This window comes from Nostoc sp. CHAB 5836, from assembly GCF_020829445.1.
Lineage (GTDB): Bacteria > Cyanobacteriota > Cyanobacteriia > Cyanobacteriales > Nostocaceae > Nostoc.
The window spans coordinates 57672-112637 of sequence record NZ_JAIVFV010000002.1; the positions used below are offsets into that span (position 1 = coordinate 57672).

The 54966-nt window shown below is 43.8% G+C and carries 52 protein-coding genes and 1 pseudogene; 24 read left to right on the forward strand and 29 right to left on the reverse strand.

What is annotated here, in order from left to right; translation table 11 throughout:
* Positions 1 to 265: 265 nt before the first annotated feature.
* The 5 genes from LC605_RS00800 to LC605_RS00820 all read right to left on the reverse strand — a co-directional run bounded on the left by LC605_RS00800 (position 266) and on the right by LC605_RS00820 (position 2974).
* Entirely contained in the window at positions 266 to 1039 is a 774-nt protein-coding gene (locus tag LC605_RS00800) for an ATP-binding cassette domain-containing protein (RefSeq protein WP_229545685.1), read from the reverse strand.
* The gene (locus LC605_RS00805) at positions 999 to 1154 is read right to left on the reverse strand and encodes a hypothetical protein (protein WP_229545686.1); all 156 of its coding nucleotides are present in this window, start codon (positions 1152 to 1154) and stop codon (positions 999 to 1001) included. Before LC605_RS00805 ends, LC605_RS00800 begins: the two co-directional genes overlap by 41 nt.
* A gap of 2 nt (positions 1155 to 1156) precedes the next feature.
* A complete protein-coding gene (locus tag LC605_RS00810) occupies positions 1157 to 1723 on the reverse strand; it encodes a hypothetical protein (protein WP_229545687.1) in 567 nt (188 codons plus the stop codon).
* A 129-nt stretch (positions 1724 to 1852) separates the two neighbouring features.
* A complete protein-coding gene (locus LC605_RS00815; protein WP_229545688.1) occupies positions 1853 to 2314 on the reverse strand; it encodes a DUF4079 domain-containing protein in 462 nt (153 codons plus the stop codon).
* Between the two features lie 264 nt (positions 2315 to 2578).
* The gene (locus LC605_RS00820; RefSeq protein WP_229545689.1) at positions 2579 to 2974 is read right to left on the reverse strand and encodes a DUF1830 domain-containing protein; all 396 of its coding nucleotides are present in this window, start codon (positions 2972 to 2974) and stop codon (positions 2579 to 2581) included.
* Positions 2975 to 3731: 757 nt separating this feature from the next.
* Between LC605_RS00820 and LC605_RS00825 the strand changes: the two genes are divergently transcribed.
* The 3 genes from LC605_RS00825 (at position 3732) to LC605_RS00835 (ending at position 7528) form a co-directional block, all read left to right on the forward strand.
* Positions 3732 to 5324 carry a photosystem II high light acclimation radical SAM protein gene (locus LC605_RS00825; protein ID WP_229545690.1) on the forward strand — a complete coding sequence of 531 codons (1593 nt, stop codon included), beginning with the start codon at positions 3732 to 3734 and terminating at the stop codon, positions 5322 to 5324.
* A 171-nt stretch (positions 5325 to 5495) separates the two neighbouring features.
* Entirely contained in the window at positions 5496 to 6893 is a 1398-nt protein-coding gene (locus LC605_RS00830; protein ID WP_229545691.1) for a DICT sensory domain-containing protein, read from the forward strand.
* Positions 6890 to 7528, forward strand: a complete 639-nt coding sequence (locus tag LC605_RS00835) for a pentapeptide repeat-containing protein (protein ID WP_229545692.1) — start codon at positions 6890 to 6892, stop codon at positions 7526 to 7528. The genes LC605_RS00830 and LC605_RS00835 overlap by 4 nt, the downstream gene beginning before the upstream one ends.
* Before the next feature lie 158 nt (positions 7529 to 7686).
* Here the strand turns inward: LC605_RS00835 and LC605_RS00840 are convergent, their stop codons facing one another.
* Both LC605_RS00840 and LC605_RS00845 read right to left on the reverse strand, forming a co-directional pair.
* Positions 7687 to 8262, reverse strand: coding sequence for a Uma2 family endonuclease (locus LC605_RS00840; protein ID WP_229545693.1), 576 nt, complete (start codon positions 8260 to 8262; stop codon positions 7687 to 7689).
* 76 nt (positions 8263 to 8338) lie between these two features.
* A complete protein-coding gene (locus tag LC605_RS00845) occupies positions 8339 to 8566 on the reverse strand; it encodes a DUF2281 domain-containing protein (RefSeq protein WP_229545694.1) in 228 nt (75 codons plus the stop codon).
* An 80-nt stretch (positions 8567 to 8646) separates the two neighbouring features.
* On the opposite strand from LC605_RS00845, the gene LC605_RS00850 reads away from it, so the two are divergent.
* A complete protein-coding gene (locus LC605_RS00850; protein ID WP_229545695.1) occupies positions 8647 to 8880 on the forward strand; it encodes a hypothetical protein in 234 nt (77 codons plus the stop codon).
* Between the two features lie 209 nt (positions 8881 to 9089).
* Here LC605_RS00850 and LC605_RS00855 read toward each other — a convergent pair whose 3' ends face one another.
* Entirely contained in the window at positions 9090 to 9914 is an 825-nt protein-coding gene (locus LC605_RS00855; RefSeq protein WP_229545696.1) for a CPBP family intramembrane glutamic endopeptidase, read from the reverse strand.
* 101 nt (positions 9915 to 10015) lie between these two features.
* Positions 10016 to 10297: an ATP-dependent Clp protease adapter ClpS gene (gene clpS / locus LC605_RS00860; RefSeq protein ID WP_069070124.1), complete on the reverse strand. Its 282-nt coding sequence runs from the start codon at positions 10295 to 10297 to the stop codon at positions 10016 to 10018.
* Between the two features lie 301 nt (positions 10298 to 10598).
* Between clpS and LC605_RS00865 the strand changes: the two genes are divergently transcribed.
* The gene (locus LC605_RS00865; RefSeq protein ID WP_229545732.1) at positions 10599 to 10964 is read left to right on the forward strand and encodes a hypothetical protein; all 366 of its coding nucleotides are present in this window, start codon (positions 10599 to 10601) and stop codon (positions 10962 to 10964) included.
* A 548-nt stretch (positions 10965 to 11512) separates the two neighbouring features.
* Here LC605_RS00865 and LC605_RS00870 read toward each other — a convergent pair.
* The gene (locus LC605_RS00870; protein ID WP_179067590.1) at positions 11513 to 11713 is read right to left on the reverse strand and encodes a hypothetical protein; all 201 of its coding nucleotides are present in this window, start codon (positions 11711 to 11713) and stop codon (positions 11513 to 11515) included.
* Positions 11714 to 12307: 594 nt separating this feature from the next.
* Between LC605_RS00870 and LC605_RS00875 the strand changes: the two genes are divergently transcribed.
* From LC605_RS00875 to LC605_RS00895, 5 genes are all read left to right on the forward strand, one after another.
* Positions 12308 to 12637 (forward strand): STAS domain-containing protein, encoded by a 330-nt coding sequence (locus LC605_RS00875; RefSeq protein ID WP_229545697.1) that lies wholly within the window; start codon positions 12308 to 12310, stop codon positions 12635 to 12637.
* A gap of 148 nt (positions 12638 to 12785) precedes the next feature.
* Positions 12786 to 15467: a TIGR03960 family B12-binding radical SAM protein gene (locus LC605_RS00880; protein ID WP_229545698.1), complete on the forward strand. Its 2682-nt coding sequence runs from the start codon at positions 12786 to 12788 to the stop codon at positions 15465 to 15467.
* Positions 15468 to 16438: 971 nt separating this feature from the next.
* Complete coding sequence (locus tag LC605_RS00885; protein WP_229545699.1) at positions 16439 to 18580, forward strand: Rne/Rng family ribonuclease; 2142 nt, start codon at positions 16439 to 16441, stop codon at positions 18578 to 18580.
* Between the two features lie 8 nt (positions 18581 to 18588).
* A complete protein-coding gene (locus LC605_RS00890) occupies positions 18589 to 19245 on the forward strand; it encodes a ribonuclease HII (protein WP_229545700.1) in 657 nt (218 codons plus the stop codon).
* Positions 19242 to 19424 carry a hypothetical protein gene (locus LC605_RS00895; RefSeq protein ID WP_229545701.1) on the forward strand — a complete coding sequence of 61 codons (183 nt, stop codon included), beginning with the start codon at positions 19242 to 19244 and terminating at the stop codon, positions 19422 to 19424. The genes LC605_RS00890 and LC605_RS00895 overlap by 4 nt, the downstream gene beginning before the upstream one ends.
* A 104-nt stretch (positions 19425 to 19528) precedes the next feature.
* On the opposite strand, the gene LC605_RS00900 is transcribed toward LC605_RS00895, so the two are convergent.
* Positions 19529 to 20116 carry a DUF1997 domain-containing protein gene (locus tag LC605_RS00900; protein ID WP_229545702.1) on the reverse strand — a complete coding sequence of 196 codons (588 nt, stop codon included), beginning with the start codon at positions 20114 to 20116 and terminating at the stop codon, positions 19529 to 19531.
* 545 nt (positions 20117 to 20661) lie between these two features.
* On the opposite strand from LC605_RS00900, the gene pheA reads away from it, so the two are divergent.
* Positions 20662 to 21561, forward strand: coding sequence for a prephenate dehydratase (gene pheA / locus LC605_RS00905; protein WP_229545703.1), 900 nt, complete (start codon positions 20662 to 20664; stop codon positions 21559 to 21561).
* A gap of 11 nt (positions 21562 to 21572) precedes the next feature.
* Here pheA and LC605_RS00910 read toward each other — a convergent pair whose 3' ends face one another.
* From LC605_RS00910 to LC605_RS00955, 10 genes are all read right to left on the reverse strand, one after another.
* Positions 21573 to 22220, reverse strand: a complete 648-nt coding sequence (locus LC605_RS00910; protein ID WP_229545704.1) for an LON peptidase substrate-binding domain-containing protein — start codon at positions 22218 to 22220, stop codon at positions 21573 to 21575.
* 133 nt (positions 22221 to 22353) lie between these two features.
* Positions 22354 to 22515 carry a hypothetical protein gene (locus LC605_RS00915; protein ID WP_229545705.1) on the reverse strand — a complete coding sequence of 54 codons (162 nt, stop codon included), beginning with the start codon at positions 22513 to 22515 and terminating at the stop codon, positions 22354 to 22356.
* Positions 22516 to 22833, reverse strand: coding sequence for a 30S ribosomal protein S10 (gene rpsJ / locus LC605_RS00920; RefSeq protein ID WP_008232935.1), 318 nt, complete (start codon positions 22831 to 22833; stop codon positions 22516 to 22518).
* Between the two features lie 361 nt (positions 22834 to 23194).
* A complete protein-coding gene (gene tuf / locus LC605_RS00925) occupies positions 23195 to 24424 on the reverse strand; it encodes an elongation factor Tu (RefSeq protein WP_229545706.1) in 1230 nt (409 codons plus the stop codon).
* Positions 24425 to 24447: 23 nt separating this feature from the next.
* The gene (gene fusA, locus LC605_RS00930; protein ID WP_229545707.1) at positions 24448 to 26526 is read right to left on the reverse strand and encodes an elongation factor G; all 2079 of its coding nucleotides are present in this window, start codon (positions 26524 to 26526) and stop codon (positions 24448 to 24450) included.
* A gap of 137 nt (positions 26527 to 26663) precedes the next feature.
* Positions 26664 to 27134, reverse strand: coding sequence for a 30S ribosomal protein S7 (gene rpsG, locus LC605_RS00935; protein ID WP_229545708.1), 471 nt, complete (start codon positions 27132 to 27134; stop codon positions 26664 to 26666).
* Positions 27135 to 27758: 624 nt separating this feature from the next.
* Positions 27759 to 28142, reverse strand: coding sequence for a 30S ribosomal protein S12 (rpsL, locus tag LC605_RS00940; protein ID WP_012410236.1), 384 nt, complete (start codon positions 28140 to 28142; stop codon positions 27759 to 27761).
* 134 nt (positions 28143 to 28276) lie between these two features.
* Positions 28277 to 28603: an iron-sulfur cluster assembly accessory protein gene (locus tag LC605_RS00945; protein ID WP_229545733.1), complete on the reverse strand. Its 327-nt coding sequence runs from the start codon at positions 28601 to 28603 to the stop codon at positions 28277 to 28279.
* Between the two features lie 377 nt (positions 28604 to 28980).
* Positions 28981 to 29400 carry a cupin domain-containing protein gene (locus LC605_RS00950; protein WP_229545709.1) on the reverse strand — a complete coding sequence of 140 codons (420 nt, stop codon included), beginning with the start codon at positions 29398 to 29400 and terminating at the stop codon, positions 28981 to 28983.
* 274 nt (positions 29401 to 29674) lie between these two features.
* Positions 29675 to 31561, reverse strand: a complete 1887-nt coding sequence (locus LC605_RS00955) for a phosphodiester glycosidase family protein (protein WP_229545710.1) — start codon at positions 31559 to 31561, stop codon at positions 29675 to 29677.
* A gap of 136 nt (positions 31562 to 31697) precedes the next feature.
* On the opposite strand from LC605_RS00955, the gene LC605_RS33340 reads away from it, so the two are divergent.
* Together LC605_RS33340 and LC605_RS00965 are read left to right on the forward strand one after the other, a co-directional pair.
* The gene (locus LC605_RS33340) at positions 31698 to 31889 is read left to right on the forward strand and encodes a hypothetical protein (protein ID WP_229545711.1); all 192 of its coding nucleotides are present in this window, start codon (positions 31698 to 31700) and stop codon (positions 31887 to 31889) included.
* Between the two features lie 942 nt (positions 31890 to 32831).
* Positions 32832 to 37559 (forward strand): glutamate synthase-related protein, encoded by a 4728-nt coding sequence (locus tag LC605_RS00965; RefSeq protein ID WP_229545712.1) that lies wholly within the window; start codon positions 32832 to 32834, stop codon positions 37557 to 37559.
* 971 nt (positions 37560 to 38530) lie between these two features.
* Here LC605_RS00965 and LC605_RS00970 read toward each other — a convergent pair.
* Complete coding sequence (locus LC605_RS00970) at positions 38531 to 39439, reverse strand: polysaccharide deacetylase family protein (protein WP_229545713.1); 909 nt, start codon at positions 39437 to 39439, stop codon at positions 38531 to 38533.
* 477 nt (positions 39440 to 39916) lie between these two features.
* On the opposite strand from LC605_RS00970, the pseudogene LC605_RS00975 reads away from it, so the two are divergent.
* Together LC605_RS00975 and lepB are read left to right on the forward strand one after the other, a co-directional pair.
* Positions 39917 to 40132: pseudogene (locus LC605_RS00975) on the forward strand (zinc ribbon domain-containing protein); the annotation flags it as partial.
* 218 nt (positions 40133 to 40350) lie between these two features.
* On the forward strand, positions 40351 to 40923 hold the full coding sequence (lepB, locus tag LC605_RS00980) for a signal peptidase I (protein ID WP_229545714.1): 573 nt from the start codon (positions 40351 to 40353) through the stop codon (positions 40921 to 40923).
* Positions 40924 to 41329: 406 nt separating this feature from the next.
* Here lepB and secA read toward each other — a convergent pair whose 3' ends face one another.
* From secA to surE, 7 genes are all read right to left on the reverse strand, one after another.
* Positions 41330 to 44122, reverse strand: a complete 2793-nt coding sequence (secA, locus tag LC605_RS00985) for a preprotein translocase subunit SecA (protein ID WP_229545715.1) — start codon at positions 44120 to 44122, stop codon at positions 41330 to 41332.
* Positions 44123 to 44561: 439 nt separating this feature from the next.
* On the reverse strand, positions 44562 to 45170 hold the full coding sequence (locus LC605_RS00990; RefSeq protein ID WP_229545716.1) for a diheme cytochrome c: 609 nt from the start codon (positions 45168 to 45170) through the stop codon (positions 44562 to 44564).
* 459 nt (positions 45171 to 45629) lie between these two features.
* Complete coding sequence (locus LC605_RS00995) at positions 45630 to 46538, reverse strand: MoxR family ATPase (protein WP_229545717.1); 909 nt, start codon at positions 46536 to 46538, stop codon at positions 45630 to 45632.
* Positions 46535 to 46741 carry a hypothetical protein gene (locus LC605_RS01000; RefSeq protein ID WP_229545718.1) on the reverse strand — a complete coding sequence of 69 codons (207 nt, stop codon included), beginning with the start codon at positions 46739 to 46741 and terminating at the stop codon, positions 46535 to 46537. The genes LC605_RS00995 and LC605_RS01000 overlap by 4 nt, the downstream gene beginning before the upstream one ends.
* Before the next feature lie 78 nt (positions 46742 to 46819).
* Complete coding sequence (locus tag LC605_RS01005; protein ID WP_229545719.1) at positions 46820 to 47920, reverse strand: bifunctional riboflavin kinase/FAD synthetase; 1101 nt, start codon at positions 47918 to 47920, stop codon at positions 46820 to 46822.
* 345 nt (positions 47921 to 48265) lie between these two features.
* Positions 48266 to 49162: an MBL fold metallo-hydrolase gene (locus LC605_RS01010; protein WP_229545720.1), complete on the reverse strand. Its 897-nt coding sequence runs from the start codon at positions 49160 to 49162 to the stop codon at positions 48266 to 48268.
* 287 nt (positions 49163 to 49449) lie between these two features.
* Positions 49450 to 50247 carry a 5'/3'-nucleotidase SurE gene (gene surE / locus LC605_RS01015; RefSeq protein ID WP_229545721.1) on the reverse strand — a complete coding sequence of 266 codons (798 nt, stop codon included), beginning with the start codon at positions 50245 to 50247 and terminating at the stop codon, positions 49450 to 49452.
* 302 nt (positions 50248 to 50549) lie between these two features.
* Between surE and pheS the strand changes: the two genes are divergently transcribed.
* The 9 genes from pheS to LC605_RS01055 all read left to right on the forward strand — a co-directional run bounded on the left by pheS (position 50550) and on the right by LC605_RS01055 (position 54730).
* The gene (gene pheS / locus LC605_RS01020; RefSeq protein WP_229545722.1) at positions 50550 to 51542 is read left to right on the forward strand and encodes a phenylalanine--tRNA ligase subunit alpha; all 993 of its coding nucleotides are present in this window, start codon (positions 50550 to 50552) and stop codon (positions 51540 to 51542) included.
* A 174-nt stretch (positions 51543 to 51716) separates the two neighbouring features.
* Positions 51717 to 51932, forward strand: coding sequence for a hypothetical protein (locus LC605_RS01025; protein WP_229545723.1), 216 nt, complete (start codon positions 51717 to 51719; stop codon positions 51930 to 51932).
* Positions 51929 to 52213, forward strand: coding sequence for a type II toxin-antitoxin system mRNA interferase toxin, RelE/StbE family (locus LC605_RS01030; RefSeq protein WP_229545724.1), 285 nt, complete (start codon positions 51929 to 51931; stop codon positions 52211 to 52213). The genes LC605_RS01025 and LC605_RS01030 overlap by 4 nt, the downstream gene beginning before the upstream one ends.
* A 13-nt stretch (positions 52214 to 52226) precedes the next feature.
* Entirely contained in the window at positions 52227 to 52418 is a 192-nt protein-coding gene (locus LC605_RS01035; RefSeq protein ID WP_229545725.1) for a hypothetical protein, read from the forward strand.
* A 179-nt stretch (positions 52419 to 52597) separates the two neighbouring features.
* Positions 52598 to 53173 carry a Uma2 family endonuclease gene (locus LC605_RS01040; RefSeq protein ID WP_229545726.1) on the forward strand — a complete coding sequence of 192 codons (576 nt, stop codon included), beginning with the start codon at positions 52598 to 52600 and terminating at the stop codon, positions 53171 to 53173.
* Positions 53174 to 53391: 218 nt separating this feature from the next.
* Entirely contained in the window at positions 53392 to 53592 is a 201-nt protein-coding gene (locus LC605_RS34125) for a DUF6883 domain-containing protein (RefSeq protein WP_369010346.1), read from the forward strand.
* Complete coding sequence (locus tag LC605_RS01045) at positions 53589 to 53963, forward strand: DUF4926 domain-containing protein (protein WP_229545727.1); 375 nt, start codon at positions 53589 to 53591, stop codon at positions 53961 to 53963. Before LC605_RS34125 ends, LC605_RS01045 begins: the two co-directional genes overlap by 4 nt.
* 132 nt (positions 53964 to 54095) lie before the next feature.
* Positions 54096 to 54389 carry a DUF433 domain-containing protein gene (locus tag LC605_RS01050; protein ID WP_229545728.1) on the forward strand — a complete coding sequence of 98 codons (294 nt, stop codon included), beginning with the start codon at positions 54096 to 54098 and terminating at the stop codon, positions 54387 to 54389.
* Entirely contained in the window at positions 54386 to 54730 is a 345-nt protein-coding gene (locus tag LC605_RS01055; RefSeq protein WP_229545729.1) for a DUF5615 family PIN-like protein, read from the forward strand. The genes LC605_RS01050 and LC605_RS01055 overlap by 4 nt, the downstream gene beginning before the upstream one ends.
* Positions 54731 to 54966: the final 236 nt, after the last annotated feature.

Below are 54966 nucleotides of genomic sequence, written 5' to 3' on the forward strand. Positions count from 1 at the left end.
GAATTAGACACCTCCGAATGTAGAGACGTAGCAGTGCTACGTCTCTACAAGAGTTCTGGGTAACGCATATTTAATTTCACTCCTATGTCTATTGGGAAGTAAGATAATAAGTAGGTTGGCGCAATTAAAGCTAACTGGCTAAGGCTGTCCTTTGTCATTGGTCACTAGTAAAAATTTTAAGGCTATTTATGTTTCTTAACATACTTTAATTTTTTCGCGCCAACTTACTTAACTCTTGACTTCTATCTTCTGACCAATCCAAAATTTAAAATCCAAAATCATCGTGAGCTTCTGCTTGAATTAAGCTTTCTCGTAATTCAAGCCAGTTTATCTCAGAGACTGCTTGATTTGCTAATAAATGACCTTGTTGCAGGTGTAATAACCGGGTGCAAAACACCTGGGCTAGTTCCAGTTGGTGATTTACCATCAGAATCGTGGTTTGATCAGTTTGACTCAACTGGGTTAAGACTTGCATTAGATGAAAAGCCGTACCAGCATCTAGGGCAGAGGTTGGCTCGTCTAATAATAATATTTTAGGCTGGGTGACCAAGGCACGAGCGATCGCTACTAGTTGTCTTTGTCCAGCAGAAAGTTGTACCTCTGTTCGCCCTAACCATTCACTGGGAATGTGCAGTTGTTCTGTCCAGTGACTGACTCGTTGCTGAATTGTCTGTTTGGGCAAACCACGCAAAACTAAAGGATAAGCCAAGGCTTGCTCAACTGTCATCCCCAACAGTTTTGATTCTTGCAATACAAGGGTGATCATCTGGCGTAGCTGGATGACAGGAATTTGGCCATATTCTTGATTTTCTAAATAGAGTTTACCACTCGTGGGTTCAATTAGGCGGTTGAGGAGTTGTAATAACGAAGTTTTCCCAGCGCCTACTGGCCCTACAATGGCAATGCGTTCGCTCTGGAATACTTCTAAAGAAATATCCTGCAATATGGCATATCCTTGCTGATTGCCGGGAAGTTGGGTTTTCAGCCTGGTAAATAGATTAACTTGCTCTAGCCTGAGTGTGGCTTTTGCTGTATTCAAGAGAGTGGGGGGATGAGGGGGATGAGGGGGATGAGGGGGATGAGGGGGATGAGGGGGATGAGGGGGATGAGGGGGATGAGGGGGATGAATTAATAACTAATGCCCAATGCCCCATTATTAGATTAATTGTGTGGTAGTTAAGGCTGTAGCGATCGCCCAGCCATCGACTAATAGTAGCAGCAGAGTGAATCCCAGTAAAATCAGGTACATCCACGGCTGTGCTAAAGGGCGAACATCTGTAGTATCAATGCCCGTCTTTGCTTGCACAATTTCCAGGAAACGGGCAAATCCAGCTACACGCATTGGTAGTAAATAAGCTTTCCCATCCTGGCTGAGGAAGTAATAAACTAGCCCTCCTTGACCAGTGGTGCGGGGTTTTAACTCTTTCACCTCTGACCAAGGTAAAAACCAGCCTTTACGAAAAAAGCCAGGTATCCAGGCGGGGTAAGTAACCTGAATTCCGTCGTCATCTACCATTACTTGTTCAGTTAATACCCCATACAAGGCCACTAAGCCAATGCTAATCCCTATCCACAATAATGTTGGGGGTACGGGTGCAGCTGTTACCTGCGATAAAAAGGGTAATGGGACTGTGAGTGCTATGTATAGACTCAGCAACGTTACCCTAATCAAAGGAGACAGACGAAAAACAGAAGCTGATATATTGGCTGAGTTTGCTGTCACGGCTCAATTACAATGTTTTTCTTCATTGTACGGTAGGTCTATGTCTTAGCTGGACTGTTGAAAAGGGGTTAGGTCTATTTGCTCCCCCTGTACCTCACCAGATTGAAAATGGCTATAATTACTAATTCTTTAGGGTAAATACTTTTGCACTACAATCCAACCAGTGAGGGATACCCAGGCAAATCCTAGAAATAAAATAATATTTACGCCGATGTGTAAGGGTCTAGCCCAAGGTTGGATGGGACTAATTTGCGTCGCACTGAAAGCAGACAGTAAAACTAATGCTACCACTATCAATCCAGCGATTAGGTGTGATGAGTGACCGAGAGAGCCAAAGTGCCCTAAAGTGCCAACAATGCCGATCGCTAGCAGTAGTAGCACTAAACTTACCATACTGATGCCCATTGTATAGTGGAGCGATCGCACACCTTTATTTCCGCCCATAAATGGGGTAATAAAAGGGAATTGCTGCGAAGTTCTCGCCCGAAACATCCAAATACCGGTGACTGCTAACATCAGATATGCCAGCAGGGACAGCCCCATCGACCAGGCGGCTATTTTCCACAACCAAAGAAATGAAGGCAGATTCATAAGAATGATTGTAGATGAGAGTGGGAGACTGTGGAAGATGAGGGAGCAGGCGAAGAAGAACTATTAATATTGATCCATGCCAAATGACCAATACTTCGACTCGCTTAAGAGCGGGACGCTACGCGAACGACTGCGCTCAGGGCGAGTCGCTCAGTACAAGTGACCAATGACAAATGACAAATGACAAATGACCAATGACAAATGACTAACACATAAAAAGGGCTGCTGAATTAGCAACCCTTAAATTTAGTAAAATTGTTTTTTTTAATCAACCGATGCTAAACCAAGGATTTGCAAGGGTTTTGTAGTATCTCCGATTTTTGTATTAATTTGCTGCACCATTAGTTTGGTATTAAAAGGGTCTTTTTCATCTAATGAGTCTGTATCAAACTCATAAACGCTGGGTTCATCGAGCATCAGGCGATCGCACGGAATCTTATCGGATAAAATTGCACTTGCCATCATCCCTGTATGAATCTCCACTTGGCCTTTTCGCGGAGCTTCAAAGACTAAACGTTGTCCAGGAAAAACAACCCTTTCAAAATACCAGTTGGGAATATTGGAGATGCGAGCTACCTGTATTTTGCTCGTGGCATTTATGTAGCAGCAGAGAATTTTTCCCGATTGCTCAGGTGGTAGAGGATCTAATATTTGAGCCATAACTGCTGAGGAGCTTTACGCCACAATTTTACATTACACTACCCAAGCCTAGCACTCACTGATCCCCAGTTGCTGTAACTGTGAATACCAACTGTGTCTTTGGAGATTATTTCTTTCTAAAGATATATTTTTACTTGTGAAAACTTTGTAATTATTTGTGGCGTTTTCGGAATTATACACTATACACAAAAATTTTTAATATTTTTTCTTTATGTAAGTAAACTGGCATAAATAAACAAACTTATGTTACGAAACGTAAATAGGCTTAAAATCCTTACTAATCATCTCTACAAGGGTTCTGGGTAACGCATATTTAATTTCTACCAGATGTCTAATAAACAATGACTTAAGACAAATGACAGCCCTTACCAGTTAGCTTTAATTGCGCCGACCTACTTAAAAGCTTTAATTCTCTTAAGGCAGATCAGACGACGATCCCCTTGCTTTTCGCCTAGGGAGGAAGTGAGTTTTGCCGTTTTATCTATCCCAGAATTAATAGGCTGGGATCATCGCTTAATGAATAAACTCAATGTTATGGTAAAGCTATATGAAAAATATCTTCATAAAGCCTATCTATAAATTCTATGTATGTTTTATGCATAGCAATTTTTGCGTTTCCGGCAATTGCTAACACTAGTTTTCTCATTACCAGCAATCAAGTGAAATGTCAAGCGCGATCGCGATAATTAAAATCGAATAAAACAAGGACATATTTTAAAACTGGATATTTTTCTCGCTTTCTCTAAAGATCGGCAAGATGGAAGTCAAAACACAAATGATGGAAAATCGAATTCTTTACGTTCGCCTTCCTTGTAACCCCATCTTTCCTATTGGGGTTGTCTACCTGAGCGATCATGTCCATAAGCAGTTTCCTAATATTGAACAGCGCATCTTTGATTTAGGAACAGTGCCACCTTTAGACTACAATTCTGCTCTGGATCGCTGTATCGATGAATTTAAACCGACACTGCTAGTATTTTCTTGGCGGGATATTCAAATTTATGCCCCAGTTGGTGGACGTGGTGGCAACCCACTACAAAACGCCTTTGAATTTTACTACGCGAAGAATCCTCTGTTGAAACTACGTGGCGGATTGGGCGGTTTACGAATCTTCATCGCTTACTATGTAGAGTTATGGCGAAACCAGGGCTTAATTAAACGCGGTTTAAAGCGTGCCCAAAAATATAATTCTAATGCCCGTGTAGTTGTCGGTGGTGGTGCAGTCAGCGTATTTTACGAACAATTGGGTAAAAGCTTACCCCAAGGAACAATTATTTCTGTGGGTGAAGGGGAAACCCTGCTGGAAAAACTTTTAAGCGGTAGAGATTTTCGAGATGAACGCTGTTATGTTGCGGGAGAAACTCAACCACGGAAACGGCTTATTCACGAACAACCCACCCCACTAGAAAAGACAGCTTGTAACTACGACTATATCGAAACCATTTGGCCAGAATTTAACTTTTACCTCCAAGAAGAAGACTTTTATATAGGTGTACAAACTAAACGTGGTTGTCCCCACAACTGTTGTTATTGCGTCTACACTGTTGTCGAAGGGAAACAAGTACGCATCAACCCAGCAGATGAAGTAGTTGCTGAGATGCGCCAATTATACGATCGCGGCATTCGCAATTTTTGGTTTACCGATGCCCAATTCATCCCCGCACGAAAATTTATCGACGATGCCATAGAACTCTTGCAAAAAATCGTCGATTCTGGTATGACAGATATCCACTGGGCAGCATATATCAGAGCCGACAATTTAACACCCCAGTTGTGCGACTTGATGGCGAAAACCGGGATGAACTACTTTGAAATCGGTATTACCAGTGGTTCTCAAGAACTCGTCCGGAAAATGCGGATGGGGTATAACCTGCGAACCGTCTTGCAAAACTGCCGTGACTTAAAAGCAGCCGGTTTCAACGACTTAGTTTCCGTCAACTACTCCTTTAACGTCATTGACGAACGTCCCGAAACCATCCGTCAAACCATCGCCTACCACCGCGAACTAGAACGGATTTTTGGAGCTGATAAAGTCGAACCTGCCATCTTCTTTATTGGCCTGCAACCCCATACCCATTTAGAAGAATACGCTTTCAAAGAAGGCATCCTCAAACCAGGATACGATCCAATGAGCTTGATGCCGTGGACAGCCAAAAAACTTCTCTGGAATCCCGAACCCCTTGGTTCATTCTTCGGCGAAGTCTGCTTGCAAGCTTGGCAACAAAACCCCAACGACTTCGGACGCGAAGTCATGAAAATTTTAGAAGAAAAGCTGGGTTGTGCCGACTTAGAAGCAGCACTTTCCGCACCAATAGAGACGAAAGAAAAACAGTTAGCAGGTGTATCCTAGAAAACACAACTTCTGAATTTCTCTCCCTCTTAGGCCTTACACACCCTACGAACTCTTGGCGCTCTTGGCGCCTTGGCGGTTCGATAAAATTAAGCTTTTGAGCAATTGCCTAAGTCCTGCCTCTCTTCCTCTGTGTCCTCTGCGCCTCTGCGGTTATTTTTACCAAATCCCATGTTAGAAGGTTCAATCTTACAACAGCTAGAAACAGCTCATCGCCACACCACCAGGCCAATTCGATTCGGTGTTTACTACAAAAATACCTTAGTTGCCCTGTGCCACGCTCTCGAAGATCATATCTTAACCGACGACGGTACACCCCTAGTGATCACAGCCTTCCAACAGGGAAAATGGTATCTACAAGAAGCTGAACGATATGCAGACATCGCCCAGTGCAGTTGCCAAATTGCCATCATGGCCGCCGCGGAATCCGGCTTTGGAGAACATCCTACCAGCCTTCTACCCAATGTAGACTTAGTGGCATTAGATCCAGTTGATCCAGTGGCGCAGGAGTGGCACTTAATTATTTTATCGCCTAAATACACAGCAATGGTAATTTGTCAAGAATTATCAGAAGCTGATTATGGCAGCACTGGAATACCGACATCAGACTTAGAGCGGAAATTCTATGGCTTGTGGACATTTGAGCCAGAGTTAGTACAAGAGACAGCAGAAATAGCGATCGCTCACATCCAAAAATACAACCCAGAACTGGCGAAAAAACTCACAGCCGATAAACAGCAAATTGTACCCTCAATGGACAGATCGCAAAATTTAGGTGCAGTTGTCTCCCGTGTAGTAGATTACCTCCAGACTGGGCAAGATAATTTATCCATCCCGACAGCGCATCAGAAACAAACCCTAGATCGCAACTTGGTTTCTAACGAAATCCAAGCCTTTTTGCGAATGGCACAACTGATGGATATGGCAGATGTCAACAATCCAATGGCAGCTGCGGAAGTAGTAGTACTTGCTGAGGCGATCGCCCAGCTTTTGGATCTTCCCGCATGGCAGATTAAAAGATTGCGGCTAGCAGCTTTGTTGCATCGCATAGATCCGTTACAAAAAGCCGAAAGCGTTCTCACTGGTGGTATATCCACACGCTACCAAGAAGATGCCCCCAGTTCTCCCTTAACTTGTCCCTTAATACCGGGGGCGCAAGTATTGCGAACCATGCCAAGATTACGAGCAATTGCTCAAATTATCACTCACCAAACCGAGTGGTGGAATGGCACAGGAGAACCAGCAGGTTTAGCTGGAGATGAAATTCCCCTAGAGTCGAGAATTTTGGCATTATTGGCAGACTTTCAGTGGCGAGTCAATCAGCGAAAGTCCTCAAATCAAAGCCGGGAACAGATATTTACACAAGCTTTAGATGAGTGCAAACAGCAACAATCTAACCGCTTTGACCCTAAACTTGTAGATACCCTAACTTTATTAGTTATGGGTTTACAACAGGGACTCGACTTACCCATTATGACACCCAAATTCAGCGCCGGTATCTGGATACTTGATTCCCAATGGGACAGCCACAGCAAGATCAGTGAGCAGATTGGAAGTTACTTTACATGAATATTGAAGCCATTAGATTAGGAAAACTCAAACAACTTCCAGGGGCAAATTTAGAAGACGAGGAACTCTCCCGACTGGATTTAAGCCGGATTAATCTTGCTGGCGCTACCCTTGTCGGCACTAATTTCGCTGGTTCTAAACTCGAAGGTGGGCATTTGGAAGGGGCAAATTTGATGGGGGCTAACCTCCAAGAAACTGACTTGCGGGCGAATTTGATGGGAGCGAACCTAATGCAAGCAGATTTAACGGGTGCTGACTTGCGGGGTAGTAACTTACGCGGCGCTAACTTGATGGGAGCCAGACTCAGTGATGTGTCATTGGTGGGTGCTTTCTTGAGTGGCGCCAATTTGATGAATGTGAACTTGCAAGGCGTTGATTTGCGCGGTGCTGACTTGCGCGGTGCAAACCTAACAGGGGCAAATCTCAAAGGTGCAGATTTGAGTCGCGCTGATTTGCAAGGGACGTTATTGAGTGAAGCAAACCTGGAAGAAGCTGACTTAAGGGGGGCGAATTTAGCGGGGGCAAATTTGACGGGAGCGAATTTACTCTGTGCAGAGTTAGAAGGTGCAAATTTGAGCGGCGTTAATTTGAATAAAGCGTGTTTAGTGGGGACAGTAGTAGAAACGCTTGCGTAAAGATCGTACCAAAAAACTACCTATGCTGATTATTTGTATTTTCCAGGGCTACCCAGAATGACACCCGTTGCCGCACAAGTCTCAATCATCGCAATCATTCCTATGCTGAGTGCGATCGCAAATCGGCAATGGGAACACTTTTTTAGTCAGGCGATCGCTTAATTTAGAATCTGTGCCAAATCCAGCACAAACCCAGGTAGCACATCTTCTCCTGACAAACTAGTAGGGGATTGTAAAACCTCAACATCTTTGCCTGGACGGTAAATTTCGACTCGCTGGTTTTGGGGGTCAATCAGCCAACCTAGACGTACACCATTATCAATGTACTCTTGCATTTTTTGTTGCACAGTCTTCAAGCTATCGCTAGCAGAGCGTAATTCTACGGCAAAATCAGGAGCCATTGGTAAGAACTTCGCCGGATCTGGGTTGAGGGCTGCTAATCTTTTCCGACTTACCCAAGATGCATCAGGCGATCTGTTAGCACCATTGGGAAGCTTAAAACCTGTTGAAGAATCAAAAGCTAGTCCTTTACCATCAGCATCAGTCCAGTTACCTAAACGCTGTGTCAGTTTACTATTGCGATTTCCGCTTTCCCATCCAGTTGGCGGCATAATAATCAGTTCTCCCTCTGCTGTGCGCTCAAGGCGGAGGTCACGATTATTCTGGCAGAGTTGGAAGAACTGGTCATCTGTTAGCTCAATGGTAGGACTTAAGTTGAGAATTAAGGCAGTCATAATTGCTTCTCAAGCTTGATAAATGTAGTTTAGCATTTGCCGTTGTAGTTCCTTTGACGACAGAATAGTAATCTATTCATTCCATATATTCTTTCATATCTTGAAGCGGCTCATCAAAGTCATTAGGCAATGGCAGAACAAACATTCCTTTCATCGTTCCAGCAACGCGACGCTTGTTTGTCTGCTTTTCTTCGGTAGAGTTTTTAGCGTGCTTCTCTATCAAAAACTCAATGTAATGAAGCACTTCTGTCTGAAGAGACTCAGGGAGTTCTTCTAATTTTTCTAAAATGATTGGCTGTATCATTGTTTTTTCTCCTTGGCAATTTTTATGAAAAACATTACAGCTATTGTTAGAATTTTTGCAGATAAAGCAGGTGAAAATTTGTGAGTTTACAACAAGTTATCAAACTAGCAAAGCAGCTTTCAATTGTAGACAAAGTACGTTTGATCCAGCAAATTGCTCCTGAGATAGAACGCGAGTTAACAGATAAGGTGTCTACCCTTCCCCGCCAATCCTTGTGGGGACTTTGTGCTGATTTAGGAAATGCACCTTCCACAGAGGAAATTGATCTAGCCCGTAGTGAAGAATGGGCTAACTTTCCACGGGAGGATATTTGATGCTGCGTGCTGTAGCTGACACCCATGCAATAATTTGGTACATTTTTGGCGATTCACGATTATCAACAACTGCCCAAAATATAGGACTACTATTTGATTTCTGAACAGATACGTAGGGTGCGTTAGCGTTTCGCGTAACGCACCGAATCCTTAAGAATGGTGCGTTACGCGAAACGCTAACGCACCCTACAAATACTTAATGTTGTTCTTTAATTTTTTACTGTTCGCCCCCGTATCCATAAAGCTAGTACACTCATTAACAACACCCCCATCACTCCTTGTAGGGGATTATTATTCACACCAGTTACCCAATCAGGAACTTCACCAGAATATTTCACTAATTCCCCAACATTAATAATGTAATAACCCCAAACTAAACCACCATGCAAACCAATTGGAAAACCCAAGCGTCCCCTCCGCCAACGCTTTCCCCATACTTGCGTTAATCCCAGCAGTACTAAAGCTGGAAATTGCGGCAGTGTATGAATAATTGCCTCCAAGGGTTTAATAAAGTGCAATGTAGCAAACGCAATTGCATCTGTCCACAGTGCCACACGCAGACTGTAATCTCGTTGTAATTCATTTAGCAACCAGCCTCGGAATAATAATTCCTCAGCAAATCCAATACCCAAAGCAACAAGTAAACCCTCTAAAATTACTTTCAGCAAAAAAACTTTCGGTTGTTGCCACACCAACCAACCCAACAAATTCTGTACCCCAAAAAGTATCAGAGTATTAATGATGCCCATAGCCAAGCCACGCAGTAAATCCACGCCATTTTGCCGCGTGAATTCTAAGCCATAATGCCGGAGAATTTGGGGCTGCTGGTAGACATATTTACCCCATAATCTCAGAAGAAAAATAAATATTACATATAACAATACCAATGTCAATATACTTTCTAGGTTTGAATCATGTACTAGTAAATATATTGGTGTAGCCAATGGCAACCATAGCAACAATAAAGTCAAAATAAAAGCACCCAGCCTAATAGGGGCAGGGCGTTCAGCTAAACGGACAACGTTTTCTTTCATACCAATGTTAAGTCACCAGTCAATACTCTAAATTTCAACTAATGACCAATGACCAATGACCAATGACAAATGACCAATGACAAATGACAAATGACCAACGACTATTCATCAGGTTCAATAGTGCTACTTAAACCGTGACTTTTCAATGTTTCGCAATAGAACTCAGCGTGTTCCAGAGCGCAAGTAATGACTAAAGCTAGCCCGTTAGTATGGGCCTCCATCATGATGCTGACAGCCTGGGGTTGGGTAAGGCTTGGTACAGTGGCTATTAGTGACTGCACAACATGCTCCATAGAGTTGTAGTCGTCGTTATGGAGCAAAACGCGATACCGAGGCGCTAGCTTACGGGTTGTGGAAGGCTTTTGAATAGTTTCAACTGACACGGCTCTTTGCTCTTTTCTTGTTGATTCACTACTACAAAGTGTTTGTGTAGCGATCGCTTAACAGTTATTTACCTATTCTATAGCATTTATGTCCAGATCCTATCCTAGAAAAACCCTTGGCTGTCTGGGATTGGTCGTATTAGTTTTCCGTAGCCACTTGTGAGGCAGATGTCTAAGACATGGCTGCCGTAAGAGTGCTACCCTAATCTTTAGAGAAGCTTTCCTTAAAAGTAGTGCATTTTCAGTTTTAAAATTCAGGAAGTTGCAAAACAATCCTTGCCACTGCCCAAACTCCGTAATGATGAACATTAGCCTAGATTTTCTTCAACCGGGACAAATTGTGTCTTTAGAGTATGGCGACAGGAATCTGTATGCAGAAGTCATTCAATTTGTAGTTTCCCGCCAGTTGTGCTGGGTGCGTCCTTTATTAATGGTCACTTTGATTCAAGAATCGCCGCTAATTACGGATTTGCGAGATGCGTCTGACCTGCTTTGGCCTGCTAATTTATTTCGGCCAGCTTTAGACACAGAAGTAATCAGCTTGTTGAGCCAAGTTTTAGCAAAAGAACCAAAAAATGAAACTGACTCAGCTGCCAAACAACAACTCAATCAGTTTATTCACCAACTTTGGCAATCATACCAAGAGGGATTGGAGATTAGGGATTAGACAATAAAGCTAAGTACAACGTTTCATTAATTCGTAGCGAATTCTCTGCGCCCCTACCCTACGGTTCGGCGAACGCGAGTGCGTCTCCAAGAGTTGCGCCTATGCGTATTACCCTTGTGCGTTCCTACTCTGCGGGAAGGCGTTCGCGAGTGCGTCTCCAAGAGTTGCGCCTATGCGTTTAAATTTCAACCCTCAATTGGCCACGATTTTATGCTGCATCTTTACTAAGGTTATCGGCAAGTTTTGTAGCTTTTTATCCCACGTTCCGCACCCTGGGGTGTCACATAGTGTAATTACTAAGTTTTTGTGATTGTTGTAGTTGCAGATTATGCTTGTGCATCTTCATATTTAAGTTATTTTACTGCTTTTATGTATATTCAGTAGCTTTGTTTCTGTTTAAAAACCAGTAAAAACCGATTGTGACAGCTGAGGGTGCGGAATGTAGGTTTTATCAAGCTCTGTTACAAAACAAAATTTACTTTCCTTGTGTCGAGCGACTCGCCCTGACTTGTCCCGCTCTTAAGTAAGTCGAGGTATTACGAATTATTTTAATATCCCAGGCTAGGAACCAACTGGATTCGGCCAGCATCCATCTCTGCCATTAATAATTCTAGGGCTTCGTAATCAACATCAGAAATGTAACCCAGTTCCGTCAGTTCTGAGTTGATTTCATTTTCTATCTCAGGAGTTAGTTTTTTAATGTCAAGAGCTTTTTCTACCAATTTACGAATAGCGTACTGAGTTCTCATAAGTAATAAGCCAACTGTATATGATACTAATCATCCCAGATTAGTCTAAGTATAAAGAGTGATCCAAATACTAATTTACTAGTGATATATATCACAATTTAATTAGTTAGATAGATAATTCCTTATGGCAGTCCTAAATCATTTGTGAAAATTTGAAATTATTGCAACCCCCCTGTAATCCGCCCCTTGGCAAGGGGGGACGGCGTTAGCTGGGGGTGAGTTTTCTTACAACTCATTTAGGATTGCGATATGACTTTGCCCTATGCCATCAGCAAAGCTCAAGTAAGAGATTTAACTTACTGTTAAGACTCGGCTAAATTAGCTTTAGCTATCACTAAGCAAGTTTTATCAGCATAGTTACTAATGATTTGTCTGCTCTTGTGACTGTCTATGTTGATTGTTTTTGAACTGGCATAAAAAAAAAGTATATATAAACACATTCTAAACTGGAATTATGACAATCTTTAAACAGAGAGACTAAAGCAATAAAGATTCCGCAAAGAGAGTTCAGACATATGGACGATGCAACAAAATACAGTTTATGTTCAAATAATCCTTAGCTTGACGCTTCAAAATTCTTAATAGGATGTAACTATGCAGGCAGTGCTTAACTATCCCAAGATTGCAGTTATTCGCCCCCAAGAGTGTTTGAATGCTGCAAACGCATTGGAATTTGAACGAGATATGACTACAGCGTTGGCACAAAATGGTATTTCCATCTTGGTGGTAGACCTAGCAGCAGTAGAATCGTTAGACAGCGCCGGGTTGATGGCATTGTTATCTACACACAAACTGGCTGGGAGTTTAGGACGGAGTTGCCAACTTTGCGGTGTTGCTCCATCAATTAGAATTATTTTTGAACTGACGCAACTCGATCGGGTATTTGAAATATTAGACGGTGAAGGCGAGTTGCCTGAAACATAACTTTATGTAAAAACACAAAGGTTCGGGCAATCAGTGGACTTTATGTAAAGGAGTTGTAAGTTGCAAAGATAAACTCTGTTAGAAGAGCTAATTCAATGCTAAGGTTAGGTTTGGGTAGCTGTAATTAAGGTAGCTAGAAGATAGCACAGTGGTTGTTGCAGTTGAAAAATTAATCACGACAGGCATTTTAAAACCAGCCCGTTACCTGGGTAACGAGCTGTTAGCAGTACACAAACCTTGGGATACGACAGCAATACGTTGGGTTTTAACCTACCCAGAAGTATATGAAGTCGGTGCATCGAATTTAGGGCACATCATACTTTATAACATCTTGAATGCCCAACCGCGTCAATTGTGCGATCGCGCCTACCTCCCAGGAAAAGACCTGGGAGCGAAACTACGCGAAACTAATACGCCATTGTTTGCGGTAGAGTCAAAGCGATCGCTCACAGAATTCGACATTTTAGGCTTTAGCCTCAGTTATGAACTGGGTGCAACTAATATCCTAGAAATGTTGGATTTGGCTAAAATTCCCTTGACGTGGCGAGAACGGCAAAAAGCAGGGGAAGCAGGGGGAGAATTTCCGAATCTCCAGTCCCAGTTTCCGTTGATTTTTGCTGGTGGGCAAACAGCAACATCGAATCCTGAGCCTTACGCCGAGTTCTTCGACTTTTTCGCCCTTGGAGATGGAGAAGAACTGCTGCCAGAAATTGGTTTAGTGTTGGAAGAAGGCAAACAAGCAGGATTAAGTCGCGAACATCTGTTACTGGATTTGGCACAAATACCAGGCGTATATGTGCCTCAGTTTTACGACATGGCAGAAGATGGCTCAGTTCATCCTCGTTGCCCAGACGTGCCCAAACGAATTTTGCGACGGGTTGCAACTCCCATACCAGCATATTCCATTGGGTTAGTTCCCTACGTAGAAACGGTGCATGACCGCTTAACCATCGAGATTCGGCGTGGTTGCACTCGTGGCTGTCGCTTCTGTCAACCAGGAATGCTGACTCGACCAGCACGGGATGTAGAACCCGATCAGGTTGTAGAAGCAATTGAACAAGGAATGCGGGCAACTGGTTACAATGAGTTTTCCCTACTATCTCTGAGTTGTTCTGATTATTTGTCCCTACCAGCAGTGGGGATGGAAATCAAAAATCGCTTAAAAAATGAAAACATTTCTCTGACTCTACCAAGCCAACGGGTAGACAGATTTGATGAAAATATTGCCAACATCCTTGGAGGTACGCGCCAAAGTGGATTGACTTTTGCTCCAGAAGCTGGAACTCAGCGGATGCGAGACATCGTAAATAAGGGTTTAACCAATGAAGAATTGTTGCGGGGGGTGAAAACGGCTTGGGAGCAAGGCTGGGATAAAATAAAGTTGTATTTTATGATTGGCTTACCGGGTGAGACCGATGCTGACGTTGTGGGCATTGCGGAAACCGTAAGCTGGCTACAGCGAGAATGTCGGGGCAAAGGTAGAAAAGCTCTAAACTTTAACCTGACGATTTCTAACTTTACACCCAAGCCCCATACACCATTCCAGTGGCACTCAGTTTCTACCACTGAGTTTAAAAGGAAACAAAACCTGTTGCGCCAAGAATTCCGCCGAATCAAGGGAGTGAAAGTAAATTTTACCGATGTCCGCATTTCGGCAATGGAAGATTTTCTGGGACGAGGCGATCGCCATTTGGGCAAAGTAGTCCGCCGTGCCTGGGAATTAGGTGCTGGTATGGATTCCTGGTATGATAATTTAGATCAAGCTTTTAGTGCTTGGGGGTCTGCGATCGCCCAAGCAGGTTTAGATTGGAAATATCGCCAATTAGAAAATGGCGAATGGAATTTGTTTCACACAAAAGCGCAGAAGGACAGAGAAAATACCCAACTCCTAACTCCTCACTCCTCACTCCTCACTCCTAACTCCCTCGATATTCCCCTCCCTTGGGATCATATCGATACCGGGATTGATAAAAAGTGGCTTCAAGAAGACTTGCAACGCGCTTTAGAAGCTGCAATTGTGCCCGACTGCTCTTTTGAAGGTTGTTCTCATTGTGGCGTGTGTGGCACCGATTTTGGACATAACATCGTGATTGAATCACCTGCTATCCCAAAATTTGCTGGCGAATTTGTCCCCAACACAACTAAGGCGCAAAGACTGCGAGTTTGGTTTGGGAAACAGGGTAATATGGCATTGACGAGCCATCTTGATTTAATCCGTCTGTTTGACCGAGTTGTGCGGCGAGCAGGCTTACCAATCGCTTTCACTGGTGGGTTTCATCCAATGCCGCGGATTTCCCTAGCAACTGCTTTAGCTCTAGGGGCTACTAGCAGTGGTGAAATTGCAGATTTTGAGTTAACCGTACCAGTGGAAGTTGATACTTTCCAAGAACAGTTGGCTCGTGAAATGCCCACAGACATACCCATATATAATGTGGAGCAGATAGATTTAAAAGCTAGTGCCGCTACCCAACTGCTAGAATCCGCAGAGTATTTGATTACTGTAGCAGCACTTGCAGAAACAACACCCATACAATGGCAAGACTGGATTGATACAATCAAAGCAAAAGAGGAGCTTTGGTACGAGCAAACAACTAAGTCAGGCAAGAGCCAGTTAATAAATCTGCGCGATCGCTTATTTGAACTGGAACTAGTGGAAACCCACAATAGCAAAGCAGAATCTATATCATCTGTGATCCGTTATCTAGGTAGCTATCGCCAGGACGGTTTGCTATTGCGTCCCGAACAAATCCTGTTTATGCTAGAGACAGTGGCTAGTGTAGAATTTCAACTCCTGCACATCCACCGCAATCGGCTAATTTTAGGGGTATAATCCCTGTAGGGCAACTTGCTAGTAGTTGTCCCCACATCGCAGCTCATAGGAATTGATTTTTAGCAAGGTTGCGTTAAAATGGGGTGAAGAGAAATTTTCTGACCCTGCATTGAATTAGCTGGTTCACTACCCTGGTATTCAAGGGACGAAAGCAAAGATATTAGAGTGCAACTTCTCGGATTTTATCCCAGACAAACAAAAAGCATAATTAAGAACGCACACTCTCTCTATAGCTACCTTGTGAATCAGTAACTAACAGCAGGCTCGGTTAGCTTCTCTAAATCCATGCTTTTAAAATAACTGCTGAATGTCTGATTTAAAGTTGTTCCCCTTTGGCGTTCCCGTACCACTTTGTGGAAGCAAGCTACGCGTAGCGTCTCCGTAAGGAGAAGGGTATCAACTACTGTCGGTTATACCGACTTGTAGACCTTCACAGACGCGCAAAGCCCTGCTCGTCTTCAGCTAGAACGGCTCAAGATCGGGTTGTGACTGGCGCTGCTGAGTATAACCCTAAGGATCAATCCGGGGAATGGAAAATAGAAATAGTTTCTTTTTCTTAACGAATTCAGTCGGTTACTCTCAAATAAAGCATCCTGAGTTAAAATGCCACTCAGGATTTAGAACTTTCAACTCAGAACTCTCAAGATTTGAGGGTATTGCATCACAAATCAACCACGGACGGTTGATTTAATTGCTTAAACAATATGCAGCCGTTCTGGAATAATCAGCCGTGGAAATGCTCTTAAGAGCGCCAATAGCTATTTAACTTAGAAGCTCAGGTTTGCGATTTTTATTATCAGTAGCGCCTTTTGAGGGTTGTGAGGGCAGCCAAAGTATAATATCAAGCTGGGAAAACACTGCTAATTGGAACTGATGCAAAGACGCGGTGAGTTTTGAATTACAAGTAATTATCCGGACTTGATACAACAAACCTCAAACCTGTAAGTGCTGCCAATTTTTGAGGAAATTGAATGCCAAAACAAATTATCATCGCGGAGCAGCACCAAATTGCTGCGGTTTTTTCTGAAGATCAAATACAGGAACTCGTTGTTGCTACCGGTCATCACCAAATAGGTGATATCTACTTAGGAGTGGTAGAAAATGTATTACCTGGGATAGATGCGGCTTTCGTGAATATTGGCGACCCAGAGCGCAACGGTTTTATTCATGTTACCGACTTGGGGCCATTGAAGCTCAAGCGTACCGCAGCGGCAATTACAGAACTACTTGCACCACAGCAGAAAGTTTTGGTGCAAGTAATGAAAGAGCCAACGGGGACAAAAGGGCCCAGGCTCACGGGTAATATCACCTTACCCGGGCGCTACGTAGTACTGATGCCCTATGGCCGGGGTGTAAATTTGTCCCGACGGATTAAAAGTGAAAGTGAGCGCAACCGCTTGCGGGCACTAGCGATTTTAGTCAAACCGGCGGGAATGGGTCTGCTCGTGCGTACAGAAGCCGAAGGCAAACCCGAAGAAGCAATTATGGAAGATTTGGAGTTGCTGCAAAAGCAATGGGAAGCCATTCAGCAAGAAGCCCATTCCACCCGTCCTCCAGCACTGCTCAACCGAGACGATGACTTTATCCAGCGAGTATTGCGGGATATGTATGGCGCGGATGTAAATCGGATTGTCGTGGATTCCAGTACTGGTTTAAAGCGCGTCAAACAGTACTTGCAGAACTGGAGTGGTGGTCAAACACCGCAGGGATTGTTGATTGACCATCACCGCGATCGCTCCCCAATTTTAGAGTACTTCCGGATCAGTGCCGCCATTAGAGAAGCCCTCAAACCGAGAGTAGATCTACCTTCTGGAGGTTACATCATCATCGAGCCGACGGAGGCATTAACCGTAATCGATGTTAACTCAGGTTCCTTCACGCGATCGGCAACAGCTAGAGAAACAGTTTTGTGGACAAACTGCGAAGCTGCAACAGAAATTGCTCGCCAGTTGCGTCTGCGAAATATCGCCGGGGTGATCGTCGTTGATTTTATTGATATGGAATCGCGACGTGATCAATTGCAAGTTCTGGAACACTTTAATAAAGCACTCAAAGCAGACAAAGCTCGTCCCCAGATTGCCCAACTCACCGAACTGGGTTTAGTAGAACTGACCCGCAAGCGTCAAGGTCAAAACATTTACGAATTGTTTGGTGAAACTTGTCCCACCTGTGGCGGTTTAGGACATACCGTGCGTCTCCCTGGAGAAATCGAAAACCGATTACCAATACCAGTAGAGACACCAGAGCGTGAGCGTTTTGTATCCCTACCTCACCGAGAACCACGCCAGCCATCTGTCCGCATCCCGGAACCACGAGAAACCTATGATGGATTTGGGGAAGCATTTGACGGCGACTCGGAATTGAGTAACCTAAATCTGATCAATCATCCTAGTTATCAAGAACTTGATAACAAGCGTCGTACCCGCACTCGCCGCAGTCGAATTGGCATCAATGGGTTAAACGGCAAAGATGAAGCTCGGGTTGTTCCCAATCCCCTGGCTTTTGTTAACGAGCCAGACTTAGACCTTGATGTGGAACCAGAACTAGGAGTTGTACCAGAGATACCTTCACCCACCCTTGGTAAACCAGGTTGGAGTGAAAGAGTAGAGCGCACTAAAGTTATCAAAGCAGAACCAGTTAAACCAGTGGTAGAACCGCCGGAAATTAGAACTGTAGAAATGAGCCTCCAAGAACAGGATATGTTTGCCTTGATGGGAATTTCTCCCTTGGTGAAGTTAGAGCAAGAGGTAAAAAATACCAAGTCTGTGATTATTAATGTGATTCAGCCCGGTCAACAGCCAACGACCCCAACTGAATCAACCTCAGAATCAACTATTATCCAAAAAGCAACACCTGAAATTACTACTATTGTCCAAAAAGCAACACCTGAAATAACCCCAAGCAAGATACTGACACCAAAAGTTATTCAACCAGAAGAAAAATCTTTGATAGAAGAGACAACCCAAGCATCGGAGTTGACTCCCAATCTTTCGGGACGCTTGTCTGCCAAAGCCATCCTCGCGAACGAGATTGCAGATGAAAGTGAAGCCAATAGCGCCGCCACTGCTAGCCGTCGCCGCCGCCGTCGTTCCTCAGCGATCGAGGATAATTAATTTGCTTTATGGTAGAAACGTCGCCAGCACCCTTGGAACAATCCACTTGGCTGGAGTTTTCTACCTTGTTAGGGATTCCAGGGTTGGTTGCAGGTGTGGATGAAGTAGGGCGAGGCGCTCTATTTGGGCCTGTGGTGGCAGCAGCAGTGATCCTACCAGATCATGCTTTGCCAATACTAATGGCAGCTAAAATTAAAGACAGCAAAAAGTTGTCTAGTTCTCGTAGAATTCAGCTAGCGCAGCAAATTTGTGGTCTGGCTATAGACTGGAAAATTGGGTTTGCTTCTACTGCCGAAATTGACAAGATAAATATTTTGCAAGCGACGCTGTTAGCAATGAAGCGGGCTGTGCTGAAGTTAAAGGTACAGCCTGAAATTTGCTTGATCGACGGCAATCAGTCAATCAAAGACTTGCTAGTGCCGCAACAAACAATAGTTAAAGGGGACGAGCGATCGCTCGCTATTGCCTCTGCTAGTATTGTCGCTAAGGTTTGGCGTGACGATTTGGTACTGCGTTTAGGATTAAAATACCCTATGTACAACCTGGAGTGTAACAAGGGTTACGGTAGCCAGCAGCATTTGCTGGCTCTGCAACAATACGGGCCCTCGCCTCTGCATCGTCAGTCTTTTCGCCCTTGCCAAATCAAAATAAGTAGGTCGGCGTGATTAATGTCATTGGTCATTGGTCATTTGTCATTGGTCATTGGTCATTGGTCATTGGTCATTTGTCATTTGTCATTTGTCATTTGTCATTTGTCATTTGTCATTGGTCATTGGTCATTTGTCATTGGTCATTTGTCATTTGTCATTGGTCATTGGTCATTTGTCATTGGTCAGAGTTTTAGAGCTATTTACGTTTCGTAACATAGTTGCATTTATTCCCGCCGACTTACTTGATTCGTAATTCGTAATACTCGCCGGAGGCAAGTGTTACGAATTAGTTAAAGAATTACTCAGCATTGAGGATTGGTAATTCAGTCTTGTCAGCCTCAAGTCGTCTATCTTTAGTTTGTGATATCACCCAGTAGCGATAATCCGCCAAAAGTTGATTTAATAACCGTTGCTTGACCGACAACAGCACGCTTTTGAGCAAAGCATTGCCAGTAGTTTCTAAAATCGGTTTAGGAGTGAAGCAAAATGGCGGTGGCAAATCCACCAGCACTTCTAAATCAGCCCTTCCTTCCAGACGAGTGCCACTGCGAAACTCTTTGGGAGACAAATGCCCTTTTAAGTTGAGAGCAAAGCGTTGGTTAATATACTCGAAACCCAAGATTTCACAGCCTAGCGATCGCAAATAGATTATCCCATTTGATTCTGTCCAGACTCTCATGTCTACAGTAGGTTGAATACTTAGTGACATAAAAGTTAGCGGACGCATTTTCAAGCGAAATACTTCCTCAGAAAGTTGCTGAATCCGAGTGTTGTCAACCAAAGCCTTAACCAGGCGTTGAGGCTGACGCAAGTAGTGTTGAATGGGAATAGGCTGCTCTGGAACAGCGATTTCAACCGATTGCGAGGCAGTAAACCGGGTAGCCATGAGCGGATCAAAATATTTGTTTCTTAATTTTAATATTTTTTAACAACTTAGTTCTGATTATTAGAAAAGTACAAAATTTCTTGACCGCCGAGAGAAAAAAAGAGATTTTACTAGTCACCTTGAAAGGGGTAAGATTAGGATTTAAGTCTTGACAAAAAATCAAGAATATGCATTACTATTCGCTCATAAACTAATATAATTGCTCTTAAATCTTCAGAGGAATTGAGCAAAAAAAAAACTACCATTTTGTTCAAAAATCTAATAGGAGTCCTATATTTGGGTTCATTTATGTATAAATAAAAATATTTGGGATAAAATACCTTTCCATAAATTCTTCCTATAGGACTAATATTTGATTTTTGAAATATACGTAGGGTGTGTAAGCCAAGCGTAACGCACCCACCATCTCAAGCTTTTGGTGCGTTACGGCTTACGCCTAACACACCCTACAAATACTTAGATTTTTTCAGAAATCAAATATGATTCCTATAGTAGTCCGTACCTAGTCCCCAATGCCATTAAACTCCCAACTCAAGGCTAAAAGCATGACTTTATTGATCGCACATTTAGGGCCTCCCGGCACTTACGCAGAACAAGCAGCTGTTTTTTATGTAAACTGGTTGAGCAAAAGTACGGGAATTGAAGCTATATTATGTCCCTATCCCAGCATTTCTCAATCACTGCACGCCCTTGCGAATAATCAAGCTCAGTTGGCTGTTGTGCCAGTGGAAAATTCTATTGAAGGGAGTGTTAGCACAACACTGGATACACTCTGGCAGTTGGACAGTTTGCGAATTCAGTTGGCTTTGGTATTACCCATTGCTCATACGTTAATTTCCTGTGCTACTAGCTTAGATAGGATTCAAACTGTTTACTCTCACCCGCAAGCTTTGGCACAATGTCAGGGATGGTTAGAGCGGTTTCTCCCGACTGTACAGATTATTCCCAGCAATTCTACAACAGAAGCGCTACAGCGATTAGAACAAGACATAACAACAGCAGCGATCGCTTCTAGTAGAGCAGCTCAACTATACAACCTGCCAATTCTCGCCAGTAACATCAACGACTATCCAGAGAACTTTACTCGTTTTTGGGTAGTAAGTCAGGGTGAAGCAGAGGCTGGATACCAAGCACCAACAAGAACTACCAGTCACACATCACTAGCTTTTAGTATGCCTGCCAACACACCCGGAGCATTGGTAAAACCTTTGCAAATATTTGCTCAACTAGGAATTAACCTCAGCCGGATTGAATCGCGTCCGACGAAGCGATCGCTAGGCGAATACTTGTTTTTCATGGATTTAGAAGCGGATGCTAAGGAAGCGCAAATGCAATCTGCTTTAGCAGAATTAACTATCCACACAGAGATCTTAAAAATTCTTGGCGCTTACAATGTTTTACAGATCAGCGCCGTTACTTCAGAAGTTATAACTCCTAACTCCTAACTCCTAACTTTTCACTTTTCACTAAATGTGTCTTTGAGAACAGCGCGTGCTGCCAAGTGATTACGAGTAGAAGTTAAAATTTCTGCTTCCCGCTCTAAACGAGTTACAGTATCTTGCATTTCTAGCAATAACTGTTGCTCTGGAGCGACACCGTAAAGGTTGCTGGCTACCCAATAAGATAACTCTGTAGGTAGATCAGGCAAATCTTCTGGCAGTTCAATATTTTGTTCGGTTAATTTAGCTGATAAACGCACAACATCTCGTAGTAGTTGTTCTACTTCAGTTGATAAAGGTCGCAAATCTTTAGTTGGTGGTTGATCTTCAATCCACTCAACTAAGCCAACACGGTATGGCTTTTCACGAACATACTCTAATACACGAAATCTTTGCTGCCCTAAAGTCATCATCTTGATCCGATCATCTGGCAGTCGTTGGTGATGAACAATTTCGGCACAGCAACCAGTGTTTGCAATTGTACCTTTGACTGGATCGAACATCAAAACACCGAACCTGCGATCGCTCTCCAAAATCGTGTTCATCATGATTCGGTAGCGAAATTCAAAGATGTATAGGGGTAATGGCCTAGTAGGAAACAAAACTACTTCGGGTAACGGGAATAGAGGTAGTTCACGGACTGCAATTTTAGAAGATGATGTCATTGTTATTTTGGTATAAACTTAATCTTTAAAATTTCTTTTTCTCTGCTTTTCCCGTTCTTTATCTACATTCTATCATTTGTTTCCTAGCTAAATAAAAGCCCTGAGATATATTTCTTCAGGGCTATGTAACTATTCATACTAATGTCATTTGTCCTTTGTCCTTTGTCTTTTGTCCTTTGTCTTTTGCTAATGACCAATGACCAATGACCAATGACCAATGACCAATGACCAATGACCAATGACCAATGACCAATGACCAATGACCAATGACCAATGACCAATGACCAATGACCAATTAAAGTTTGACTTCGATATCTACACCCGATGGTAGATCCAATTTCATCAGGGCATCAATAGTCTTAGAAGAGGGCTGGTAAATGTCAATAATCCGGCGATGAGTACGGGTTTCAAAGTGTTCCCGTGAATCTTTATCTACGTGAGGCGATCGCAGCACACAATAGATCCGGCGTTTCGTTGGTAAAGGAATTGGGCCTATGGCTGTAGCGTTGGTGCGGTTAGCTGTGTCTACAATCTTCTCGCAAGATGTATCTAATAAGCGCCGGTCAAAGGCCTGTAAGCGGATTCTAATTTTCTGCTGCTGTAGAGTTGCCATCTTTAATTTTCCAGGTTCTGCGTAATTAGGGGAGTATTTACAGGGTGAACTACTCAGACTTGCCTACGGCTGAAGTCTGAGCTTCCCAATTCATCGGGAATAGCCATCATTACTCCGTAGTTTTTTTGGTCTTACATTCCCTCCAAGGGCAGGAGTCCTGGTTCCCAAGACCGAAATCTTTTACCCTGAGCGTAGTCGTTCGCAAAGCGATCGCACCAGAAGGGTTCTCTTGTGACACGTACCTATGGAGCTTGGTTTTCGCTTATGGCATTGGTGGTCAAGATACTTGTTTATAGAGGGAAGAGAAAGGAGCAGAGAGGCATTATACCATCTCTGCTCCTTTGTGATGAGCAAAAAGGTGCTACTTGATAATTTTGGAGACGACACCAGCACCGATGGTGCGACCACCTTCGCGAATAGCGAAGCGCATTCCTTGTTCAATCGCGATCGCGTTGATCAATTCTACTGTCATCTTGATGCGATCGCCTGGCATTACCATTTCTACTTCTTTGCCTTCATCTGAGGTGTAGGCTTTGATGGTACCAGTTACATCTGTTGTCCGCACGTAGAACTGGGGACGGTAGCCAGCGAAAAATGGAGTCTTACGACCACCTTCTTTTTCTGTTAAGACATACACCTCACCTTCAAATTCATTGTGAGGTTTAATCGAACCAGGTTTGGCGATGACCATACCCCGTTCAATATCAGCCTTCTGAATACCGCGAAGTAGCACGCCAGCGTTATCCCCAGCCATACCTTGGTCGAGACTCTTCTTGAACATTTCAATACCAGTTACGGTAGTGGCGCGAGTATCTCTGATACCCACTAGTTCAACGTTATCGCCAACTTTGACAATACCCCGCTCAATCCGACCGGTGGCGACAGTACCACGACCTGTAATTGAGAACACGTCTTCTACAGCCATCAGGAAGGGTTTATCAACATCCCGCTCAGGAGTGGGGATGTAAGAATCTACAGCATCCATCAGTTCATAGATTTTGTCTACCCACGGATTTTCTCCTCGTTGGGTCTTGGGATTCTTGGTCATTGCTTCTAGAGCTTGCAGACCAGAGCCTTTGACGATGGGGATATCATCGCCAGGGAAATCATAGCTGCTTAACAGTTCTCTCAGTTCTAGTTCTACCAGTTCCAAGAGTTCTGGGTCATCCATCAAATCTTCTTTGTTCAAGAAGACAACCAGACTGGGAACGCCTACCTGTTTTGCCAACAGGATGTGTTCACGGGTTTGGGGCATAGGGCCATCGGTAGCAGCTACTACCAGGATACCTCCATCCATCTGAGCCGCACCAGTGATCATGTTCTTCACATAGTCAGCGTGTCCTGGACAGTCTACGTGAGCATAGTGCCGACTTGCAGTTTCATACTCTACGTGAGCGGTATTGATGGTAATACCCCGTGCCTTTTCTTCGGGGGCATTATCAATTTGGTCGTAGCCCTTAGCTACAGCCTGACCCATAGCTGCTAAGGTCATGGTGATGGCTGCTGTCAAGGTAGTTTTACCGTGGTCAACGTGGCCAACTGTACCGATATTGATGTGGGGTTTATTCCTTTCAAACTTTGCGCGTGCCATGAATGCTCATTTCCTTATTTTAACTAAGCGTTCCCTTTGCTTTTTGCAATGATAGTTTCAGCTACGCTGCGAGGCACCTCTTCGTAGTGGCTGAACTCCATCGTGAAGATACCCCGACCTTGGGTCTTCGACCGGATATCAGTGGCGTAGCCAAACATGGTCGCCAGTGGAACTTTGGATGCGACCTTAGCGAGTCCCTGTTCAGTGCTTTGGCTTTCAATCTGCCCTCGGCGGGAGATGAGGTCACCAATGACGTTCCCGATATAGTCTTCAGGAACTTCAACCTCAACTTTCATCATAGGCTCTAAGAGGACGGGTGAAGCTTTCAGCACAGCCTCTTTCATCGCCATTGAGCCGGCGATTTTGAAAGCCATTTCCGAAGAGTCTACATCGTGGTATGACCCATCAATGAGCGTCGCCTTGACGTCAATCAACGGATATCCAGCGAGAACACCAGATTCGCAGCTTTCTTTCATTCCTTGTTCTGCGGGGCCAACGTACTCTTTAGGTACTGTACCGCCGGCAATTTTGGAGACGAATTCAAAGCCAGTACCGGGTTCTCCAGGCTCCAAATTGATCACAACGTGACCGTATTGACCTTTACCACCACTTTGGCGGATGAATTTGCCCTCAATTTTGCTCACAGCTTTCCGAATTGTTTCCCGGTAAGCTACTTGCGGCGCACCTACATTGGCTTCCACCTTGAATTCTCGTAACATCCGGTCTACTAGAATTTCTAGGTGTAGCTCTCCCATCCCCGCGATCACGGTTTGGTTTGTTTCCGGATCGACGCGGACACGGAAGGTTGGGTCTTCTTCTGAGAGAGATTGCAGAGCCTTGGACAGCTTGTCCATGTCGTTCTTGGTTTTGGGTTCAACCGCTACCGAGATCACTGGCTCAGGAATGAATAGGGATTCCAGAATTACTGGCGCTCCATCATCACAGAGCGTGTCACCTGTCAAGGTGTCTTTCAATCCCAGAGCTGCTCCTAAATCACCCGCTCGCAGTTCATCGACATCTTGCCGATCATCTGCCTTCATCAGAACTAAGCGGGAAATCCGTTCTTTTTTATTCTTACTAGCGTTGAGAACGTAGCTGCCCTTTTTCAGGACACCAGAATAAACGCGAACAAATGTCAGGCGACCGTAAGGGTCAGCCATAATCTTGAATGCCAGAGCTGCTAGGGGTTCGTTGTCATCAGCCCGCCGCTCAACGGTATCGCCATTGGGCAGTAAGCCTTGAATTGGCGGTACTTCACTTGGCGATGGTAGGTAATCGACAACGGCATCCAGCATCAATTGCACGCCTTTGTTTTTGAATGCCGAGCCACACAGTACTGGTACGATTGTGCCAGCAACTGTGCCTTTACGCAGTCCAGTGGCGATTTCGTCTTGCGTCAGTTCTTCGCCCTCGAAGTACTTAGCCATCAGAGCGTCATCAGTTTCTGCCACTGCTTCTACTAGCTTGACGCGGTATTCATCTACTTGCCCTTGCAATTCGGCGGGGATATCAGTTTCCTGGATATCGGTTCCTTGGTCATTTGCGTAAATATACGCACGTTGCTTTACGAGGTCGATGATGCCTTGGAATTCGGTTTCACTACCAATTGGTAGTTGAATCGCGATCGCATTTGCCCGCAAGCGATCGCGCATTTGCTCGTGAACTTTATAGAAGTTCGCTCCAGTGCGATCCATCTTGTTGATGAAGGCGATCCGAGGAACTTTGTAGCGGTCTGCTTGTCGCCACACTGTTTCAGACTGCGGTTGCACGCCGCCCACAGAACAAAATACTGCGATTACACCATCCAACACGCGCATGGAACGCTCAACTTCAATTGTGAAGTCTACGTGACCGGGAGTATCGATAATGTTAATTTGATGATCATTCCAACTGGTACTGATAGCAGCAGCAGTAATGGTGATTCCCCGCTCCCGCTCCTGCTCCATCCAGTCTGTGACGGCAGTTCCTTCATGAACTTCGCCAATTTTATGAATTATCCCAGAGTAAAATAATATTCTCTCTGTTGTTGTTGTTTTGCCCGCATCTATATGCGCCGCAATACCAATGTTGCGTACTTTCTCTAGCGGGATCGTGCGTGCCACAGCTACCTCCTATAGTTTTTGCCTCATGATATCTTGTATATTACTCTTTGTTAAGATTCTATACTTTTACGGAAAACCGTCTTTTTTTGTAAATCCACGATATACCGCTTCGGGAGTGGGATATATCGCTTTTTTACTTAGTAACGATAATGTGCAAATGCTTTGTTAGCTTCCGCCATCCGGTGCGTTTCTTCCCGTTTGCGAATGGCATTTCCAGTTTCGTTGGCAGCATCCATTAACTCATTTGCCAGTTTGCTTGCCATTGTCCGGCCTGGTCTAGACCGGGAATATTGCACTAACCAACGCAGTGCTAGGGTAGTACCCCTTTCTGTACGCACTTCCATTGGTACTTGGTAGGTTGCTCCACCTACTCGCCGAGCTTTTACTTCTACTAAAGGCGTGGCATTTCGCACTGCTCTTTCAAAGGTTTCCAACGCAGCGTTACCAGTGCGTTCTTCAATAGTTTTCAATGCTTCATAAACAATCCGGGCGGCAAGTGATTTCTTGCCATGACGCATGATCCGCCTGATAATCATGCTCACAAGGCGACTGTTATATACGGAGTCAGACGGAACTGGGCGCCTTTGAATAACACCACGACGAGACATACTTCACCTTTAATTCGGAATTGGCAACGAAATTATATGCTATCAAACACCGGAAAGTAAAAGCGGTGGAACCCAACCCTCAGACTTCCTGAAATTTTTCGACTGTTGCAGCAACACTGACCTAATTGACTGGCAATTTTGGATTTTCGATGTTGGATTTGGGATTTGGGATTAAGAGTTTTCTGTAGATGTTTCGACCACAGGGGTCAGAAAAATCAAAACTCTGTAAATCTCATTCCCTAGTGGGTTTGACTAATCCAAAATCGCAAATCCTTCAACTTACTTGTACTGAACCTTGTCGTTGGTGCAGCCTCTCATAGAGAAGTAGCACTCACGCCGAAGTCTAAAATCTAAAATTGTTTGACTTGCTACCTGCAACTAAATACTTAAGGCGATAAGATTATAAACCTTAATGTCCAGATGAGAGTTTCGCTGTTAGTTACAGCCTTCTCCTCAGAACTTCTACACTTGCTCGCTTAGTGTAGGTATAGCTTGCTTGATTTTTTTTAACAGACTTTAGCAGCCTTCATAACTGCTGTTAGAACACAGGCGGCGATCGCTTTTTGTCCTTGAGCGCTTTTAAGGTAGACGATTAATCGTGTTGGATGCGATTAATCGCCAATCCTATTTTTTCGCTTCTTTGGGACGCTTGGTTCCATACTTGGAACGGCCTTGCTTGCGGTCTTTGACTCCGGCTGTATCTAGGGTGCCACGGATAATGTGGTATCTCACGCCTGGTAGATCCTTTACCCGACCGCCACGAATCATCACAACTGAGTGTTCTTGTAAGTTGTGACCAATGCCTGGAATGTAAGCTGTGACTTCAAATCCAGAGGTAAGTCTGACTCTTGCTACTTTGCGTAGAGCTGAGTTAGGCTTCTTTGGTGTGGTCGTGTATACTCTGGTACAAACCCCCCGACGTTGAGGACATTGTTTCAGAGCCGGGGACTTGGTTTTCTGACGCGCTTGTTCGCGCTCATTACGTATTAGCTGCTGTATTGTTGGCATGAGTTACAGCGCGTAAAGCTGCTTATATGTCTAAGTTTTAACAAATCCTGATTATATCGTTTTTTACGATTTTATGTCAATCGCTATTTTTCCTTAATGATTGCCCATTTGTTTTTTTGAGCAATGACTAATCACTAATGACTTAAGGAGAAGGAATTACCACAGCCACAGGTAGCGATCGCTTGGGGGTTGTGGAAGCGAAAACCACCACCCATTAAGTCTTCTGAATAATCAACTCTCAAATTCTTCAGGTAATTTAAGCTTGCGGCATCTATAACTACTTGAATCCCATCCAAGTGGAAAACCTGATCGCCAACTTTTATTGCTTCATCGAAGGACAGATCATAAAAGAACCCGGAACAACCACCTGGTTTTACTGCCAATCGAAACAAGACATGAGACTGCTGCTTGGACTTGATTCGCCCAATCTCACTCAGGGCTGCTTGACTCAGATGAATCATGGAACTCGTTTTTTGCAATTGAATACCCCATCTTCATTTTACAGATGGGTTGACCTTTGCTTGTGCAAAATTCCAAATCAGCTAGGGCATGAATGCGATCGCTATTATTACATTTATAGTATTAACACATTTTAGTCCCCACCTTAGCTAGGGTGGGGACTTCTGGGGTGCAGTGGTTTCCAAAGATGGTTTGCACCAAAAAATGTATTCAGTTTTGGGATTAGAGCTTTAAGTAGGTTGGCACAATTAAAGCTAACTGGCTAAGGCTGTCATTTGTCCTTTGTCATTGGTCACTAGTAAAGATTTTAAGGCTATTTATGTTTCTTAACATACTTTAATTTTTTCGCGCCAACTTACTTAATCGGGTTATTTTGGTTTTAATCCTTGGTACGCGCATAGTCATCTTGGTAGCGAATAATATCATCTTCTCCCAAGTATTCGCCATTTTGGACTTCAATCAACACCAAGGGGATTACGCCAGGATTCTCTAAACGATGAGATGTACATTGGGGTACATAGGTGGATTCATTATTGCTCAGTAGTACTTCTTGTTCGCCACAAACTACCCTAGCTGTACCAGAGACGACAATCCAATGTTCGCTGCGGTGATGGTGCATTTGTAGACTGAGGCGGTGTCCGGGCTTAACTTCAATGCGCTTGATTTTGTATCCCCGCCCTTCTTCCAAAACTGTAAAAGCACCCCAAGGACGTAATTCTCTGGCAGCAATGCCTTTGGAAGTTATTGCTGGAGGTAGGTGTAGAGTTTCAGTCTGTGTAGTTTCCTGATATCGAGCCATAGTCACCTCATTTTGAGACATAACAAACCGTTGGTACTCTTGAACTATTGAGCCAAAATCTGGCGCTATTTTGCAACCTTGAAAATCAGCAATTTTGTCGCACTTCGATAAACATAGCAAAATCAGACGCTACAGTCTAAATCATCACTACTGAAACTATGATGTCTACATCAAGTCTTCATCAAGCAAAATTGCAGCTTGTTCAAAACTTTAAAAAAGGATTGAGTATGGGGCATTAGATGATTAAGAAACTTCCCTATTCCCCCATTCGCCATTATCGTGGTTGTAGGAAAATACCAATTCCATTATGAACACGAGCGGCGGTACTAGGCGATCGATCAAGTAGTTGCCCTCCTAAATAAAGGCTGGTAGAACTACCACCGTCCAAATTTAGGGCATCCACACAGCCCATTAGTTGCATTAATTGGGCGTGTTCCGCCAAAGTAGGGCCATAACCGCCAGCACGATTATGGACAGCAGTAATCACCAGTGTGCCTGTTGCCGTTGTGCAAATACCGCTACGAACAGCCTTTTCGGCAATAAAGGCATTGCTGAATTTTTCGCCTTTGGCATCAAGGACAATTTGACGGTTTTGGAGTAATAGGGGCCCAGCTCCGATAATGTGGGGATAACGACTAAAATCAGCTGGGGTAGTGGCGCTAGAAATGCTGACTGCGCCTCCAATCGGTAACTGGGAGGCAGCACTAGCAGCGTTAGCGCGTAAGGTTAGCAGGTAGCCATTTTGGGGAATCGGAATTGCCATCCCACCAACTTTGCCGCCTGGTAACTGATTAGTAATTTGGTCTTTCTCTACTACTAAGATAATTTCGTTATCCGTCAGGGGTGTGTAAGTTGATCCCCAAGCTGGGGTATAACGAGCAACGCCACTTTGGACGTAGCCACTGTTGAGAAACAGAATTGGTAGGCGCTGGTCATTTGCTGTGATTAAAGTTTCTTCCAAGGTGAGACGACCGAAGTAAAATTGGCCAGAATCATTCCAGGCGATCGCACCTCGGTTAAGAATGGGGCCTGATAACCACTGACTATCTCGACGAATCGCACCCAATGGCAATCTGTTATTGCGGTTAAAATAACCACCGTTAATTCCAGCTAATGCTAAGTAACGTTGCGCTGTTTGAATTAAGGGAGCAGTACCCACAAGCCCATCATGACTAGCCCACATGGGTTTCAACCTTAGCCCAAATTTACGGGGATTAACTTCTAACCAGACCACAGGAAAGCGTTCTGTGCCTAAGTTGACATAATGCTGTCGCCAGCGTAATCCTGGGGCCCAAGCAATATCCCGCTCTTGTAAAGGATCGGGTCGAATATCGATAATCAGGCGACTGGGGTTAGCGACAGTACTAACTTGAGGCGATAGACCAAAGGGAATGCTCAGACTAATTATCGTTTGGTTTTTCACCACCTCCACTTGTTGAATGAGTGGTTGGGGGGCTGGTGGTATTGGTTGTGTTGGTGTAGCTGGTAATAATTGTTTGAGCAGGTTTGGCAGCAATGTTGGTGGTGCTGCTGGTGGCTGGGGGGTATAGCGTTCTATCAAAACAGGGTCGGCTATTCCATCCAAGGTAATTGTCCACTCTCGATTTGGCGGTACGGTGGATTTTGGGGTTGGTGTGTCTGGATCAGAGGATGGATTTGGAATTTTTTTAATAACTGACCCTTGTGCAACTTGCCAGGGAGTTGGACGATCTAAATCGACAAGAATCCGAGTTTGTTGCACGGGAGTAACACTCGCGTCTGAAGGTTGCTGGCTCTGAACAATATTTGTAACTTGTGCTTTTGGGGTAGCAATCACCAAAATGTTGCCATTGGTTTGGATTTGCCATCCAGATGTTTGAGCAAAATTAGTAATATCCAGATAGCGATATGCTCCTAGTAGTCTGGTGGCTAAAACCAGTGGCTTTGTCACTGACGAAAACCACTGTATTGGTTGCGTCGCCCAGTTGCTACTGTTTAAGAAATTTACTCCAATTAATTGCCTGAATGCCCCGTCACTGAGATGAGTTGTCACCTGACCAGCTTTTCCAGGTCGCTGGAACCAAGTTGCTGATAAGGTACGTCCATTGAGGGAAATTTGATTACCAGAGGATGCCACACTTGGTAAAGCCTGACTTTTCACGTCATGTGGAAAAGCTAACACGAAACCTAACCCCCCAGCCCCCTTCCCTACTAGGGAAGGGGGAGAACTCAAAGCCTCTCCCCTAGAAGGGGAAAGGTTTGGAGAGAGGTTTTCGATATGCTGTGAAAAGTCAGCTGTTAAAGCAGGTGAGTGTGAGGTGAACCGGGGTATTGATTTGGTGGTTTCCGGGGACTCCTGGGCGTTGGTAGTACAGGTAGTCGTTAAGTATAGTACTGTGAAAAGTATTGGTGACACAGTAGCCCGGAAAAATCTGCGATGCTTGCGGCGGGCGGAGCGATCGCTAATCCCTGATTGGCAACAATTAGGCTTTTTTACCATAATTTACTAGGTGCTTTTGAAAACTATCATCCAAAATATAAACTAAGTAATTATTTGTAAATATAAAAATAACATGAGTTTCTTTCCGGAAAAATATGTTAATCTATATTTTGGCTTGCTGTATCTAGATGCCAAAAAATTATTTAGACGCTAAAGCCACTGCAATTAAGTGTTTTAACTGACACTAATTACAACCCCACCATACACGGTAGTTTTGGTTATCCAAACTGGATTAAGATATTCAATCCTGGCTGAACGTTGCCAGTGTTGGTACTTCCGTAAGGTCTAGTTAATAGTAATACAGGGCGGAACTGGGAAGTGGCAAAACTCTAGACAACAACAATACTTGGGAATTGTCAAATGGGTATATTTTGTAATACGCTGATTTTACTGGTAGTTCAGGATAACCAAATAATTACTAACTCGTATTCGTAATTAAAAGGGTACAGCAACTAACAGTAAATTCTTAATTCAGCGGTTAACAAGACAATGGAGGGTACAACCCCCCACTGATTGCAACTACGAATTAAGGTAGCGTAACGTTAGCGAGTCATTGATCTTCATGATCAATTACGAATAATTTTGACTTTGGCTTTAAAACATAGCACAGCGTTCAGTTTTAGTTTGGTTCAGGTTAACCGAAATAGGCTCTATGATTGGCTAGCGTGCATCTGGAAAAAGGGGATTGAGAAAATACTTAGCTTCACAATATAAAAAAGAAACTGTCAGGGCTAAAATAATGTCTTGGCGGAGGTAAGTTGTATAACACCGCACAAATACATAAAAATACGCATCAATTTTAACACGGGTCAACTAACAAAGTCAAACCGAAGTTAAAATTTTTTTTCCCTAAATTTCGGTGCTTATATATTATTTCTCCATCGCGGAATTTAGAAAAATTTTCCCATAACGTAGTGACAAAATTGGTAACTCAATACTTCAGGAACAGGGTATGAATAATAAACCGATGAATCAAGACCAACAAATCACAGCGAATATCAACTCAAGAGATACCTATCAGGGGCAAAAGTGGTTAGTAGAGGAACGAGATGCCTGTGGTGTAGGTTTTATTGCTCATCGCCAGAATCATACCAGCCACGAAATTGTCGAAAAAGCCTTGGCTGCTTTAACCTGCTTAGAACACCGGGGAGGTTGTAGCGCCGATCAAGACTCTGGTGATGGTGCTGGAGTATTGACAGCAATACCTTGGGAGTTGTTCCAACAAGACTTTGGCCAAAGGTGGAAGGAATTTCCATCCACCAATAATATAGCTGTGGGGATGATATTTCTACCACAAGACCAAGAAGCTGCACAAAAAGCTAGGGCGAGAGTTGAGCAAGTAGCTGCTGAAGAAAAATTGATTGTACTGGGGTGGCGAGTAGTGCCAGTGCAACCTGATTTACTGGGGGTACAGGCAAGAGAAAATCAACCCCAGATTGAACAAGTTTTGTTAGCTTCTGTTGACAAAAGCGGCGATGAATTTGAACGGCAGTTGTACATTACCCGCCGCCGAATTAGTAAAGCTGCAACCAACATCTCAGAAGAATTTTATATCTGCTCGTTGTCAAGTCGGACAATTGTCTACAAAGGCATGGTGCGTTCTGCCGTCTTGGGCAACTTTTATGACGATTTAAAAAATCCAGCTTACAAAAGCGCCTTTGCTGTTTATCACCGCCGCTTTAGTACCAATACGATGCCCAAATGGCCCCTAGCGCAACCGATGCGGTTGTTGGGTCACAACGGCGAAATCAATACCTTATTGGGTAATATTAACTGGATGATGGCACGAGAAGCGAGCCTGAATCATCCAGCGTGGGGCGTTGGCGCAGCCTCTTTGCAGGAGACTCGCATCCAGGAACTCAAACCACTAGTTCATATTGATAACAGCGACTCAGCTACCTTAGACAATGTAGTGGAATTGCTGGTTTGCTCTGGACGCAGCCCCTTGGAAGCTTTAATGATTATGGTTCCAGAGGCTTACCAAAATCAGCCTTCTTTACGTGAATTTCCAGAAATTGTTGATTTTTACGAATATTACAGTGGTTTGCAAGAAGCTTGGGATGGGCCAGCACTTTTAGTATTCAGCGATGGCAAAAAAGTTGGTGCAACTCTAGATCGTAATGGCTTAAGACCCGCTCGCTACGTGATCACCAAAGATGATTACATTGTTGTAGCTTCGGAAACTGGTGTCGTGGACTTCCCAGAAGCTGATATTGTCGAGAAAGGTAGACTCGGCCCAGGGCAAATGATTGCCGTGGATTTAGAAAATCATGAAGTGCTGAAGAATTGGGATATAAAGAGGCGCATTGCCAAGGAGCATCCTTATGGGGAATGGTTGCAACAGTACCGTCAAGAATTAAAGTCATTGGTCACTTGTATTGAAGGTAGCGGAAGTATTAGTCATCCGTCAAATGGCAATGGCAAAGGACAATTGACTATTGATAAGCAAACCTTACTTCAGCGTCAAACTGCTTTTGGTTACACCACAGAAGATGTGGAAATGGTGATTCATGAAATGGCGAAGGCAGGTTCGGAGCCGACTTTCTGTATGGGGGATGATATTCCTTTAGCAGTGCTGTCACAAAAGCCCCACCTGCTTTATGACTATTTTAAACAGCGCTTTGCTCAGGTAACGAACCCAGCGATCGATCCCTTGCGGGAAAAGCTGGTAATGTCTCTGAAAGTTGAACTGGGTGAACGAGGTAACTTATTAGAACCCAAGCCAGAATATGCCCGGAGATTGAAACTTGAGTCGCCAGTATTAACAGATGCGGAATTAGAGGCGATTAAGCTGTCAGGATTTGCCACAGCTGAGTTGTCAACCCTATTTGCGATCGCCAATGGCCCAGAAGGATTGAAAGCCGCAGTCCAATCTTTGCAAGCACAAGCTGCTGAGTCAGTGCGGGCAGGTGCAAAGATTTTAATATTAAGCGACCAGAACCCCCCAACCACTCTTAATAAGGGGGGCAATGAAGGGATCAGTACAGAATATACCTACATTCCCCCCTTATTAGCAGTGGGTGCTGTGCATCACCATCTGATTCGTGAAGGGTTGCGAATGAAAACATCCCTGATTGTTAATACTGCTCAATGCTGGAGTACACATCACTTTGCTTGTCTCATTGGCTATGGTGCTGGTGCAGTTTGCGCGTATATGGCTTTAGATACGGTGCGTGATTGGTGGTCTGATCCCAAGACTCAAAATTTAATGGGGATGCAAAAAATTCCAGCCCTCACCCTAGAACAAGCTTTAGCAAACTATCGCAAAGCAGTAGAGTCAGGTTTGCTAAAAATTCTCTCCAAGATGGGAATTTCTCTGCTCTCCAGCTATCAAGCAGCCCAAATATTTGAAGCTATCGGCATCGGTGGAGATTTAATCGAGCTAGGATTTTGTGGTACGACTTCCCGCATCGGTGGTTTGAGTGTAAGCGAACTTGCAGACGAAGTGCTTTCCTTCCACAGCAAGGCTTTCCCGGAACTGACAACCAAGAAGTTAGAAAACCTGGGCTTTGTGCAGTACCGTCCAGGCGGCGAGTACCACATGAATAGCCCGGAAATGGTTAAAGCGCTGCATAAAGCTCTAGATGGCAAAAACTACGACCACTACGAAGTTTATAAAAAGCACCTCCAAGGCAGACCAGTAACAGCTTTGCGAGACTTACTGGACTTCCAAGGTGATGCCCCGTCGGTTCCTCTAGAAGAAGTGGAATCGGTATATGAGATTGTCAAGCGCTTCTGCACAGGTGGGATGTCTTTAGGCGCTTTGTCAAGAGAAGCCCATGAAACTTTAGCGATCGCCATGAACCGCATTGGTGGTAAATCCAATTCTGGAGAAGGCGGCGAAGACCCAGTGCGCTACACAGTCTTAGATGATGTAGACGAGTCTGGTCACTCGCCAACCCTACCTCATTTAAAAGGATTACGAAATGGAGATCAAGCTTATAGTGCCATTAAGCAAGTTGCATCGGGACGCTTTGGTGTGACGCCAGAGTACCTCGTCAACGCCAAACAAATTGAAATCAAAATTGCCCAAGGTGCCAAGCCTGGGGAAGGTGGACAACTGCCAGGGCCCAAGGTAAGCGAATACATTGCCATGTTAAGGCGCTCCAAACCAGGTGTGACGCTGATTTCACCACCACCGCACCACGATATTTATTCTATTGAAGACCTAGCACAACTGATTTTTGATCTGCACCAAATTAATCCCAAGGCAAAGGTGTCGGTGAAGCTAGTTTCAGAAGTTGGCATTGGCACAATCGCAGCTGGTGTAGCTAAGGCCAACGCTGATATCATCCAGATTTCTGGTCATGATGGTGGTACAGGTGCATCACCACTAAGTTCCATTAAACACGCTGGCTCTCCGTGGGAACTCGGTTTAAGTGAAGTGCATCGCGTCTTAATGGAAAATGGCTTGCGCGATCGCGTGATCTTACGCGTAGATGGCGGACTCAAGAGTGGCTGGGATGTGGTAATAGGTGCATTGATGGGTGGTGAAGAATTTGGTTTCGGTTCCATCGCCATGATTGCTGAAGGCTGTATCATGGCACGAGTTTGTCACAAAAACACCTGTCCTGTAGGTGTTGCTACCCAGAAAGAAGAACTCCGCAAGCGGTTTACGGGAATACCAGAACAAGTTGTCAACTTCTTCTACTTCATTGCCGAAGAAGTGCGTAGTTTGTTAGCCCGACTTGGCTACCGTTCTTTGTCAGAAATTATTGGACGTGCAGATTTGTTAAAACTGCGTCCAGAGGCAAAACTCACCAAAACTCAATCTTTGAATCTCGACTGTTTACTTGAGCTACCAAATACCAGAGACAATCGTAGCTGGTTGGTGCATGAAGAAGTCCACAGCAACGGCCTGGTTTTAGATGACAAGTTCCTTGCCGATCCCGACATCCAGGCTGCCATTAGGGATCAGTCCACTGTTACTAAGACTTACCCGATTGTCAATACTGACAGAACAGTAGGCACAAGATTAGCAGGTGCGATCGCTTCCCAGTACGGTGACAGTGGCTTTGAAGGACAAATTAATCTCAACTTTACAGGTAGTGTTGGGCAAAGCTTTGGTGCTTTTAATCTCCCCGGTATAATTCTGAGCCTGGAAGGAGAAGCAAACGACTACGTAGGTAAAGGGATGCATGGTGGTGAAATCATCATCAAACCTCCAACTACTGCTACCTATAACGCCTCACAAAACGTGATAGTTGGCAATACGTGCCTCTATGGTGCTACTGGCGGCATATTATTTGCCAACGGACTAGCAGGAGAACGCTTTGCTGTGAGAAACTCCAAAGGTATAGCAGTAATTGAAGGCGCTGGGGATCACTGCTGTGAATACATGACAGGTGGTGTAATTATTGTCCTCGGTAAAGTAGGACGTAACGTAGCAGCTGGAATGACTGGAGGACTGGCATACTTCTTGGATGAAGACGACTCGTTGCCTGAGTTAGTCAACCCAGAAATTGTCAAAATGCAGCGGGTGATTACAGAAGTCGGTGCAAAGCAACTGCAAGAGTTAATCCAAACTCATGCGGAACGTACTGGTTCACCAAAGGCGAAGAAAATTCTGCAAAATTGGCACGAATTTTTGCCGAAATTCTGGCAGTTGGTTCCGCCTTCTGAAGCTGATAGTTCAGAAGCTAATCCTGAAAAAAAAACAACTGAGTTCAGTTTAGTTTAAATCAAAAGAAGCCTCTCACATACCCGAAAGTGAGGTGATGAGATGAATTGCGCGTGAGTTGACGAGAGTCCTCTGACCAATGGGAAAGCGAGGAAGGAGGACATGGAGGAAACGAACAAATCGAAGTTAAAATTAATAAGTAGGGGCGGCAGGGCATTCCGTCTCTAAAATACAAGCTCATCGCCTTCTAAGCAATAGCCGGATTGGGTGAGAAGCCTACACTCTACTGCTTGTAGTCACTGTAGGAGTATGTCACTGACTAGTAGTCATTAGTGAGTTTAAGGTAACTCGTAATTGAATTAGTTGGGTATTTAGACCCCAACTACTCCCTTCCCACCACAAGACTAATTTTTTTTTACGTAGACGCAAAGCGGCTTACCCTAGGCTACCGCCAAGGACACCAAGGAAGAGACAGAAAAATCAATAGGTAATCTTGTAGCGCGAAGGGAGTAATTTAATTACAGTTCAGTTAAGGCTAAAAACTAAAACTAGGGTAGGTTGTATTGAGGAACGAAGCCCAAGACTACCAAGGCTTTGTTGGGTTTCGCTGTTGCTCAACCCAACCTACTATTCTTCTTAACTAAGTTAGTTTTGAGGGTTTGTAGTAAGCACAAAGTGTGCTTAATAAATAAGGACTGAAGTCCTTACTACGAACTTGCTTAGAGGTTGTTTGAAAAGTCTAATTTATACTTCCCTCGGCGATTAAAAATCGCGGCTACACAGGCAAAACCTGCCTCCGCAGGTTAAAAACCCTTGATTTTGTATTAGTCCACGGAGGTGGACTTTGTTTATGTAGCAGCGATTTCCAATCGCCCAATACTTTTCAAACATCCTCTTAAACCCAATAATTACGAATTACTCCGATGGGGTTATCTTTACTAACTGATTCAAAAATAGTGCATTTTAACTAACAAATATAATCTTAGTTTCTAGCCAATTACTATTGACTAATTATCCATAATTAATCATAATTATTTTTCGTTAGCAAGCAATTTTTGGTCTGTATCTTCAATTTCTAAAAGTTCTGGAATAGTCACAAAACGATAGCCTTGCTTTCTAAAATTGCTAATAATTTCTGGTAAAGCTTGCACAGTTCTAGAACGGTTCCCACCACCATCATGCATTAGCACAATCCCACCAGGTTTTGAATCTTTAATCACGTTATTGATCAACTTCGGTACAGTTGGTAACTTGTAGTCTATGGAGTCAGCCGACCACATCACCACAGTATATTTTTGGCCTTTAGCATGAGCAGCTAATCCATTGTGCAAAATGCCACCAGGCGGTCGGAACAGATTTGTTTTAACACCTGTAACTTGATAAATTAGGTCTGTTGTGCGATCAATTTCAAAAGCAGCTGCTTGTGGATTCATAAAGTGATACCAGTGATGCCAAGTGTGGTTAGCAATGACGTGACCTTGAGTAACAATCTCCCTTCCTAACTCTGGATAATTTTTCAGGTTCTGTCCGACGACAAAAAACGTCCCTTTGATATTATTTGATTTGAGGATATCTAGTACTTGCTCTGTGGTTTGAGGCCAAGGCCCATCATCAAAGGTGAGAGCAATCACTTTCTGACCTTCAGTGAGTTTTGCAGCCTTAATTATTGCCCCTTGAAAACGTGAAGGCACAGAGTAAGCTAGGCCCTTTACTTGTGCTTCTTGCTGCCAAGTTCTAAGCATTGCCGCCTTTAATTTCTCAATGCGCTGCTGAGTTCCTACGTTTGCAGCGACATCCTTGAAATTTATACTTTGTCTGCTCTGAGCCTCCGAAGTATTTGGCCTTAGAAGCATCATGAAAGCAAGGCTAAAAACACCACCTAAGGCAAGTAGCGCAATTAATATTCCTTCTGGCCACAGAAACGACTTGTTGTTTTCCACCTCACAGCTCCTTCAAAGCTCGAACTATCACCACAGGTATGACGTATTCTACTGCCTGCTGCCATCGCTTCCTTTTTAAGAAAAAGTTAAATTTTCAACTGACAGAATCTTACCTTGTACTTTTTATAAAATAGACTGGACGAAAATTGATTTAATATAGTTTCTCATTGCCAACGGGCACTTATTCGTTAATCTAGATACTTTTGACTCATTCAGCAAAAATAATTTTATCGGCAGTTTAGTTCTCTTTTGGATGCTGATACTTTAGCCGAAATTGCTAGTAGCTTTTTGTCTATTAATATTTTTATCGATAATTAAGCAGATTTATATCTTATTAATAGTGCAATTTAATATTCACTGTCACCGTGTAATTACGTAAGTTGATCACATATGTTATGGGGAAGTTATTGAGAGGATGTTTTAAAAGTATTTGGCTGTATCTTTGCACTTATTGACCCCCCTAACCCACGCCAGTCGCTCATGGTAATTGCAGTGAATCCATCGGGTACGTCACAAGATTGTTCTAGTTGTGGGGTGAAAGTTCCTAAATCGCTGCACATCCGTCAGCATATTTGTACTTGTGGATGTAATTTGGATCGTGATCACAACGCAGCGATAAACATAAAGAATAGAGCCGACGGGCACGCGGTTCTTAAAGCTCAACGCCTCCTACGCAATAGCCGGATTGGTTGAGAAGCCCACACTGTACCTGTATTCAGGTCAGTGTGTGGAGTGTGTCACACAGGTCATAGTTTCTTTAGCGTACTTTTGCTTATCTTGGATAGATGCAATAAGTGTATTATTTAATATATGTACGAGTTGACGCTAAACCCGACTTTCCTAGAAATATACCTTTTGAGTCAAAATAATCAAGGTATTTGTCTCATTTCTTAAACTGGCTAGAAACTTTTATGATTCCTCACGAAAGTGATGCAACAGAAGAACGTGCGTCGTTAAAAGTATGGCGTAGTTGGCAAGAAAATCTGATTTTAATTGCGATCGCATTGTGTTTGGCATTCCTAATCAGGACTTCTATCGCCGAACCTCGCTATATACCTTCAGATTCTATGTTACCCACCTTACATACAGGCGATCGCTTGGTAGTTGAAAAAATCTCCTACCATTTTCACCCTCCCATAACTGGGGATATTATTGTTTTTCAGCCACCCGCAGAACTACAACGTCGCGGATATCCCAAAGACCAAGCCTTCATCAAGCGGGTTATTGGCAAACCTGGCGAGGTAATTAGTATTGCTTCTGGCAAAGTCTACCTCAACGGTCAACCTTTGGTAGAAGACTACATCGCTGAACCCCCAAATCACCCATATCAACAAGTGAAAGTCCCCGAAGACGAATTTTTTGTCATGGGAGATAATCGCAACGATAGTAATGACTCTCGTTATTGGGGCTTTTTACCCAGAAAAAATGTCATCGGTCGGGCAATGTTTCGCTTTTGGCCTCTCGATCGCATTGGGTTTATTTAAATAGACATCTGGTGAAAAAGAATTGTTTTGACGTAGCACTGCTACGTCTCTACAAAGGTTCTGGATAACAGTTAAGATGAGCAATTATTTGTCAATAAGCAATAATACTTAATTATTTCGACAAAATCAGGCTGAAAAGCACAATTTTTTACACTGTGATGCCTACGGCTGGCTACGCCTACGCGTCATCTAAAAAAGCATCGTTTACCCTTGTCTTCAAAACCAAGTATTTAGGTAAATTTGATACTCAACATCCTCGTTGATTTATGGCTTAATTACTGTTGACAAAAATATTTTTCCCTTAACTTGTAACGAATGCATAGAGATAGATTAGCCAAGGGGCGTGCTTGACGCTAAGAAATCTTGGCGTCTTAGCGTCTGTGGGTGAGATATTCTTTCTAACTTCCTACACCATCTCCGAAGATGCTTGCGCCATCTGCTGAGGCTGCGGCTGGAACATAAACAACGAGTAGACCACATCTCGGCGAATGTTAACCATCATATCCAAGAAGAGTTCGTAACCCTCACTCTTATACTCAATTAGCGGGTCTTTTTGACCATAACCACGCAATCCCACTGAGTCACGCAAGGCATCCATTTGTTGCAGGTGTTCGCGCCACAGGGTATCAATGCGTTGCAAGATAAAAAAGCGTTCAGCTTGGCGCATCAGTCCGGGTTGAACTTGGTCAATCTGCGCTTCTTTGAGGTCGTAAGCAATGCGTACCTGTTCGTGGAGGAAAGCTTTAATCTCGCTAACTGTTATATCTTCTAATTGACTCGCTTGCAAATCGGCTAGTAGATAGACGAATTCTTTGACTTTCTCAACCAGCTTTTCTAACTCCCACTCTTCGGAGGGCAAGTCTATGTTGATATAGTAGTCAACGATGTCATCCATCGTTTTTTCAGCGTACTTAATTACCTGTTCTTTCAAGTCTTGACCTTCTAGCACTCGGCGGCGTTCAGCATAAATAGCGCGACGTTGATTATTCATCACTTCGTCATACTCAAACACTTGCTTCCGAGTGTCGTAGTAGTAGGTTTCTACTTTTTTCTGTGCGCCTTCCAAACTGCGCGTCAGCATCCCAGATTCGATGGGCATATCTTCTTCCACCTGGAAGGCATTCATTAACCCAGCAACGCGATCGCCACCAAAAATCCGTAGTAGGTTATCCTCTAAACTTAAGAAGAATCTTGTGGTTCCAGGGTCGCCTTGTCGTCCTGCACGTCCGCGCAACTGGTTGTCAATCCGCCGCGATTCGTGGCGTTCTGTACCAATTACGTGCAAACCACCGATTCCTACTACCTCATCATGTTCCCGGGTAGTAAATTGTTCATATTCCCGCTTAACGCGGTTGTATGCTTCCCGCAATTTCTGAATCACAGGGTCGTCGATGGGAGCTTTTTCTGCGGCTACAGCTACCTTGTCTTCGGCTTCCAATTCTGGTAAGCTGCGATCGCCATATTCACGCACCGCAATTTCTACTGCATCTTTGAGTAGTTTTTCTGTTTCTTTTGTCAACTGGGTGGGGAAAATTTCTGGCGAAGCCCGCCAAGTTTTGACTTTTTTACCAGGGACAAAGCCTTGACCACCACCGTGTCCTGTAGGTAATCCGGCTGGTCTTTGCACACCAAAGGCATCTTCATCTTCTGGCATGACGATTCGGGGCATAAAGTATTCCCGCAGCTTCAGACGTGCCATGTATTCGGAGTTTCCACCCAAGATAATGTCTGTACCCCTACCAGCCATGTTAGTAGCAATGGTCACAGCACCTTTGCGTCCGGCTTGGGCGACAATTTCCGCCTCACGTTCGACGTTTTCCGGTCGGGCGTTGAGTAATTCGTGGGGAATCTCCAGTTGTTTCAGCAGCCGACTGAGAAGTTCGGATTTTTCTACGCTAGTGGTTCCCACTAATACAGGTCTGCCGAGTTCGTGCATTTCGGCACATTCTCTGGCGATCGCGCCCCACTTACCTGGTTCTGTCTTAAAGACCATATCAGACAAATCTTGGCGTCTGCGATCGCGGTTGGTAGGAATTACTGCGACTTCCAATTTGTAAATTTTTTCAAATTCCGGTTCTTCGGTTTTTGCCGTTCCTGTCATTCCACCCAGTTTTGGATACAGCAAGAACATATTTTGATAAGTAATTGTCGCTAGAGTTTGAGTTTCTGGCTGAATTTCTACGTGTTCTTTGGCTTCAATAGCCTGATGTAGTCCATCACTCCAACGCCGTCCGGGTAATACTCTACCAGTAAATTCATCAACAATTACCACTTCATCATTGCGGACAATGTAATTTACATCTTTGAGGAAAAGTTCTTTGGCTTTAATTGCATTAAAAACGAAGTGCGCCCAAGGATCTTCCGGGTCAAATAAATCTGTGACTCCTAAAAGATTTTCGGATTCAGCAAACCCTTCATCTGTCAATAGCACGTTCCGAGCTTTTTCATCTACATCGTAATGCTCGTCTTTTTTAAGTGTGAATGCTATTTCAGCAGCTTGCAGATACTTTTCTGTAGGTCTTTCCACCTGCCCGGAAATAATTAACGGTGTCCGCGCCTCATCAATTAAAATCGAGTCTACCTCGTCAATTACGCAATAATTGAACGGGCGTTGCACCACATCTGCCATTGATGTCGCCATGTTATCCCGTAGGTAGTCAAAGCCGACCTCGCTGTTGGTAACATAAGTGATATCGCATTCGTAATTTTTCTGGCGTTCACTGGGAGTCATACTTGCCTGGATTAGCCCCACACTCAGCCCCAAGAACCGATGCACCTGTCCCATCCATTCTGCGTCCCGACGAGCCAGGTAATCGTTCACGGTGATAACGTGTACACCTTTACCACTAAGGGCATTTAAGTAACTCGGCAAGGTGGCGACTAATGTTTTGCCTTCGCCGGTTTTCATTTCGGCAATTTGCCCCACGTGCAAAATGATCCCGCCAAGGAGTTGAACATCAAAGTGCCGCAAGCCTAAGACTCGCCGTCCTGCTTCCCGAACAACGGCGTAAGCTTCTGGCAATATGTCATCCAGAGTTTCGCCTTTAGCGAGCCGTTGTTTAAATTCTACGGTTTTACCTTTTAACTCATCATCAGAAAGAACCTTAATTTCTTCCTCTAAAAGGTTAACTTCAGTAACAGAAGGTTGGTATTTTTTAAGCTTACGAGCGTTGGGGTCGCCCAACAAAAGTTTTAGCATGGCAGATTATAGAACTGAATCAAGGGGGATGGGGATTAAAGGGTCGGCATTGATTATAAACATTTAACCCAGCCCAACCGTCTCGGTCGTGGATGGGTGTCAAATGAGAATTACCTCAAAAACAGGAGAAAAACTAGGGTATCAGTTTACTAAATAATTAGTTTTAACTCTTATCTTATAAGAAAAATGCTGAAAACCCCGAAGTTTAAACCTAAAAACCCAAAAAGTTTTTAGGTTTTAAAGTCCTTCAGGTAGGGGACGGCACTTGCTTTCTGCTCGAGAACGCGTCGATTGGAGTATCTCCCACCAATACGCACAATTTTTAATACCACGGGAGTGTGGGAATAGAGTTATGAGTTATGAGTTATGAGTTATGAGTTATGAGTTAGGAGTTAGGAGTTGGGAGTTATGAGTTACCATAACTCCTAACTCCTAACTTTCACTCTGCTGTCAGGCGGCGGAAATTGTAATCAGTAGCACTAGGATGACAGCTGACACAGCTGCCAAGCTGGACGGGACGTGGTAACTTAACTCCTGGATGCAAAGCTTTGAAATAACGCGAGTTGTTGAGGCGATAGGGTGTTTCTTCGTCGTCTAGCTGGACACGGGAGAAGGTCGAAAGATATTTCCACACTAATATCCGCGGCGGATCGACTAAAGGCTTGATTTGTGCGCCGTAGTGCTGCGAGTCTTGCAGGAGATTTTTCCAAGTTTGGGTGGGCAAAACTGCTGGTGGTAAGGCGATGTGGCAGGTAGAACAGTTTTCCAAATACAGTTCTTGGCCCAGTTGATATTGTGCAGGTACTACGTCAACTGTGCCAATTTCGGCGGTGGGAGTAGCACCTTGGGCGTTAGTTGCCAAGGCTAGAAGCCAGCCCATAGCTAAACTCCACGTTACAATTACCAGAAGTAAACCGAAAAATTGGCGTTTGAATTCACGTTCGGCACTTTGCTGTAGCGCTTGGCGTTGGCGTAGCCCGCCGTAGGCATCGCTGTTAGGTTGGCGAATCTCGCGATCGCGGGTTTTGCGCTTAACAAAAATTGACATTCCTCACATTCCCAAATATTTAAAAGTGGCGCTTGTGCTAATCATAAGATTTACGCAGTATTGCCGATGTTTCAGATTTTGCGTAAGTAAGTTGGCGCGAAAAAATCAAAGTATGTTACGAAACGTAAATAGCCTTAAAATCTTTACTAGTGACCAATGACAAAGGACAAATGACAGCCTTAGTCAGTTAGCTTTAATTGCGCCGACCTACTTAAGTAGTTTTGGCAAACAACGCATCTTTCATATCCGCAACAGTTTTAACCTGACTCACTAGAAAAATCAGCTACAATATCCCAAATTTCATTTGCACCAATATCTTCTCGGTCAGACTTGGAATAAATCGTTAGTAGCAAAATACTTATAGTGGACTCAACTTGATAATCAATCGGTATCCAGTACTCTTACCTTTTTGGATACTAGTGTTACGAACTCTCACCTTATAAACAACATCCTCTTGTATTAAGGAATAGAAACCGATCGCAATAATCGCTCAATAACAGTTCTGGCATTGCGTCCTCCTCTCGGAATAAGGCGATGGCAAAGAACGTGAGGGACAAGAAATTTCACATCATCAGGAATGGCATAATCACGCCCTGATAGAAAAGCTAGCGCTTGGGCAGCCCGTTGCAATGCTAACGTACCACGCGGACTGACACCAAGGGCAATTTCTTCATCTTGACGTGTTGCCCGCACCAATTCGAGGATGTACTGTTGCAAAGAAGTTGCGACTTTTACTTCAGAGCATAAGTGACGCAATTGCTGTACTTCTGCCAAGGTAATACAAGGCTGCAAATCAGCAACTTTTACACCATTTTGGAGATTTTGCAGCATTTGGAGTTCTTCTGCCTCAGAAGGATAGCCCAAACTCAGCGACAACATAAACCGATCCATTTGCGCTTCCGGCAAAGGAAAAGTACCTTGATACTCAATCGGGTTTTGAGTGGCAATGACAAAAAACGGTTGGGGAACTGCACGAGAGACACCATCAACAGTTACTTGATGTTCTTCCATAACTTCCAGCAAAGCTGACTGAGTGCGGGGTGTAGCGCGGTTGATTTCGTCAGCTAGTAGTATATTGGCAAAGACTGGGCCATTAAGAAAAGTAAATTCGCCGCTTTTGGGGTTCCAGATGTTGGTACCAGTGATGTCAGTTGGTAGTAAATCGGGGGTACATTGTAGCCGTTGAAACTTACCGTCCAGTGAACGAGCCAGGGATTTAGCAAGGAGGGTTTTACCAACACCAGGAACATCCTCTAAAAGAGCATGACCACCACCTAACAAGGCGACCAATACTAAGCGTATTGCTTCAGCTTTGCCAACGATGGTAACAGCCAGATTTTGTGTTAGAGCGTCGATTTTTTCTCTCATGCGTTGTGGGGAGTGGGGGTTGGGGAGTGGGGAGTGGGGAGTGGGGAGTGGGGAGATGAGGGAGATGAGGGAGATGAGGGAGATGGAGAGAGAAGTTGGAATAAGTTTTTTCCCTCTGCCCCTTTGCACCTCTGCCTCTTCTCCATGCCCAATGCCCCCTGCCCAATACCCAATGCCCAATTCCCTAAGAGTATTATTCCCACTCCAAACTCCAAACTCCTAACTCCTAACTCCAAACTCTAACTCCTAACTCCTAACTCCTAACTCCTAACTCCTAACTCCTAACTTTCCCCTTTAGCGCTCAAAACTTCTCTAGCAACAACGCAGTCAAGTTGAATTTGTGTTTTCAGGGCTTCTAGAGAAGGAAATTTTTGTTCAGGGCGCAAAAATTTAACTAGTTCCACAGCCAGTTTTTTTCCGTATAAATCACCAGACCAATCCAATAAATGTACTTCCGCAGATGAATAAGTACCATTTACAGTTGGGCGATTGCCGATATTCATTAGGCCCAAGCACTCATTAGCAACCGCATTTGATGTTTCACTGGGAGTGAAAATACGGACAGCATAAACTCCTTGGCGGGGCAAAAACTTTTCTTTTGGTAGTTGGAGGTTGGCGGTGGGAAAGCCAATTGTTCTGCCCAATTGTTGACCTTGAACAACATCACCAATCAGGGTGTAAGGGCGTCCTAGTAGTAGATTTGCGTTTTCGATGTCGCCCTGCTCAAGGGTTTGGCGGATCAATGAAGTGCTAATACGGGCATTTTGAGTTGCAGCAGTACTGACGCAACTGCTTTGGGTAGGCGAGTCACCTGTATAAGTTTGTAAGGGAACGATGGTAACAGGGATATTGTGTTTGGCAGCAATTAATTGCAAATCTTTGGCAGTACCACTACGCTTTTCGCCAAAACAAAAATCCTGCCCGATGCTAATTCGCTGGCATCGCAGTTGTTGCACAAGAATTTTTTCGACGAATTCTTCGGGAGTCAAAGCAGTTAATTCTTTGTCAAAGGGTAGTAATATGAGTTGTTCTACCCCAAGCGATCGCAATTGTTGGACTTTTTCATCCAGTGGCGTTAACAAAGTCCGGGGCTGCCCGGTAAAGAACTCCTGTGGATGGGGGTCAAATGTGACTACTGTTGAGTAGATATATTCTTCCTTTGTCAGTTGTCCTTTGTCAGTTGTTAGTTGTTGATTTTCCTTTAACTGCGGACTAGTGGCTACTGATAAGTGATCACCAGCGTGCAAGACTGGTTGAATTACCCTTTGATGACCAAGATGAACACCATCAAACTTGCCAAGGGCAACAGCAGTCGGCGTTAGTAGCCCTTCACTCGAAGAAGCAACCCACACAGAACATCCATTTTGAGACAAATTTAGCACGTGGATTCTGAGATTTTAGGTTTATTTTAGCTATCAGCAGGAAGCTACCTTATGGTAAACCGCCTTGAGGAGGACAGCTTTTGTAGTACCAATTTGTCATTTGTCATTTGTCATTTGTCCTTTGTCTTTTGTCTTTTGTCCAGTTACCAATGACCAATGACCAATGACCAATGACCAATGACCAATGACTAGTGTATCCTCCTGTTGTCGCCCTTATCCTGTGGTCAGCGCTCTGACAACTCTAATCTGTGCTGTCTCACCGTACACCCAACAGGTACGCTCTGGCGCTGAAAGCTTCTGATCACCAATCTAATCTAAAATCTCCAATTCCTGCGATCGCAATCTTTAGGTAGAAAATTCGCTAACAGGAAAAGATTCTGATAAGGCAATAGAGGTGGGAACCTGAAGTACCAATCCTTCCCGTGCCATAATAGCCCCAGGAAATTTCGCAGCTGCTTGTTTGCCTACACGATCTAAAAAGTCGTCATTGTGGGCGGGGTCGTGGTGATAAATCACCAGAGTTTTGACGTTAGCGGCTTGTGCGACTTTCACTGCTTCTTGCCAGGTAGAATGTCCCCAGCCAATTTTTGGGGATTTTGGGCAATGGTATTCCTCGTCTGTGTAAGTAGAATCGTAAATCAGAATGTCGGCATTACGAGCTAGCCACAGCACATTATCATCGAGTCGGTCAGGAAAATGTTCAGTATCGGTAATATACACAGCAGCACCATCACGCCAGTTGACCCGGTATCCTACGGCTTCACCTGGATGGTTTAAAGGTGCTGTTTCTACGGTAACGTCATCAATGTCTATTGGTTGCCCCGGTCGAATGTCGTAGAAATTTAAATTGGCTTGCATAATCTGCAAGGGTACGGGAAAGTTCGGGTGTAACATTTGATCATTGAGGCGCTGTTCAATGGTAGAACCATCAGGTGCGATCGCTCCGTAGATATGAAAGTCATTCCCCTTAACAAAGCCTGGGCTAAAGAAGGGAAAACCCTGCATATGATCCCAGTGAGAGTGAGTAAAAAATATGTGGGCTTCTAACGGCATTTGGTGCAACAAAGATTGCCCCAATACGTGTAGTCCTGTGCCAGCATCGAAAATTAAGCGTTTATCGCCCGCTTGCATTGATATGCAAGGGGTATTACCGCCGTAACGAACAGTGTGTGGCCCTGGACTGGGGATGCTGCCGCGAACGCCCCAAAATTGCACGGTAAATTGGTTCTCTATCCTAGACATGGGTGTTGCTTGCTGGACTGAGCGGGCGATAAATGGAAGAATTATTACTTATTTTGTCTAAGTGTATGCTGTCTCACCGATTTTGCTACAGGGAGGATTTATTGGTAAAACAGCATACACTGTTTCTGGCTAATTGTGTAAATGTCGATCAAATACTGTCAGTTATAATTTTCCACGTTTTCGGCTGAATATGTATCAGTTATTTCAATAGTGCCCCTACGTTATAGCCCACATTTTTCTGTGATGTATTTGAATAACTACAGTTTTGTGTTGATCAATGAAATAATTTAGGGGAAATTGAATTCCCACTCAGACAATTTATCTACTCCATCTCCGTAGGTAAGATTGTAGTGTAACGGGCTGATACTGATGTAGTTTTTACGTACAACATCTACATCTCTCGGTACATTTAGAGGCAGATTTAATCCAGTTGGGGGTTCTACATCCTCAACAACCTCTCCGGTTAGCCAGTAGTACGTTTTTCCACGAGGATCAACTCGTTTATCAAACACATCAATATAACGCCGTATTCCTTGGCGAGTGAGAGTAACTCCAGCAATTTCTTCCCATTTGACCGCAGGAACATTGACATTGAGCAACATTAGTTCTGGTAGCGGTTTTTGGGCTAACTGGTCTACGAGAATTTTGGCAAACTTAGCAGCCGGTTGAAAGTCTTTAGATGTGTGACTAATAAGACTCAGCGCTACGCTAGGAATGCCTTCAATTAGACCTTCCATTGCCGCAGAAACAGTACCGGAATACAAGATTTCAGTTCCCAAATTCGCACCTTGATTAATGCCAGAGAGAACCAAATCGGGGGGAGTCGAGAGCAAAGCCCACAGCGCTAATTTGACGCAATCTGAAGGCGTACCATCGCAAGCCCAAGCTTTGATCGCAGGATGAAAAATCCCTTCAACAATTTCGGCGCGAATGGGTTGGTGTAAAGTTAACCCGTGTCCAGTTGCCGATCGCTCTCGATCTGGGCAAACTACACTTACATCATGGCCCGCCTCTGCCAAGTAGTTGGCTAGGGTACGAATCCCCAAGGCAGAAATGCCATCATCGTTACTAATTAGTAATTTCATAGTTATTCATTGGTCATTGGTCATTGGTCATTGGTCACTTGTATTGAGCGCAACCTCTCGTAGAGGAGTATTGGTCATTAGTTATTAGTTATTTGTTATTAGCCATTTGTCAATGTCTGAAATCACAAGCAGCAAAAAAACATACATACTTACCAGCCCAATCGTCCCTAACTGATAAACAGAGGTTTAGTTTAGACCCTCGCCTGTGGCTGATGTTAATGGCATAACTATAAGTTTATTTATCAACCAGTTCACAGCTTTTGACTATAGACTAATGACAAATGACCAATGACTAATAACTAATGACTAGCAATTTAGAAGCTCAACTTTTAGCACTGCGGCAGTCAGGAGAAAAAGCGATCGCAGCCGCCGACACCTTAGAACGTCTGGAAGAACTCAGAGTTAACTATCTGGGTAAAAAAGGGGAACTGGGGGCACTGTTGCGAAGTATGGGGCAAATGAGCGCAGAGGAACGGCCGAAAATTGGAGCGATCGCCAATACAGTCAAAGAATCTCTGCAAACTAGTCTAGATGAGCAACGCGCCGCTTTAGAATCCGCACAAATTCAGGTACAGCTAGAGGCGGAAACTCTCGATGTAACTATGCCGGGAATTTACAACCCCCAAGGTCGCATTCATCCCCTCAATGGAATTATTGATCGGGCACTGGATATCTTTGTCGGTATGGGCTACACTGTGGCTCAAGGGCCAGAGATGGAAACAGATTATTATAATTTTGAGGCTCTCAATACCCCGCCTGACCACCCCGCCCGTGATATGCAGGATACGTTTTACCTGCCAGATGGGAATCTTCTACGGACTCATACTTCGTCAGTACAAATTCGTTACATGGAAAGAGAAGAACCACCGATTCGGGTTGTGGCTCCAGGGCGAGTTTATCGGCGAGATAATGTAGACGCGACTCACTCAGCAGTTTTCCATCAAATAGAACTTTTAGCTATTGACGAGGGACTAACTTTTACAGACCTCAAAGGCACAATTAAAGTATTTTTACAAGCAATCTTTGGCGATTTACCTATTCGCTTCCGCGCCAGTTATTTCCCGTTTACTGAACCTTCGGCTGAAGTAGATTTGCAGTGGAATGGGCGTTGGTTAGAGGTGATGGGCTGCGGTATGGTCGATCCAAATGTACTTAAGTCTGTGGGTTATGACCCAGAAGTTTATACAGGCTTTGCTGCCGGTTTTGGTGTAGAACGCTTTGCAATGGTGTTACATCAAATCGATGATATTCGTCGCTTGTATGCTAGTGATTTGCGGTTTTTGCAGCAATTTTAGGCATAGGTAATACTTATGTAAGTACGTTGGTGCGAAAAAAGGTCAAGTATGTTACAAAACGTAAATAAGCTTAAAACCTTTACTAATGACAAATGACAAATGACAAATGACAGCCTTAGCCAGTTAACTTTAATTGCGCCAACCGACTTACTGCAACCAAGGTAACAATAAATAATGACCTCAGTCTCCAGGTTAGATCAAGTTCTAGAAAGTATCGAAAACTTATCAGTAGATGAACAAGAAACATTAATTGATCTGATAAGTCATCGGTTGGCAGAACGGCGGCGTTCTGAAATTGCTGGTAATATCGCTCAAGCACAAGTAGAATATCAGACGGGTAAAGTGTTCCGTGGAACTGTTACTCAAATAATGGATGAGTTACGCCAGTGAGAACTGTAGTTTTGGCATCATCGTTTAAACGAGCATTTAAGCGATTGGTGGGACGACAGCCACAATTACAAGAGCGAATTCAAGAGCGGTTAGCATTACTAACCGCCGATCCATTTGATCCACTGTTGCAGACCCATAAGCTTAAAGGCAAACTGTCTGGAGCTTGGGCGTGTTCAGTGGATTATGATTGTCGGATTGTCTTTAACTTTGTGCAAAATATAGAATCTGGTGAAGAGGAAATTTTGCTAATTGATATCGGCACTCATGATGAAGTTTACTGAGTTTTAGCCAAACATGACCAAATCATTTTCTTTCAAAGCATCTCAAACTGATTGGGAGATAATTGATGCAATGCAAGATGAGGATATTAATCTTTCTGACATTCCAGAAGTGACTGAAGAACAAATGAAGCAAGCGGTACTGCGGGTTGGCGGGTGGATTTATCAGTTTCAGAAGTCAACGAGATTATATAGGAATCCGGTTTGATTTTTGAACAACATTAAGTATTTGTAGGGTGCGTTAGCGACAGCGTAACGCACCATTCTTAAGGATTCGGTGCGTTACGCGAAACGCTAACGCACCCTACGTATCTGTTCAGAAATCAAATAGTAGTCCTATATCACATTGAAGTAAACTATCAGTACAGTAACTTCTGTTGACGTGATATGACTGCAATCACTGGTAAACGTCTAACGCTTGAGGAATATTTGAAGTATGACGATCGCACGGATAGCCAGTATGAACTGGTAGCAGGTGAGTTGGTTGCAATGCCACCCGAAAGCCCAAAAAATGTCCAGATATCTCTCTTTTTGCTACTTAATTTCCTCAAGTTTGTCCCAATCAATCGGTTAAGTAACAAAGTTGAAATTGTTGTTGCTGGTTCTCGTGCAACAACTCGCATTCCTGACTTAGTTGTGCTGACAGATGAACTTGCAACAGCCTTAGAAGGTGCAACGCGATCCACAATCACCCTGGATATGCCACCTCCAGCATTAGTTGTCGAAGTTGTTTCTCCTGGCAAAGCTAACGAAGATCGCGACTATCGCTACAAACGTTCCGAGTATGCTGCAAGGGGAATTGCTGAATATTGGATTGTTGATCCACAAAGAAATGCAGTTACCGTACTGATATTAGTTGACGGGTTTTACGAAGAAACCAGATTTATCGGAAATAGTGCGATCGCTTCTACTATTTTCCCAGAGTTACAGCTAACCGCAGAACAAGTACTCAACGCTGGGTAACTGTAATATCTCAAATAGGCAGAAGACCAACGTCCCAGAGTAAAATGTAGTCAATAATTCCTAGCCAAAATTCATGCCATGAGTCAATGGCCTTTTTACCGTCCGATGCCATAATCGCAGAAGAAAAGCTAACCAAGTATTTACTTGTGCCGTTGCCAAAAGACGATAAATCTAAATTTCTAGCTAGGGCTGGGTACACACTAGACAACTAGCAACAACTGGAACGGGATCTACGCGCTCAAGTTTTAACGCAACCTGCCGAGGCGATCGAAACAACTCGTTATGGGCAGAAGTATGCCATTCGTGCCTGTCTGCGAGGGATTAATGGCCTTGAACTCAATGTTTTAACCATTTGGATGGTTGCAAACGATACAACCAAATTTGCCACTTTAGTGCCAGATCAAGGAGCAAACTCATGAAGGTACAGCACCCTCTATTCTCCCAAGTTGCTTTAGCGCAAGATATACCAGAATACAACCTGAAGCAAGGTAATGTTGCAACAATTGTGGAGCATTACCCCATGCCTGAAGGAGAAGAGGACGGATATAGTCTGGAAGGGTTTGATTTGCCCCATGTGACGCTCGAAGTAGCAGCATCTCAGATTATCCCTATTGCCCAGTGGCAGCAAGAAGAATTTGAGAAAGATAGATCAATCAGTTTAGATGATTTATTTCATAAATTTCAGATGTGTCCTAACGGTATAACTTCTGAAAATTTTAAACAAGCATTAACAGAATATGAAAATGAATTTATAAAAAATTATAACATCATAGATACATTTGATATTTAGCGATTTTCTGGTCTAGCAAAGCCATCTCCTTCATCGCTGGAAACTACATATTACACAGCTAAACCACCCTCCTGCTGACCATAACTATTGGTAAACTAGAGACAACGCCAGTTCTGCTGAGTTATTCTTTCTATGTTTGCTGAAACTTCCTCGCGCTACGTTACCCGTAACCCTGAAATTTTGAGTGGAGAGCCAATTATTATAGGTACTCGGACATCTGTTCGTGCCATTGTCGGTTTGTGGCGATTGGGGATTATGCCAGAAGAAATCCTGAACCATTTGTCACATCTAACGCTGGCACAAGTGTTTGATGCCTTGAGTTTTTATCTCGATCATCAAGCGGAGATTAATGAATACATTGAGCGAAACCGAGTACCCGATGAATTAATACATCCATCTGTAAAAGCTATGTTAGGCAAATCGTGACAGTTTTTGCTGCGCTTTACAGCGATGAGGATATGTCAGCGTTGGTTGCTACACTGTTGCGATCGCGTGGTTTTGATGTAATAACTGTTTCAGAATATGCAACCCTCGGCAAAACTGACCGTGAGCAACTTGAGTTTGCAACTTGTATGAGCAGATGTATTCTGACACATAACCGTGTCGATTTCGAGCGGTTGCATCTCCAGTATATAGATGAAAATAAAGAACATTTTGGAATTATTGTTGTGCCTCAGAAAAATGCTTATGAAATAGCGCAACGGATTGGTATTCTGGTAAGCACACTAACGGTTGATGAAATTAGGAATCAGCTGTTGTATGGATGAATTCTTCCAAATTAAAAATATTAAGGTGGTCAGTAAATGACAAGTTCAATTTGATAGGTTCGTAGTTGCCGCTTTAGCACTAAAGCGGCAACTACAAACAATCGTTAACCTAAGCTCGACTTTATCCAAAATTAAGAACTCGGTTTTCTTTATGCGGCAAAAACCCTGGCTTTTTAGCAAATACTTTTTCCACTCTACAGGTTATCCATAAAATTCAAAAACTAAAACTACCGTTC

Coding starts and splice junctions, on each gene's coding strand:
- LC605_RS00870 (WP_179067590.1), bottom strand. CDS start 11,713: ATGAGAACTCAGTACGCTATTCGTAAATTGGTAGAAAAAGCTCTTGAC.
- LC605_RS01025 (WP_229545723.1), top strand. CDS start 51,717: ATGACCTCAGTCTCCAGGTTAGATCAAGTTCTAGAAAGTATCGAAAAC.
- LC605_RS00835 (WP_229545692.1), top strand. CDS start 6,890: ATGAATATTGAAGCCATTAGATTAGGAAAACTCAAACAACTTCCAGGG.
- LC605_RS00805 (WP_229545686.1), bottom strand. CDS start 1,154: ATGGGGCATTGGGCATTAGTTATTAATTCATCCCCCTCATCCCCCTCA.
- LC605_RS00820 (WP_229545689.1), bottom strand. CDS start 2,974: ATGGCTCAAATATTAGATCCTCTACCACCTGAGCAATCGGGAAAAATT.
- LC605_RS00995 (WP_229545717.1), bottom strand. CDS start 46,538: ATGAGAGAAAAAATCGACGCTCTAACACAAAATCTGGCTGTTACCATC.
- LC605_RS00900 (WP_229545702.1), bottom strand. CDS start 20,116: ATGGCTACCCGGTTTACTGCCTCGCAATCGGTTGAAATCGCTGTTCCA.
- LC605_RS00965 (WP_229545712.1), top strand. CDS start 32,832: ATGAATAATAAACCGATGAATCAAGACCAACAAATCACAGCGAATATC.
- LC605_RS00845 (WP_229545694.1), bottom strand. CDS start 8,566: ATGATACAGCCAATCATTTTAGAAAAATTAGAAGAACTCCCTGAGTCT.
- tuf (WP_229545706.1), bottom strand. CDS start 24,424: ATGGCACGCGCAAAGTTTGAAAGGAATAAACCCCACATCAATATCGGT.
- LC605_RS00950 (WP_229545709.1), bottom strand. CDS start 29,400: ATGGCTCGATATCAGGAAACTACACAGACTGAAACTCTACACCTACCT.
- LC605_RS00885 (WP_229545699.1), top strand. CDS start 16,439: ATGCCAAAACAAATTATCATCGCGGAGCAGCACCAAATTGCTGCGGTT.
- LC605_RS00815 (WP_229545688.1), bottom strand. CDS start 2,314: ATGAATCTGCCTTCATTTCTTTGGTTGTGGAAAATAGCCGCCTGGTCG.
- rpsG (WP_229545708.1), bottom strand. CDS start 27,134: ATGTCTCGTCGTGGTGTTATTCAAAGGCGCCCAGTTCCGTCTGACTCC.
- LC605_RS01050 (WP_229545728.1), top strand. CDS start 54,096: ATGTTTGCTGAAACTTCCTCGCGCTACGTTACCCGTAACCCTGAAATT.
- secA (WP_229545715.1), bottom strand. CDS start 44,122: ATGCTAAAACTTTTGTTGGGCGACCCCAACGCTCGTAAGCTTAAAAAA.
- surE (WP_229545721.1), bottom strand. CDS start 50,247: ATGAAATTACTAATTAGTAACGATGATGGCATTTCTGCCTTGGGGATT.
- pheS (WP_229545722.1), top strand. CDS start 50,550: ATGACTAGCAATTTAGAAGCTCAACTTTTAGCACTGCGGCAGTCAGGA.
- LC605_RS00875 (WP_229545697.1), top strand. CDS start 12,308: ATGCAGGCAGTGCTTAACTATCCCAAGATTGCAGTTATTCGCCCCCAA.
- LC605_RS00830 (WP_229545691.1), top strand. CDS start 5,496: ATGTTAGAAGGTTCAATCTTACAACAGCTAGAAACAGCTCATCGCCAC.
- rpsL (WP_012410236.1), bottom strand. CDS start 28,142: ATGCCAACAATACAGCAGCTAATACGTAATGAGCGCGAACAAGCGCGT.
- LC605_RS00990 (WP_229545716.1), bottom strand. CDS start 45,170: ATGTCAATTTTTGTTAAGCGCAAAACCCGCGATCGCGAGATTCGCCAA.
- LC605_RS00855 (WP_229545696.1), bottom strand. CDS start 9,914: ATGAAAGAAAACGTTGTCCGTTTAGCTGAACGCCCTGCCCCTATTAGG.
- LC605_RS00945 (WP_229545733.1), bottom strand. CDS start 28,603: ATGATTCATCTGAGTCAAGCAGCCCTGAGTGAGATTGGGCGAATCAAG.
- LC605_RS00840 (WP_229545693.1), bottom strand. CDS start 8,262: ATGACTGCCTTAATTCTCAACTTAAGTCCTACCATTGAGCTAACAGAT.
- pheA (WP_229545703.1), top strand. CDS start 20,662: ATGACTTTATTGATCGCACATTTAGGGCCTCCCGGCACTTACGCAGAA.
- LC605_RS00910 (WP_229545704.1), bottom strand. CDS start 22,220: ATGACATCATCTTCTAAAATTGCAGTCCGTGAACTACCTCTATTCCCG.
- LC605_RS01040 (WP_229545726.1), top strand. CDS start 52,598: ATGACTGCAATCACTGGTAAACGTCTAACGCTTGAGGAATATTTGAAG.
- rpsJ (WP_008232935.1), bottom strand. CDS start 22,833: ATGGCAACTCTACAGCAGCAGAAAATTAGAATCCGCTTACAGGCCTTT.
- LC605_RS00825 (WP_229545690.1), top strand. CDS start 3,732: ATGGAAGTCAAAACACAAATGATGGAAAATCGAATTCTTTACGTTCGC.
- LC605_RS01045 (WP_229545727.1), top strand. CDS start 53,589: ATGAAGGTACAGCACCCTCTATTCTCCCAAGTTGCTTTAGCGCAAGAT.
- LC605_RS00890 (WP_229545700.1), top strand. CDS start 18,589: ATGGTAGAAACGTCGCCAGCACCCTTGGAACAATCCACTTGGCTGGAG.
- LC605_RS01010 (WP_229545720.1), bottom strand. CDS start 49,162: ATGTCTAGGATAGAGAACCAATTTACCGTGCAATTTTGGGGCGTTCGC.
- LC605_RS00865 (WP_229545732.1), top strand. CDS start 10,599: ATGAACATTAGCCTAGATTTTCTTCAACCGGGACAAATTGTGTCTTTA.
- LC605_RS01035 (WP_229545725.1), top strand. CDS start 52,227: ATGACCAAATCATTTTCTTTCAAAGCATCTCAAACTGATTGGGAGATA.
- lepB (WP_229545714.1), top strand. CDS start 40,351: ATGATTCCTCACGAAAGTGATGCAACAGAAGAACGTGCGTCGTTAAAA.